The organism is Mesorhizobium sp. B1-1-1 (genome assembly GCF_006442955.1).
Lineage (GTDB): Bacteria > Pseudomonadota > Alphaproteobacteria > Rhizobiales > Rhizobiaceae > Mesorhizobium.
Genome location: NZ_VFWW01000003.1, coordinates 280,054 through 334,690, shown reverse-complemented (window position 1 = coordinate 334,690; position 54,637 = coordinate 280,054). Strand labels below are relative to the sequence as shown.

At 65.2% G+C, this 54,637-nt stretch carries 59 protein-coding genes (2 of these 59 running past the window's edge); 24 read left to right on the top strand and 35 right to left on the bottom strand.

Translation table 11 applies throughout. From position 1 onward, the window contains the following. Positions 1–625, top strand: partial view of an FAD-binding oxidoreductase gene (locus tag FJ986_RS07265; RefSeq protein WP_140673855.1) — the 3' portion only. The gene continues 542 nt to the left of window position 1, outside the view; the window shows 625 of its 1,167 coding nt (coding positions 543–1,167); its start codon lies off the left edge, out of view; its stop codon occupies positions 623–625. Positions 626–685: 60 nt separating this feature from the next. Here FJ986_RS07265 and FJ986_RS07260 read toward each other — a convergent pair whose 3' ends face one another. The 4 genes from FJ986_RS07260 to FJ986_RS07245 form a co-directional block, all read right to left on the bottom strand. Beyond that, a complete protein-coding gene (locus FJ986_RS07260) occupies positions 686–1,189 on the bottom strand; it encodes an SRPBCC domain-containing protein (RefSeq protein WP_140673853.1) in 504 nt (167 codons plus the stop codon). A 43-nt stretch (positions 1,190–1,232) separates the two neighbouring features. Then, positions 1,233–1,679 carry an SRPBCC family protein gene (locus tag FJ986_RS07255; RefSeq protein ID WP_140673851.1) on the bottom strand — a complete coding sequence of 149 codons (447 nt, stop codon included), beginning with the start codon at positions 1,677–1,679 and terminating at the stop codon, positions 1,233–1,235. After that, positions 1,679–1,990 (bottom strand): metalloregulator ArsR/SmtB family transcription factor, encoded by a 312-nt coding sequence (locus FJ986_RS07250; RefSeq protein ID WP_140514430.1) that lies wholly within the window; start codon positions 1,988–1,990, stop codon positions 1,679–1,681. The genes FJ986_RS07255 and FJ986_RS07250 overlap by 1 nt, the downstream gene beginning before the upstream one ends. Positions 1,991–2,080: 90 nt before the next feature. Beyond that, positions 2,081–2,500 (bottom strand): GNAT family N-acetyltransferase, encoded by a 420-nt coding sequence (locus FJ986_RS07245; protein WP_140491962.1) that lies wholly within the window; start codon positions 2,498–2,500, stop codon positions 2,081–2,083. 154 nt (positions 2,501–2,654) lie between these two features. On the opposite strand from FJ986_RS07245, the gene leuD reads away from it, so the two are divergent. Both leuD and FJ986_RS07235 read left to right on the top strand, forming a co-directional pair. After that, the gene (gene leuD, locus FJ986_RS07240) at positions 2,655–3,260 is read left to right on the top strand and encodes a 3-isopropylmalate dehydratase small subunit (protein ID WP_140559178.1); all 606 of its coding nucleotides are present in this window, start codon (positions 2,655–2,657) and stop codon (positions 3,258–3,260) included. A 69-nt stretch (positions 3,261–3,329) separates the two neighbouring features. Next, a complete protein-coding gene (locus FJ986_RS07235) occupies positions 3,330–4,250 on the top strand; it encodes a hypothetical protein (RefSeq protein ID WP_140673849.1) in 921 nt (306 codons plus the stop codon). 250 nt (positions 4,251–4,500) lie between these two features. Here the strand turns inward: FJ986_RS07235 and lpdA are convergent, their stop codons facing one another. The 4 genes from lpdA to FJ986_RS07205 form a co-directional block, all read right to left on the bottom strand. Continuing rightward, positions 4,501–5,898 (bottom strand): dihydrolipoyl dehydrogenase, encoded by a 1,398-nt coding sequence (lpdA, locus tag FJ986_RS07225; RefSeq protein WP_140625337.1) that lies wholly within the window; start codon positions 5,896–5,898, stop codon positions 4,501–4,503. Positions 5,899–6,132: 234 nt separating this feature from the next. Then, positions 6,133–7,512 carry a dihydrolipoamide acetyltransferase family protein gene (locus tag FJ986_RS07215; protein WP_140673847.1) on the bottom strand — a complete coding sequence of 460 codons (1,380 nt, stop codon included), beginning with the start codon at positions 7,510–7,512 and terminating at the stop codon, positions 6,133–6,135. 16 nt (positions 7,513–7,528) lie between these two features. Then, positions 7,529–8,542, bottom strand: coding sequence for an alpha-ketoacid dehydrogenase subunit beta (locus FJ986_RS07210; RefSeq protein WP_140673845.1), 1,014 nt, complete (start codon positions 8,540–8,542; stop codon positions 7,529–7,531). 3 nt (positions 8,543–8,545) lie between these two features. Then, positions 8,546–9,778, bottom strand: coding sequence for a 3-methyl-2-oxobutanoate dehydrogenase (2-methylpropanoyl-transferring) subunit alpha (locus FJ986_RS07205; protein WP_140514092.1), 1,233 nt, complete (start codon positions 9,776–9,778; stop codon positions 8,546–8,548). Between the two features lie 438 nt (positions 9,779–10,216). Between FJ986_RS07205 and holA the strand changes: the two genes are divergently transcribed. Continuing rightward, positions 10,217–11,260, top strand: coding sequence for a DNA polymerase III subunit delta (holA, locus tag FJ986_RS07200; protein WP_140524492.1), 1,044 nt, complete (start codon positions 10,217–10,219; stop codon positions 11,258–11,260). 50 nt (positions 11,261–11,310) lie between these two features. On the opposite strand, the gene FJ986_RS07195 is transcribed toward holA, so the two are convergent. From FJ986_RS07195 to mnmE, 7 genes are all read right to left on the bottom strand, one after another. Then, positions 11,311–12,099, bottom strand: a complete 789-nt coding sequence (locus tag FJ986_RS07195; protein ID WP_140514094.1) for a DUF2182 domain-containing protein — start codon at positions 12,097–12,099, stop codon at positions 11,311–11,313. 34 nt (positions 12,100–12,133) lie between these two features. Then, complete coding sequence (locus tag FJ986_RS07190; RefSeq protein ID WP_140673843.1) at positions 12,134–12,760, bottom strand: DUF1326 domain-containing protein; 627 nt, start codon at positions 12,758–12,760, stop codon at positions 12,134–12,136. Positions 12,761–13,074: 314 nt separating this feature from the next. After that, complete coding sequence (locus tag FJ986_RS07185; protein ID WP_140491933.1) at positions 13,075–13,962, bottom strand: ParB/RepB/Spo0J family partition protein; 888 nt, start codon at positions 13,960–13,962, stop codon at positions 13,075–13,077. Between the two features lie 57 nt (positions 13,963–14,019). Beyond that, a complete protein-coding gene (locus FJ986_RS07180) occupies positions 14,020–14,820 on the bottom strand; it encodes a ParA family protein (protein ID WP_140491929.1) in 801 nt (266 codons plus the stop codon). A gap of 57 nt (positions 14,821–14,877) precedes the next feature. Next, positions 14,878–15,510 carry a 16S rRNA (guanine(527)-N(7))-methyltransferase RsmG gene (rsmG, locus tag FJ986_RS07175; RefSeq protein ID WP_140673841.1) on the bottom strand — a complete coding sequence of 211 codons (633 nt, stop codon included), beginning with the start codon at positions 15,508–15,510 and terminating at the stop codon, positions 14,878–14,880. After that, on the bottom strand, positions 15,507–17,381 hold the full coding sequence (gene mnmG / locus FJ986_RS07170; RefSeq protein WP_140673839.1) for a tRNA uridine-5-carboxymethylaminomethyl(34) synthesis enzyme MnmG: 1,875 nt from the start codon (positions 17,379–17,381) through the stop codon (positions 15,507–15,509). The genes rsmG and mnmG overlap by 4 nt, the downstream gene beginning before the upstream one ends. 543 nt (positions 17,382–17,924) lie before the next feature. Then, on the bottom strand, positions 17,925–19,247 hold the full coding sequence (gene mnmE, locus FJ986_RS07165; RefSeq protein WP_140559172.1) for a tRNA uridine-5-carboxymethylaminomethyl(34) synthesis GTPase MnmE: 1,323 nt from the start codon (positions 19,245–19,247) through the stop codon (positions 17,925–17,927). Between the two features lie 64 nt (positions 19,248–19,311). On the opposite strand from mnmE, the gene FJ986_RS07160 reads away from it, so the two are divergent. Further along, positions 19,312–21,333 carry a thioredoxin domain-containing protein gene (locus FJ986_RS07160; protein ID WP_140559171.1) on the top strand — a complete coding sequence of 674 codons (2,022 nt, stop codon included), beginning with the start codon at positions 19,312–19,314 and terminating at the stop codon, positions 21,331–21,333. A gap of 183 nt (positions 21,334–21,516) precedes the next feature. Here the strand turns inward: FJ986_RS07160 and rho are convergent, their stop codons facing one another. The 3 genes from rho to hemE all read right to left on the bottom strand — a co-directional run bounded on the left by rho (position 21,517) and on the right by hemE (position 24,524). After that, positions 21,517–22,782 (bottom strand): transcription termination factor Rho, encoded by a 1,266-nt coding sequence (gene rho / locus FJ986_RS07155; RefSeq protein WP_140491913.1) that lies wholly within the window; start codon positions 22,780–22,782, stop codon positions 21,517–21,519. Between the two features lie 174 nt (positions 22,783–22,956). Continuing rightward, the gene (gene hemJ / locus FJ986_RS07150) at positions 22,957–23,493 is read right to left on the bottom strand and encodes a protoporphyrinogen oxidase HemJ (protein WP_140559170.1); all 537 of its coding nucleotides are present in this window, start codon (positions 23,491–23,493) and stop codon (positions 22,957–22,959) included. After that, positions 23,493–24,524 (bottom strand): uroporphyrinogen decarboxylase, encoded by a 1,032-nt coding sequence (gene hemE / locus FJ986_RS07145; protein ID WP_140559169.1) that lies wholly within the window; start codon positions 24,522–24,524, stop codon positions 23,493–23,495. Before hemE ends, hemJ begins: the two co-directional genes overlap by 1 nt. A gap of 404 nt (positions 24,525–24,928) precedes the next feature. Between hemE and FJ986_RS07140 the strand changes: the two genes are divergently transcribed. The 5 genes from FJ986_RS07140 (at position 24,929) to dnaQ (ending at position 28,632) form a co-directional block, all read left to right on the top strand. Beyond that, positions 24,929–25,750, top strand: a complete 822-nt coding sequence (locus tag FJ986_RS07140) for a pyruvate, water dikinase regulatory protein (protein ID WP_140559168.1) — start codon at positions 24,929–24,931, stop codon at positions 25,748–25,750. 57 nt (positions 25,751–25,807) lie between these two features. Further along, positions 25,808–26,407, top strand: a complete 600-nt coding sequence (locus FJ986_RS07135) for a Maf-like protein (RefSeq protein WP_140491900.1) — start codon at positions 25,808–25,810, stop codon at positions 26,405–26,407. Continuing rightward, positions 26,400–27,242 carry a shikimate dehydrogenase gene (locus tag FJ986_RS07130; protein WP_140673837.1) on the top strand — a complete coding sequence of 281 codons (843 nt, stop codon included), beginning with the start codon at positions 26,400–26,402 and terminating at the stop codon, positions 27,240–27,242. The genes FJ986_RS07135 and FJ986_RS07130 overlap by 8 nt, the downstream gene beginning before the upstream one ends. After that, positions 27,239–27,820 (top strand): dephospho-CoA kinase, encoded by a 582-nt coding sequence (coaE, locus tag FJ986_RS07125; protein ID WP_140559166.1) that lies wholly within the window; start codon positions 27,239–27,241, stop codon positions 27,818–27,820. Before FJ986_RS07130 ends, coaE begins: the two co-directional genes overlap by 4 nt. A 107-nt stretch (positions 27,821–27,927) precedes the next feature. Continuing rightward, positions 27,928–28,632: a DNA polymerase III subunit epsilon gene (gene dnaQ, locus FJ986_RS07120; RefSeq protein ID WP_140514104.1), complete on the top strand. Its 705-nt coding sequence runs from the start codon at positions 27,928–27,930 to the stop codon at positions 28,630–28,632. Between the two features lie 107 nt (positions 28,633–28,739). Here the strand turns inward: dnaQ and secB are convergent, their stop codons facing one another. Then, positions 28,740–29,237: a protein-export chaperone SecB gene (gene secB, locus FJ986_RS07115; RefSeq protein WP_140491875.1), complete on the bottom strand. Its 498-nt coding sequence runs from the start codon at positions 29,235–29,237 to the stop codon at positions 28,740–28,742. A 167-nt stretch (positions 29,238–29,404) separates the two neighbouring features. After that, positions 29,405–29,905 carry an FxsA family protein gene (locus FJ986_RS07110; protein ID WP_140491873.1) on the bottom strand — a complete coding sequence of 167 codons (501 nt, stop codon included), beginning with the start codon at positions 29,903–29,905 and terminating at the stop codon, positions 29,405–29,407. 213 nt (positions 29,906–30,118) lie between these two features. Here FJ986_RS07110 and FJ986_RS07105 point away from each other — a divergent pair, with 213 nt between their 5' ends. From FJ986_RS07105 to FJ986_RS07090, 4 genes are read left to right on the top strand one after another with little or no spacing between them, the layout of a single operon-like run. Next, entirely contained in the window at positions 30,119–30,823 is a 705-nt protein-coding gene (locus FJ986_RS07105; RefSeq protein ID WP_140514105.1) for a Tim44/TimA family putative adaptor protein, read from the top strand. A 24-nt stretch (positions 30,824–30,847) separates the two neighbouring features. After that, positions 30,848–31,951 (top strand): murein transglycosylase A, encoded by a 1,104-nt coding sequence (locus FJ986_RS07100; protein ID WP_140559165.1) that lies wholly within the window; start codon positions 30,848–30,850, stop codon positions 31,949–31,951. Further along, entirely contained in the window at positions 31,948–32,478 is a 531-nt protein-coding gene (locus tag FJ986_RS07095) for a Smr/MutS family protein (RefSeq protein WP_140559164.1), read from the top strand. The genes FJ986_RS07100 and FJ986_RS07095 overlap by 4 nt, the downstream gene beginning before the upstream one ends. A 10-nt stretch (positions 32,479–32,488) precedes the next feature. After that, on the top strand, positions 32,489–32,857 hold the full coding sequence (locus FJ986_RS07090) for a helix-turn-helix transcriptional regulator (protein WP_140649481.1): 369 nt from the start codon (positions 32,489–32,491) through the stop codon (positions 32,855–32,857). 89 nt (positions 32,858–32,946) lie between these two features. Here the strand turns inward: FJ986_RS07090 and FJ986_RS07085 are convergent, their stop codons facing one another. The 4 genes from FJ986_RS07085 to FJ986_RS07070 all read right to left on the bottom strand — a co-directional run bounded on the left by FJ986_RS07085 (position 32,947) and on the right by FJ986_RS07070 (position 36,191). Further along, positions 32,947–33,186 carry a hypothetical protein gene (locus FJ986_RS07085; protein WP_140491863.1) on the bottom strand — a complete coding sequence of 80 codons (240 nt, stop codon included), beginning with the start codon at positions 33,184–33,186 and terminating at the stop codon, positions 32,947–32,949. Positions 33,187–33,522: 336 nt separating this feature from the next. Beyond that, a complete protein-coding gene (locus FJ986_RS07080) occupies positions 33,523–34,143 on the bottom strand; it encodes a transglutaminase-like cysteine peptidase (RefSeq protein ID WP_140491861.1) in 621 nt (206 codons plus the stop codon). 173 nt (positions 34,144–34,316) lie between these two features. Continuing rightward, entirely contained in the window at positions 34,317–35,594 is a 1,278-nt protein-coding gene (locus FJ986_RS07075; protein WP_140673835.1) for a polyhydroxyalkanoate depolymerase, read from the bottom strand. Between the two features lie 228 nt (positions 35,595–35,822). Then, positions 35,823–36,191 (bottom strand): septal ring lytic transglycosylase RlpA family protein, encoded by a 369-nt coding sequence (locus FJ986_RS07070; RefSeq protein WP_140491856.1) that lies wholly within the window; start codon positions 36,189–36,191, stop codon positions 35,823–35,825. Positions 36,192–36,501: 310 nt separating this feature from the next. On the opposite strand from FJ986_RS07070, the gene FJ986_RS30415 reads away from it, so the two are divergent. Continuing rightward, a complete protein-coding gene (locus FJ986_RS30415) occupies positions 36,502–36,687 on the top strand; it encodes a hypothetical protein (protein WP_181167265.1) in 186 nt (61 codons plus the stop codon). Positions 36,688–36,694: 7 nt separating this feature from the next. Here FJ986_RS30415 and FJ986_RS07060 read toward each other — a convergent pair whose 3' ends face one another. The 4 genes from FJ986_RS07060 to tauA form a co-directional block, all read right to left on the bottom strand. Continuing rightward, entirely contained in the window at positions 36,695–36,901 is a 207-nt protein-coding gene (locus tag FJ986_RS07060; RefSeq protein WP_140491853.1) for a hypothetical protein, read from the bottom strand. Positions 36,902–36,920: 19 nt separating this feature from the next. Continuing rightward, positions 36,921–37,784 (bottom strand): ABC transporter permease subunit, encoded by an 864-nt coding sequence (locus FJ986_RS07055; RefSeq protein WP_140559162.1) that lies wholly within the window; start codon positions 37,782–37,784, stop codon positions 36,921–36,923. Further along, complete coding sequence (locus tag FJ986_RS07050) at positions 37,781–38,554, bottom strand: taurine ABC transporter ATP-binding protein (RefSeq protein WP_140673833.1); 774 nt, start codon at positions 38,552–38,554, stop codon at positions 37,781–37,783. Before FJ986_RS07050 ends, FJ986_RS07055 begins: the two co-directional genes overlap by 4 nt. A gap of 153 nt (positions 38,555–38,707) precedes the next feature. Beyond that, positions 38,708–39,724 carry a taurine ABC transporter substrate-binding protein gene (gene tauA, locus FJ986_RS07045; RefSeq protein WP_140673831.1) on the bottom strand — a complete coding sequence of 339 codons (1,017 nt, stop codon included), beginning with the start codon at positions 39,722–39,724 and terminating at the stop codon, positions 38,708–38,710. 611 nt (positions 39,725–40,335) lie between these two features. On the opposite strand from tauA, the gene FJ986_RS07040 reads away from it, so the two are divergent. The 8 genes from FJ986_RS07040 to FJ986_RS07000 all read left to right on the top strand — a co-directional run bounded on the left by FJ986_RS07040 (position 40,336) and on the right by FJ986_RS07000 (position 49,648). Then, positions 40,336–40,827 carry an Rrf2 family transcriptional regulator gene (locus FJ986_RS07040; protein ID WP_140563855.1) on the top strand — a complete coding sequence of 164 codons (492 nt, stop codon included), beginning with the start codon at positions 40,336–40,338 and terminating at the stop codon, positions 40,825–40,827. Positions 40,828–40,852: 25 nt separating this feature from the next. Continuing rightward, entirely contained in the window at positions 40,853–42,193 is a 1,341-nt protein-coding gene (locus FJ986_RS07035; protein ID WP_140628372.1) for an FAD/NAD(P)-binding protein, read from the top strand. Between the two features lie 187 nt (positions 42,194–42,380). Then, a complete protein-coding gene (locus FJ986_RS07030) occupies positions 42,381–43,838 on the top strand; it encodes a pyridoxal-phosphate dependent enzyme (RefSeq protein ID WP_140673829.1) in 1,458 nt (485 codons plus the stop codon). Further along, the gene (locus FJ986_RS07025) at positions 43,835–45,004 is read left to right on the top strand and encodes a PLP-dependent aspartate aminotransferase family protein (RefSeq protein ID WP_140673827.1); all 1,170 of its coding nucleotides are present in this window, start codon (positions 43,835–43,837) and stop codon (positions 45,002–45,004) included. Before FJ986_RS07030 ends, FJ986_RS07025 begins: the two co-directional genes overlap by 4 nt. Before the next feature lie 276 nt (positions 45,005–45,280). Next, on the top strand, positions 45,281–46,246 hold the full coding sequence (locus tag FJ986_RS07015; RefSeq protein ID WP_140673825.1) for a GlxA family transcriptional regulator: 966 nt from the start codon (positions 45,281–45,283) through the stop codon (positions 46,244–46,246). A 310-nt stretch (positions 46,247–46,556) separates the two neighbouring features. After that, positions 46,557–47,861, top strand: a complete 1,305-nt coding sequence (locus FJ986_RS07010; RefSeq protein WP_140673823.1) for a Xaa-Pro peptidase family protein — start codon at positions 46,557–46,559, stop codon at positions 47,859–47,861. 115 nt (positions 47,862–47,976) lie between these two features. Continuing rightward, a complete protein-coding gene (locus FJ986_RS07005; RefSeq protein ID WP_140554724.1) occupies positions 47,977–48,657 on the top strand; it encodes an isochorismatase family protein in 681 nt (226 codons plus the stop codon). A gap of 34 nt (positions 48,658–48,691) precedes the next feature. Next, complete coding sequence (locus FJ986_RS07000) at positions 48,692–49,648, top strand: alpha/beta hydrolase (protein ID WP_140514119.1); 957 nt, start codon at positions 48,692–48,694, stop codon at positions 49,646–49,648. Positions 49,649–49,666: 18 nt separating this feature from the next. Here the strand turns inward: FJ986_RS07000 and FJ986_RS06995 are convergent, their stop codons facing one another. Then, complete coding sequence (locus tag FJ986_RS06995; RefSeq protein ID WP_181165189.1) at positions 49,667–50,044, bottom strand: YraN family protein; 378 nt, start codon at positions 50,042–50,044, stop codon at positions 49,667–49,669. Further along, a complete protein-coding gene (gene rsmI / locus FJ986_RS06990; protein ID WP_140563839.1) occupies positions 50,037–50,948 on the bottom strand; it encodes a 16S rRNA (cytidine(1402)-2'-O)-methyltransferase in 912 nt (303 codons plus the stop codon). The genes FJ986_RS06995 and rsmI overlap by 8 nt, the downstream gene beginning before the upstream one ends. Before the next feature lie 199 nt (positions 50,949–51,147). On the opposite strand from rsmI, the gene FJ986_RS06985 reads away from it, so the two are divergent. After that, positions 51,148–51,327 (top strand): hypothetical protein, encoded by a 180-nt coding sequence (locus FJ986_RS06985; RefSeq protein ID WP_140491829.1) that lies wholly within the window; start codon positions 51,148–51,150, stop codon positions 51,325–51,327. A 73-nt stretch (positions 51,328–51,400) separates the two neighbouring features. Here the strand turns inward: FJ986_RS06985 and FJ986_RS06980 are convergent, their stop codons facing one another. The 5 genes from FJ986_RS06980 to rph all read right to left on the bottom strand — a co-directional run. After that, the gene (locus FJ986_RS06980; RefSeq protein ID WP_140554723.1) at positions 51,401–51,835 is read right to left on the bottom strand and encodes an EamA family transporter; all 435 of its coding nucleotides are present in this window, start codon (positions 51,833–51,835) and stop codon (positions 51,401–51,403) included. 98 nt (positions 51,836–51,933) lie between these two features. Further along, positions 51,934–53,112, bottom strand: a complete 1,179-nt coding sequence (gene hemW / locus FJ986_RS06975; protein WP_140491825.1) for a radical SAM family heme chaperone HemW — start codon at positions 53,110–53,112, stop codon at positions 51,934–51,936. Next, entirely contained in the window at positions 53,109–53,771 is a 663-nt protein-coding gene (rdgB, locus tag FJ986_RS06970) for an RdgB/HAM1 family non-canonical purine NTP pyrophosphatase (RefSeq protein WP_140491821.1), read from the bottom strand. Before rdgB ends, hemW begins: the two co-directional genes overlap by 4 nt. Next, positions 53,771–54,181, bottom strand: a complete 411-nt coding sequence (locus tag FJ986_RS06965) for a VOC family protein (protein WP_140673821.1) — start codon at positions 54,179–54,181, stop codon at positions 53,771–53,773. The genes rdgB and FJ986_RS06965 overlap by 1 nt, the downstream gene beginning before the upstream one ends. A 183-nt stretch (positions 54,182–54,364) precedes the next feature. Continuing rightward, on the bottom strand, positions 54,365–54,637 hold the end of the coding sequence (gene rph, locus FJ986_RS06955) for a ribonuclease PH (protein WP_140491814.1). Its footprint extends 444 nt past the window's final position; 273 of the gene's 717 nt are visible here — the last part of the coding sequence; its start codon lies beyond the right edge, outside the window; the stop codon is at positions 54,365–54,367.

Genomic DNA, 54,637 nt, shown 5'->3' with positions numbered 1-54,637 from the left:
GGGTGACCGCGTTACCGGCGTCAGCCTCGACAATGGCGAACGGCTCGAGGCCGGCATCCTTGTCAATGCCGCAGGGCCGAATGCGGGCAAGGTCGCCGCACTCGCCGGGCTGGCGCTGCCGGTCGAGCCGCGCAAGCGCAACGTCTTCGTCTTCGAGGCGCGCGAGAAATATGCCGACATGCCGCTGCTGGTCGACCCGTCCGGCATCTATGTCAGGCCGGAAGGCTCGGTCTATCTCACCGGCGGCGCCGAGCCGGAGGAGGGCGACGGCCCGGCCGATCCCGCCGATTTCGACGTCGACTGGCCGCTGTTCGAAGAGGTGATCTGGCCGGTGCTGGCGACCCGCATCCCGGCCTTCGAGGCGATCAAGCCGACGCGCGCCTGGGCCGGTCATTACGACTACAACACGCTCGACCAGAACGCGGTGATCGGCCCGCATCCCGAAGTCGGCAATTTCCTCTTCGCCAACGGCTTTTCCGGCCACGGCCTGCAGCAGGCGCCCGCCGTGGGCAAGGCGCTGGCCGAGCTGATCGTCCATGGTGGCTACCGCACGATCGATTGCTCCCCCTTTGGCTACGAACGCGTTGCCGAAGGGCGGGCGTTCCGCGAGTTGAATGTGATTTGAGCCGAGTCAAGGTCCCTCTTTGACGCTGACATCAAAAGGCTCTGCACCGCCACCAGTCGGCTAAGCCGCCACTCGGCTTCCCGCACCCAAATACGCCTGTAGCCAGCCCAGCACGCGTCCCCAGCCCTCGGCATGTTCGGCCGCCGCTTCGGCCAGCCCGGCAAAGCCGCCATGGCAGATGGTGAGGCGCGTGCCCGCGGCGGTTGGTTCCAGCAGCCAGGCGACCGTCGTTTGCCGGCGGCCAAGCGTCGGATGGTCCCAGGCATAGGCCCTTGTCTGCACGATCCGGCGCGGCACCTCGATATCGAGGAATTCCCCGTTGGCCGGCAATTCCCTGCCGTCGGCTCCACGGACCGTGACGGTCCAGCGGCCGCCGGCGCGAAGGTCTGCAGACCAATCGACCATCCGGTAGGTGTCGGCGGATCCCCACCATTGTTCGACCTCGTCCGTGATCAGCGCGCGGAAGACGCGCTCGGCCGGCGCGCCGATTTCGGCCTGGGCCATCACCGTCTCGCCATTGGTCATGCTCTGCACGGCTGAACTTGGCATAGGGACATGCAACATCGATGCCTCCGGAGGATTGTTTCGGCTGAGAAGCGATGCCTTTTCAGCCTTTCGACGCGGGCCGAGACAGGCCCTGCCCGGTTTCGAGCAGGCTTTTCAGGCTCGACAGGACGAGCGGCCAGCCCTTGCCGACATGCTCCAGCAGCTTGTGCGGGCCGTCGGCCGCATGGGTGACGGCAAGCTTCATCATGTCGCCCTCCTGCTCGATGACGAAGCTGCAGGTGGTGTAGCCGTCGGCCTTGACGTCCGGCATGAACTCATTGCGCCATTTGATCACCAGGCGCCTTGGCGGATCGACTTCGAGGATCTCGCCGCTGTCGGTCACCCGGCCGTCGGCATAGACCATCTTCCACGCCGAGCCCTTTCTCCAGTCGCTCTGCATATGGGCGCCGAGAAAATATTGCTCGTGGAATTCCGGTTCGGTCAGCGCCTGCCAAAGCTTGTCGGGCGTGGTGCGGATGTAGGTCACATAAACGAAGGCGTTGCTCATCAGTCTTCCCTTTCGAGGCGTCTCTTCAGATCGCCGAGGGCGGAGAGCCGCCCCCGCTCGAATTTGCCGATCCAGCGCTCGGCGATCTCGTTGATCGGAACCGGGTTGAGGTAGTGCTCCTTCTCGCGCCCCTTGCGGATTGTGGTGACAAGGTTCGCCTCCTCGAGGATCGCCAGGTGCTTGGTCACCGCCTGGCGGGTCATATCCATCTCAGCGCACAGCCCGTTCAGCGTCTGCCCGTTCCTGTCATGAAGGCTGTCCAGCAATTGCCGGCGGGTCGGGTCGGCCAAAGCGCGAAAGACGGCGTCCATGCTCATGGCTCTAATATGCAACCATTTGGTTGCATGTCAAGGCGACATGTCATGCCAACGGCTGCTGAATCCGGCCACAGGAGAAAAATGTCAGCGCGTGCGGGAGAACCAGAAGGCGTCGGCCATGCGCATCATGCCGATGCGCTCGTAGAAGCCGGCGGCGTCGGGCACGGAAACCAGGCTGATGGCGACGGACGGGCCGAGCTGCCGCCGCGCCTCGTCCATCAGTCCCTTGCCGATGCCGAGCCCCTGCGCCGATCCGGAAACGGCGAGATCGGAGATGTAGCAGACCCAGGAGAAGTCCGTCACGGCCCTGATGACGCCGACCAGCGGCTTGCCTTCGGTATCCAGCCGCGCGGTCAGCACCAGATTGGCGCCCGACAGCATCGCCCGCAGCCTGTCGGCATCGTCGACGGGACGGATCTCGCCAAGGCCGGAGTCCACCAGCACGCGGCGGAATTCGGCGACGTCGAGCGCGGGTTCGCGTGCATAGAGGATTTTTTCAGCCATCACAGCCAGACTGCACCATCGGGCCGCGAATTCGAAGCCGTTTGTGCGGCACCCCGTGCCGACGCGCGCGAACACCTGCCTTTTATTTGTCGCCGGCTTTGTGTAAACCGGGCGCCAGCAATCCCCCGCAATGCCAGGAAGACGGGCAAAGACCATGGAAAAATTCACCAAGCTCACCGGCGTCGCCGCGCCCATGCCGATCGTTAACGTCGACACCGACATGATCATCCCCAAGGACTATCTCAAGACGATCAAGCGCACCGGGCTCGGCAGCGGCCTGTTCGCCGAGATGCGCTACAAGGACGACGGTTCGGAGAATCCGGATTTCGTGCTCAACAAGCCGGCCTACCGCAAGGCGCAGATCCTCGTCGCCGGCGACAATTTCGGCTGCGGCTCCTCGCGCGAGCACGCGCCGTGGGCGCTGCTCGATTTCGGCATACGCTGCGTCATCTCGACCTCCTTCGCCGACATCTTCTACAACAACTGCTTCAAGAACGGCGTGCTGCCCATCACCGTCAGCTCCGAGGATCTCGACAAGCTGATGGACGATGCTTCGCGCGGCTCCAACGCCACTCTGTCGATCGACCTCGAGGCCAAGGAGATTCGCGGGCCCGACGGCGGCGTGGTCAAGTTCGACCTCGACGACTTCAAGCGTCATTGCCTGCTGAACGGCCTCGACGACATCGGCCTGACCATGGAGAAGGCCGGTGCCATCGCTTCGTTCGAGAAGAAGAACGCCGAGCTACGCCCCTGGGCCTGAACGGCGCGGCTGACGACATCGGCCCGGCCGTCGCTGGCCGGGTTTGCGGCAGCTGAAGGAGGAACAGTCATGACACGCCCGCTTCTTGCCAGTGCCTGCGCCCTGGCCATGACCGTGGCGACGCTGGCCGGCGCGCATGCGCAGGCCGAGACGGGGCAGCAGCCACCGGCAGCAAGCGAGACGCCGGCCACGGATCAGGGAGCCGCCGACGTTTCCGACGACGACAAACAGGCGCCGGTGCCGTTCGAGGGCGGCCAGTTCACCATCACCCAGCAGGAACAGTATGGCGAGAAGGTGCTTGCCTATGACGGCAAGCATCTGGCCAGCAATTACGACGTCTTCTTCGACAAGATCGTCGAGGTCGGCGGCGTCAAGGTGGCGCTGTTCGACGTCGGCGACGGAGGCAATCAGTGCGGGCCGGCGACGGTGATCGTCTGGAAACCGGAAGGCGCGGAGATCCAGAGCACCACCGTCGAGCAGGACGAGTGCGGCGCCCCGCCCACGGCCGTCTCCGACAGCGCCATCTATTTCGTGCCTTATCTCCTGCCCGGCGATTCGAAGCCGGCATTGCAATGGTCGCCGACATCGGGGCTGACGATCGCGGGCAATCTGACCTACATGCCCGAACCCGGCACCGACTGGAAGGACATCGATCCGTCGAAATACGACAACATCATCGACGCCTTCCACAATGAGGCCGTCTACAAGGCGGCCGAGACGCTGCTCGGCAAGGAGATGCCCGACATGGCGACCAGCCTGCTGGTCGGTGGCGGCACAGAAAAGACCGCGTCCGGCGCCTTCTACGCCAGCGGCTGCGTGCCGCACGATTGCGGCGGCAATGACGGCTTCATGGCGGTCGACCCGGGCCAGCACAAGCTCTATTTCGCCCGCCGCGGCGAGAACGGCCAGCCGGACGCCAAGCCCCCGGTGAAGACCTGGCCGGCCGACGTGAAGGCCGCGCTCGACAAGGCGATGGGCGCGCCGAATTAGAGCAATTCCGGGAAACGGTTTTCAGTCCGGAATTGCGCACCGGTGGCGGGCCAGCACCCCCCTCTGTCCTGCCGGACATCTCCCCCTCAAGGGGGGAGATTGACAGTTTCGGCGCCCCGCTCACTTGGCTACGTTGGGAAATTGGCGAAGGCAGAGGTGACGGCCGATCTCCCCCCCTTGAGGGGGAGATGCCCGGTAGGGCAGAGGGGGGCAGTGCCCCGCCAACATCACCAGTTTTTGCTGTCGCGCTCTAAATATGCAGCGCGTGTCCCAGCGCCTTCAGGGCCGCTTCCTGGAAGCCTTCGCCCTGTGTCGGATGGGCATGGATGGTGCCGGCGATGTCCTCCAGCCGCGCGCCCATTTCGAGCGCCAGGCCGAAGGCCGTCGACAGTTCCGACACGCTTTGCCCGACCGCCTGGATGCCTAGCACAAGATGATTGTCCGCGCGGGCGACGACGCGGACAAAGCCATCCTCGCCAATCCTGGTCATCGCGCGGCCATTGGCGGCGAAGGGAAACATCCCGACCTTGATTTCCCCGCCGAGCGCCTTGGCCTCTTCGGGCGACAGGCCGACGGTGACCAGCTCCGGATCGGTGAAGCAGACGGCGGGGATAGCCCGCTTGTCCCAGCCGCGCTTATGGCCGGCGACGATTTCGGCGACCATCTCGCCTTGCGCCATCGCGCGGTGCGCCAGCATCGGCTCGCCGGTGACGTCGCCAATGGCGAAGATGCCGCGCATGGAGGTGCGGCACTGCTCGTCGATGCGGATGAATCGCCCCGCCATGTCGAGGTCGATCTGGTCGAGCCCCCACCCTTCCGTCACCGGCTTGCGGCCGACCGTGACCAGGATCTTGTCGGCGGCGATCCTCGCATCCTTGCCATCCGGGGTCTCGACCAGCAGCGCATCGCCTTTCGTCGACAGGCCCTTGGCCTTGGCGCCTGGCATCATTTCGATGCCGAGTGCCGCCAGCCGCTTGACCACCGGCCGCGTCAGTTCGGCGTCATACTGCGCCAGCACGCGCGGCAAGGCCTCGACCACGGTCACCGCCGCGCCCATCTTGGCGAAGGCCGTGCCGAGCTCCAGGCCGATATAGCCGCCGCCGACCACCGCCAGCCGCTGCGGCACCTCCTTCAGCGCCAGCGCTTCCGTCGACGAGATCACCGGCCCGCCGAACGGCAGGAACGGCAACTCGACCGGCGCCGAGCCGGTGGCGATCACCACCGCTTCGGCGCGGATCACCTGGCTTCCCGTCTCGGTCTCGACCGCGACGGTCTTGCCGTCTCGAAACGTCGCCCAGCCGTGCACGGTCTTCACCCCGGCCTTCTTGAGCAGGCCGGCGACCCCGCTGTTAAGCCGACTAACGATGCCGTCCTTCCAGGCGACCGTCTTGCCCAGATCCAGCGCCGGCGCGGCCACCGAAATGCCGAGCGGGCTGTTGCCGCCCGCCATCTGCGCGACCTTCTCGAACTCCTCCGCTGCATGGATCAGTGCCTTGGAAGGAATGCAGCCAACATTGAGACAGGTGCCGCCCGGCTTGCCGGCCTCGACGATGACGGTATCGACGCCGAGCTGCCCGGCACGAATAGCGCAGACATAGCCGCCCGGCCCCGCGCCGATGACCAGCAGCTTGCAGGAGATTTCTTTCATGACGTGACCCTTCGATCCGAGGAAACGCTCCGTCGAGATTCTTCGCGCCCCCCTCTGTCCTGCCGGACATCTCCCCCACAAGGGGGGAGATTGGAGGCTTCGGCGCCTCGCTCAATCCCGCAGCGCTGGTGATTGGCGAAAGCCGGCGTGACATCTGATCTCCCCCCTTGTGGGGGAGATGCCTGGCAAGGCAGAGGGGGGCGCTCTCCCGCCATCATCTCGAATGATCCACCGTCAATCCACGAAAATCAGCGCCGGCGTTTCCAGGAGCGTCTTGATGCGCTGGATGAACACCGCCGCGTCCCAGCCGTCGATGACGCGATGGTCGAAGCTCGACGACAGGTTCATCATCTTGCGCGGGATGAACTGGGTGCCGTCCCATACCGGCCGCACCATCATCTTGTTAACGCCGAGGATCGCGACTTCCGGGTGGTTGATGACCGGAGTCGTCGCCACGCCGCCCATGGCACCGAGCGAGGTGATGGTTATGGTCGAACCGGAGAGCTCGTCGCGCGTCGCGGTTCCCGACTTGGCCGCCTCGGCCAGCCTGGCGACCTCCGCGCCGCATTCCCAGATGTCCAGCGCCTCGGCGTGCTTGACGACGGGCACGACCAGTCCCGACGGCGTCTGCGCGGCGATGCCGATATGAATGCCGCCATGCTGGTGGATGATGCCGGCCTCGTCGTCGAACAGCGCATTGAGGTTGGGCTGGTCCGCGATCGCCCTGACCATCGCGCGCATCAGGAACGGCAGCAGCGTCAGCTTTGGCCTTTCTACCCCCTTGGCCGCCCGCTTCTCCTTGTTGAGCGCGGCGCGCAGATCCTCGAGCGCGGTAACGTCGACCTCCTCGACATAGGTGATGTGCGGGATGCGCGACGCCGCCAGCGTCATCTTCTCGGCGATCTTGCGCCGCAGGCCCACCACCTTGATGTCCTCGACGGCATCGTTGCGGGCGAGGCCGGATGCCTTGGCCATGTGCGGCCCGCGCGCCAGGAACGCCTCGATGTCCTCATGGCCGATGCGACCGGCCGGGCCGCTTCCCTGGACCTGCCTGAGGTCGATGCCCGCTTCCTTCGCACGCAGCCGCACGGCCGGCGAGGCCAGCGGCCTTTCACCTTGCGCACGCGGCGCGCTGTTGACCTTGGACCTGGCGCCGTCATCCTCGGGCTTGTCCCGAGGATCTACCGACCTTCCGGAACTGGTCGCGTCATATCCCTGTGGGACGGCGGATCCTCGGGACAAGCCCGAGGATGACGGCGACAGATTGGGCGATGACGGCTCCAGGTCCGAGACCGGGCGAGCCCCCGTATCATCGGAGATACTTTCAGCCGTCACTTCCGCCGGCATCGCACCGCCAACGACATTGCCCTCGCCGGCCACCTTCAGCCGCACGATGGGCGAGCCGATCGCCACGGTGTCGCCGATCTCGGCACCCAGCCACAGGATCTCGCCATCGACGGGGGAAGGGATTTCGACCGTGGCCTTGTCGGTCATCACGGCGGCAAGCATCATGTCCTCGCGCACAATGTCGCCGACCTTGACATGCCATTCGACGAGTTCCGCCTCGGCGACGCCCTCGCCGACATCGGGCAGCTTGATGATGTGTTCGCCCATGTCGGGCCTCCCCGTTCTAGGCTTCCAATGTTTCCGTAAGCGCCCGGCCGACGCGGGCCGGATCGGGGAAATAGTCCCATTCCTGCGCATGCGGATAGGGCGTGTCCCAGCCGGCGACGCGGGCCACCGGTGCCTCCAGATGGTAGAAGCAGTTTTCCTGCACAAGCGCGACCAGCTCCGCTCCGAAGCCGGAGGTCAGCGTCGCCTCGTGCACCACGACGCAGCGTCCGGTCTTCTTCACCGACGCCACGATGGTGTCGAGGTCGAGCGGCAACAGCGTCCTGAGATCGACGATCTCGGCATCGATGCCGGTCTCCTCGGCCGCCGCCTGCGCGACATAGACCATTGTGCCGTACGCCAACACCGTGACGGCGGAGCCGGCCCGGCGGATCGCGGCCTTGCCGAGCGGCACGGTGTAGTGGCCGTCGGCGACCTCGCCCAGCTCGTGCTTCGACCACGGCGTCACCGGCCGGTCGTGATGGCCGTCGAAGGGGCCGTTGTAGAGCCGCTTCGGCTCGAGGAAGATGACCGGGTCGGGATCCTCGATCGCCGCGATCAGCAACCCCTTGGCGTCATGCGGGTTCGAGGGCACGACGGTCTTCAGCCCCGACACATGGGTGAACAACGCTTCCGGGCTTTGGCTGTGCGTCTGGCCGCCGAATATGCCGCCGCCCGTCGGCATGCGCACCACGATCGGGCAGGTGAAGTCGCCGTTCGAGCGGTAGCGCAGCCTCGCGGCTTCCTGGGTCAGCTGGTCGTAGGCCGGGTACATGTAGTCGGCAAACTGGATCTCCACGCACGGCTTCAGACCATAGGCGGCCATGCCGATGGCCGAGCCGACAATGCCGGATTCATTGATCGGTGCGTCGAAGCAGCGGCTCTTGCCGTATTTCGCCTGCAGGCCTTGCGTGCAGCGGAACACGCCGCCGAAAAAGCCGACATCCTCGCCGAACACCACCACTTTCTCGTCGCGCCCCATCGACACGTCCATCGCGTCGCGAATGGCCTCGATCATGGTCCGCCTCGGCATGGCTCAGACCCCCGCCTGCTGGCGCTGGCGCCGCAGATGCGGCGGCATCTCGGCATAGAGGCCCTCGAACATGTCGCGCGTCGACGGCTTGCCGCCGGCGTGCAGCGTGCCGTGGCTTTCGGCTTCCTTCTGCGCCGCGATCACCGTGTCGAGGATTTCCGCTTCGGCCTGCTTGTGCCGCTCCTCCGACCAGACGCCGAGCCGGATGAGATGGTTCTTCAGCCGAACCACCGGGTCGCCGAGCGGCCAGGCATCGGATTCGGTCTTCGGCCGGTAGGCCGAGGGATCGTCCGAGCTCGAATGCGCGCCGGCGCGGTAGGTGACATATTCGACCAGCGTCGGCCCCAGGTTGCTGCGCGCGCGCTCGGCCGCCCATTTCGCCACGGCGTGGACGGCGAGATAGTCGTTGCCGTCGACGCGCAGCGCCGGGATGCCGAAACCCAGCCCGCGCGCGGCGAAAGTGCCCGCGCCGCCGCGCGCTATGCCTTGAAACGTCGAGATTGCCCACTGGTTGTTGACGACATTGAGCACCACGGGCGCCTTGTAGGTCGAGGCGAACACCAGCGCCGAATGGAAGTCGGATTCCGCCGTCGAGCCGTCGCCGATCCAGGCCGCGGCGATCCTTGAGTCGTTCGAGATCGCCGAGGCCATCGCCCAGCCGACCGCCTGGATATACTGCGTCGCCAGATTGCCCGAGATCGAGAAGAAGCCGTGCTCCTTGGACGAATACATGATGGGCAATTGCCGGCCCTTCAGCGGGTCGGCCTCGTTGGAATAGATCTGGTTCATCATCGTGACCATCGGGTAGCCGTCGGCGATGAGCAGCCCGGCCTGCCGATAGGTCGGGAAATTCATGTCGCCGGGGGCGAGCGCCTTGCGGAAGGCGCAGCTCACCGCCTCTTCGCCCAGATGCTGCATGTAGAAGGAGGTCTTGCCCTGCCGCTGCGCCATCTGCATGCGCGCATCGAAGGTCCTCAGCGTCATCATGTGGCGCAGGCCTTCGAGCAGTTCCTCGTCGGAGAGCAGCCCCGCCCACGGCCCCACCGCCTCGCCGGCGCGGTTCAGCACCCGGATGATCGAGAAGGCCATGTCGCGGATGGCGCGTGGATCGACGTCGATTTCGGGGCGCGGCACCGAGCCGGCGGCGGCGATGGTCACGTTGGAGAAATCAGGCGTGCCGCCCGGCCGCACCTCGGGCTCCGGAACATGGAAGCGCAACATCCCAGCATCGGCCATGACCTTCGTCCTCCATGTCGCCCGGCACCGATATTTGCATATCCGCGCCGCCAGTGCGAATTCACCGGGCAAGCCTCCGGGCATCGGGCCGGCCAAGCCGGCCGATACAGCCTGCCGCGCACCAAGATGAAGATATGTCGGCGAAATTTCTTGTCGATGTTGGGCGGCGCCGCGCAATTAGGCGCAAGGTCGCGTGAGATTTGTCGCCAGATAAGGTGATTGTTTGGCAAGTTTGGCTGCCGCGCCCACTTCACACCTGCGGAAGGAGAGGAGAATCGCGGGTCCGCCAAACGTGGCGCCCTTCCTCTCCCCCGTCGATCGGGGGAGAGGTGTCGAGCGCAGCTCGTCGGAGTGGGGGTCGATCTTCCCTCGAAGCAGTCCTTCGGAGTTGAACTGGAAGACGTTCACTCCGCCCCAACATCATGCTAACCACCCTCGATGGCACAGAAGAAAGCATACGAAGTGGATTCCTGGCTCGCGAAGCCGGACCCGCGCATGGCGATCGTCCTGCTTTATGGCCCCGATCGCGGCCTTGTCTCGGAGCGCGCCAAGGCTTTTGCCGCCGCGACCGGCCTGCCGCTCGACGACCCCTTCTCGGTGGTCAGGCTCGACGGCTCCGAAGTCGAGCGCGACGAGGGCCGGCTGCTCGACGAGGCGCGCACCGTGCCGATGTTTTCCGACCGCCGCCTGCTGTGGGTGCGCAATGCCGGCGGCCAGAAGGCGCTGGCCGACGACGTCAAGGCGCTGACGGCGGAGCCCGTGCGGGACGCGATCATCCTCATCGAGGCCGGCGATCTCAAGAAGGGCGTCGGACTGCGCGCCGTCGTCGAGGCGGCCGACAACGCCATGGCGCTGCCCTGCTATGCCGACGAGGCCAGGGACATCGATGCCGTTATCGACGATGAGCTGCGCAAGACCGGCGCGACGATGACGCTTGAGGCAAGACAGGCGCTGCGCCGCAATCTCGGCGGCGACCGGCTGGCCTCGCGCGGCGAGATCGACAAGCTGCTGCTTTATGTCCATGGCCAGAAGGAAATCGGCCTCGACGACGTCAGGGCGATGTCCGGCGACGTTTCCGGCGCGTCCTTCGACGATGCCGTCGACGCGCTTCTCGAAGGCAAGGTCGGCGAGTTCGACACCGCCTTCACCCGCCATTGCCAGGCAGGCGGCCAACCCTTCCTGGTGCTGTCCTCGGCGATGCGGCAGTTTCAGGCGATGCAGTCCATGCGCGGCCAGATGGAGGCCGGCGGCCGCAATGCCGCGTCGGTGGTGGCGGCGGCGCGCCCGCCGGTTTTCTTCTCGCGCCGCAAGCTGGTGGAGAAGGCGCTGGAACGCTGGAGCGTCGAGGCGCTCGGCCGCGCGCTGACCCGGCTGCAGACCGCCGTGCTGCAGACGCGGCGAAGGCCGGACCTGTCGGTGGCGCTGGCAAGGCAGGCGCTGCTCGGGATCGCGGTGGAAAGCGCGAGGCTGGCACAGCGTTAGGCCCTTTCGGCACCGGGCGCCTGCCTCCGTTGGTCAATTCCCTCCTTTGATCAATTCATTGTCATGGCGCCTACCGGCTCAAAGGTCGGCAGCGCCTGTGGAAAGACCAGCACCGCCGCGCCATAGAGCAGCAGAGCGATCCCCGACAGCTTCGCGATCCCATTTCCAGACGGCAGGGTCTTTTCCGCGAATATCAGCAAGGTGACCACGGCCATTGCGGCAACGTTCATGATCCCGAGAGGAAAGAGGGCGAGAAACAAAAGCCAGCAGCAGCCGAGGCAGAAAAGTCCATGCTCCAGGCCCATGCGAACCGCGCCCCAGTAACCATCGCGCCATGAGGTCAGGATGAAGCCGATCGGCGTGCGGCATTTGGCCAGACACAGATCCTTCAGCGGGGAAAGTTGATAGGCGCCCCCAAGCATCAGCAGCGCGCCGCCGAAACGCGCGGCCGTCGCCGTGGACAATCCCACATGCCCGGCGAGCACCTCCGCACCCGCCGCGCCGGCAAAGGCGATAACGCCCATCACGCCCCAGACCAGCATGTACCCGGCCACGAACACCCAGCTCGAGACAAAGGTCTCGCCCCGGCCCCGTTTGCCGGCCTGGACCCGGTGAAATGTCAGGATCATGGGGGCGGCCGTCGGAAACATCATGGCAATCATCATGATCATCCAGACGGCAAGAAACAGCGGCGCCTTCATGCCCATGGTGAGCGAGTACATTTCCATGCGCATGTCCGCGTCCATGCCCGTCTGCTGCCGGATGAGCAAGGTCCATGCCGCCGCCGCGATAGCGATCAGCAGCGCGAGAATGATGTATCGCTGCAACGTCTGCACCATGGACGAAGTACGTCCCGTACTCTGCGGCCAACGGCTACTGCTGGCCGGACCAGTTGATCGGGGCGTAATGTCCGTTCCGGCGGGAATTGTCCCAGCTCATGCCATGGTCGCTGAATTTACTGCCTTCCGCCCCCATCGCCAAGGCGAGCCAGTCGGGATTGACGGGATGGCCAGTGGCCGCCCACATCTGCCCGTCCTCGCGCATCGTCGGCAGCGGCTCGACCGCCATTCGCATGACGCCGGCAATCTCCGCCGACCGCTTCTTGCCGTCTATCCGGTAGCTTATCGGCACCTTCTTGGCGCCGAGATTCGTGCCGATCAAGGGTGCCAGCACCGCCATGGGGCCGCCCGCGACGCCAGTGAAGATGGCGCCTAGCGCCTCTGTCTGCCTGTCATCGGCCCGTTCGTCTATATAGGCGGCGGCCGTCCAATCGCCGTCTGCCATCGGACCCGGCGTGTGGGCAACCATGGCGACGCTGAGCCCATCCAACCGAACGTCGCCGTAACTGCCCGTATCGATATGAAAGACCAGACCGACGTCGCAAAAGCCTTTCGTCGGCCTTGATGTCAGCTGCGCGTTGGTGGACAGCAGGCAAGGACACACGACATCGCAGCTACAGTTTTCGAAGTAACTTCCGGACAATTGCCAACGGACTGCCATTTGCACCTCCCATTTGCGTCAGGCGCGCGTCGGCATATTGCTTTGGCGAGGCGGTGCCATTTCACGCCTGTTGCAGGAATGGCAGATAGCCCTCGCCGCGACTGACCGGCACGCTAGGGCAATTAATTTAAGCCTTGTCTAATAGAGGTTACGCCGTTGCCGGGCACTGTCAAGCCGCGAGCGCGGCTGGCGACGGATGCCGATGGCGCTGCTTTTTCGCCAATCGCCAGCGCTTCAAACGAAAGGGCTGGCGGACAGCCAGCCCTCGTTTTCCCTGCGTTGTAGCTTCCGCTTTGTTGAAGTTCGCCGGCTAACTACCGCTCTTGTTTCAATCTCCGACACAGCTCGTCAAGCTGCTCCAGCGTCCGGTACGCCACGCGAATCTCGCCGCCTTTGTTCGTGTGGTCGATGGTCACGATCATGCCGAGCGTGCCGGTCATCAGCTTTTCCAGCGCCAGCGTGTCAGCGTCTTTTTCCGGCGCGCTTTTCGCCTGCTTCGGCTTCGCCGGGGTCGGACCGGCCGGCATCTGCGCCAGCGCTTCGGCCTGGCGCACCGAGAGCCCTTCCTCGACGATGCGCTTGGCAAGCCCTGCCGGGTCCTCCGCCGTCACCAGCGTGCGGGCATGGCCCGCCGACAAGGCCCCGTCGACCAGCATGTCGCGGATCACGTCGGGCAGCTTCAGCAGCCGCAGCGTGTTGGCGACATGGCTGCGGCTTTTGCCGATGACCTGGCCGAGATCGGCCTGGGTGTAGCCGTGATCGTCGATGAGCTGCTGATAGCCGAGCGCTTCCTCGACCGGGTTGAGGTCGGCGCGCTGGACGTTCTCGATGATTGCCAGTTCCAGCGCCGTGCGGTCGTTGACCTCGCGCACGATGACCGGGATCTCGGTCAATCCGGCGCGTTGCGCGGCACGCCAGCGCCGCTCGCCGGCGATGATCTCGTAGCGCCCGGCCTGCGACGGCGAAGGCCGCGCCACCACCGGCTGCACCACCCCATGCTCGCGGATCGATTGCGCCAGATCGGTCAACTCGGCGTCGCCGAAATGCCGGCGCGGGTTTTTCGGATTGGGCGTCAGGAACTCGATCGGTACCTTGCCGTCGGCACTCATCCCAGGCTTCTCCGGCGCGCTCGGACGGTCGATCTCGCCGATCAGCGCCGCCAGCCCGCGGCCCAGTCTCTTTCTCGAAAGGTCTTCGCTCATTTCGCTTCCAGATTGTTTCGGTATCGAATCGGCTTTTGCTCCATGCGCGGACGCTTGTTAAGCGGCGCGCAATTTACGCTCGCGGCGGATCACTTCCGACGCAAGCTGCAGATAAGCCTGGCTGCCGGAGCATTTGAGGTCGTAGAGGATCGCCGGTTTGCCGTAGGACGGCGCTTCAGAGACCCGCACATTGCGCGGGATGATGGTCTCGTAGACCTTGTCGCCCATATGCTCGCGCACGTCCTGCACCACCTGGTTGGCGAGGTTGTTGCGGCCGTCATACATGGTCAGCACGATGCCCTGGATGGTGAGATCCGGGTTGATCGAGCGGCGCACCTGCTCGACGGTTTCGAGCAGCTGGCTGAGACCTTCCAGCGCGAAGAACTCGCATTGCAGCGGCACCAGAACGGAATCGGCCGCCGCCATCGAATTCAAGGTCAAGAGATTGAGCGACGGCGGACAGTCGATCAGCACATAGCCAAACCCGGCCGAACGCGCCGATGCGGCGCGCAGGGCGTTGCGCAGCCGCAGCACCCGGTCCGGCGCCGAGGCGATCTCCATCTCGATGCCGAGCAAATCGAGGGTCGACGGCACGATCGACAGGCCGGGCACCGCCGTCGGGATCGCCGCCTCCTCAAGCTCCAGCTCGCCGGTCAGCACGTCATAGGACGACACCGTGCGGTCCTTGCGGTCGATGCCGAGCCCGGTGCTGGCATTGCCTTGCGGATCGAGGTCGACGATCAGCACCTTCTCGCCGATCGCCGCCAGCGCGGTGGCCAGGTTGATGGCAGTGGTGGTCTTGCCGACACCGCCCTTCTGGTTGGCTACGGTGATGATTCGAGGGCCGTTCTTCATCATGGGTCTATGCCAGGAATTCATTTTGGGTCGCCAACACGGATTCGGACAGGTCTTTGTTCAGACAGGTCGCACATTGGACAGTTCAAGGATGACGCCGCCAGGGTCGGTCATGCTTGGATGTTCTACCAGATCGAAGCTCCAGCGGTTAACGCTTTCTTGCACTTCGGCGCGGTAATCCCGGCCTTTGTGGAACAGCCCGCGCGCGCCTGATGTCAGCCACGGCCCCGCCAGCTCAAGCAAGGTCGAAAGCGGCGCCAGCGCCCGCGCCGTGACGATTTCCGGTGCCGAAACAAGCGCATGGCTGTCGTCGATGCGGCGCGCGACGACACGCGCCGGCAGACCGAACTGGCCGACGACGGCTTGCAGGAATCCCGCTTTCTTGCGATTGCTTTCGACCAGGTCGATGCTGGCGCCGTCACGCTCGGCAAGCAGGAACGCCAGGACCAGTCCCGGAAATCCGCCGCCCGAGCCGATATCGACCCATCGCCGCGCTTTGTCCTCGATTCGCCAGAGCTGCGCGCTGTCCAGTATGTGGCGTTGCCAGACATCGCCGGCCGTCGACTGCGCGACGAGATTGATGCTGCGGTTCCATTTCTGGAACATCCCTTCGAACACCACGAGGCGATCGAATGTTTCACGTGAAACCGGACCGGCGGCGTTGCGCAGGCTCTCCCAGGAGCCAGCGCTCACGCGACGTCCCTTTGCGCGCTCTCGGAATGCCTGATATGAGCGACGATGATGGCCAGCGCCGCCGGCGTCATGCCTTCCATGCGCTGCGCGTCGGCAACCGAACGCGGTCGCCGCGCATGCATCTTCTGCTTCAGCTCGTTCGATAGTCCCGGCACCTCGGCGAAGTCGAGCGACTCGGGGATGAGCCGGCTTTCCTCGTGCCGGATCTGGGCGACGTCGCTCTTCTGGCGATCGAGATAAACCGAATATTTCGCTTCCGTTTCGAGGCGCTCCGCCGTCCTGGCGTCGATCGTCCCGAAATTCCCATCGATTCGGGCCAGCCAAGCCACGTCGACGCCGGGATAGGCGAGCAGTTCATAGGCGGATCTGCGCACGCCGTCGCGATTGACCTCCAGCCCGTGGCGCGCCGCCTCGTTGGGTGTCAGCTTTACGCCGAGCGCCAGCCGGCGCGCTTCGGCGAGGCGCTGCTCCACCTCGCCGAACCGCTGCATCCGCCGGGCTGACGCTATACCCAGCCTTGCAGCCAGCGGCGTTAGCCGCTCGTCGGCATTGTCGGCGCGCAGCGAAAGCCGGAATTCGGCGCGCGAGGTGAACATGCGGTAAGGCTCGCTGATGCCGCGGCTGGTCAGATCGTCGACCATGACGCCGATATAGGCTTCGGTGCGGCTGAGCACGACCTGCTCGCTGCCCGACGCCCGCCTTGCGGCATTGAGGCCCGCCAGCAGACCTTGCGCGGCGGCCTCCTCATAGCCGGTCGTGCCGTTGATCTGCCCGGCTAGAAACAGGCCCCCGACGCGCTTCGTCTCCAAGGTCGGATGGAGCTCGCGCGGGTCGACATGGTCGTATTCGATGGCATAACCGGGCTGCAGCATCACCGCGCGTTCCAGCCCCGGGATGGTCTTCAAAATGTCGAGCTGCACCTCCTCCGGCAATGAGGTCGAGATGCCGTTCGGATAGACCGTGTCGTCGTCCAGGCCTTCCGGCTCGAGAAAAATCTGGTGACCTTCGCGGTCGCCGAACTTGACGATCTTGTCTTCGATCGCCGGACAGTAGCGCGGCCCGACGCCTTCGATCGAACCCGAATACATGGCCGAGCGCCCGAGATTGGCGCGGATCAGTTCATGCGTGGCCGCGGTCGTGCGCGTGATGCCGCATTCGATCTGGGGCGTCTCGATGCGGTCGGTCAGCAGCGAGAACGGCACCGGTTCGTCATCCGCCGCCTGGCTTTCCAGCGACGCCCAGTCGATGGTGCGCCCGTCGAGGCGCGGCGGCGTGCCGGTCTTCAGGCGGCTGAGCTTGAAGCCCGCGCGGCTCATCGTCGCCGACAGGCCAAGGCTCGCCTGTTCGTTCATGCGGCCGGCGACGATCTTCTTCTCGCCGATATGGATCAACCCGCGCAGGAAAGTTCCGGTGGTCAGGACCACCGCGCCGCAGGCAAGGCGCCGGCCGTCGGCCAGGAGAACGGCGCGCAGGCACCCCGAATCGTCGATGTCGAAGTCGAGCACCTCGCCCTCGATCACATCGAGACCGCCCTGCTGCCTGACCGCCTCCTGCATGGCGAGCCGGTAAAGTTTCCGGTCGGCCTGGGTGCGCGGGCCGCGCACGGCTGGCCCCTTGCGTCGGTTGAGCAGGCGAAACTGGATGCCGGCGGCATCCGCCACCCGGCCCATCAGTCCGTCCATGGCGTCGATCTCGCGCACCAGATGGCCCTTGCCGAGCCCGCCAATGGCCGGATTGCAGGACATCACGCCGATCGTGTCGAAACGCAGCGTCACCAGCGCTGTCCTGGCGCCCGCACGCGCAGCCGCGCTGGCCGCCTCGCTGCCCGCATGGCCGCCACCCACCACAACCACATCATAGTGATCGGTCATTTCAAAACGCCCTGGATTCGAAGTTTGGTGGAGAGATGTCCCCGCAGCGGGACGGTGTCAAGAAACTTCGCGGGAGTTTCACGTGAAACAGGACGGCGAGCCTCATTGTAGTGTTTCACGTGAGTCACGTGTATCGACCGCCGGCGCCGCCCCCCGGCGCCGTGTCGGCACTTCTCCCTGGCACAGGGAGACAGCGCTGACCGCAAAGCCGGCACCTTCATTTACAAGGCTGATAATTGCCGAAACTGGAAATAACAGCGCGCCCTCTCCCCGTCCTTATAAGAGAATGCCGGATAAGAGAATGCCGGCAGGCAAGTGCGGGGTAGCGCCGACGCTGGCGATTGACCCCGGCGCAGCCGTTTCACGTGAAACAACGTCGGTCGGAGAGCCCTTCTGTTTCACGTGAGTCATCGGCCGGGCCCGTCGTGATAGAAGCCGAGGTCAGCGCTGCCCCTCATCCGCCTGCCGGCACCTTCTCCCCGTATAGTGACGGGGAGAAGGGAGGCTTGACGGCGTCCGCGCCCCGACAATGTTCCACGTGAATCATTTCCCGATGCAGAACTGCGAGAAAATCACATCCAGCATGTCCTCGACATCGACAGCGCCGACGATCCGGCCGAGCCGGTCGGCGGCCAGCCGCAGATCCTCGGCGCGCAGTTCCTGCCCGGCGTCCGGGCTCTCGGCCGCGCGCAGCAGGAAGCGGTTGGCATCGCCTAGCAATTCAACGTGGCGAAGCCGTGAGGGCAGGATGTCGCCCGCTTCGCCGACCTGCGCGGCCGCGAGCCTGGCGATCTCGGTCAACAGCTCCGCCACGCCGGTCCCGTCCTTCGTCGAGATGGCGCGATCATAGCCCCCGGCAGCGGCTTGCCCGTGCACCAGATCGAGCTTGGTGCCCACGCGCAGGGTCGCGATCCCCTCGCGTTGAAGAGCAACGGGATGCGGGTCGGCCATATCCACGAGGATGAGCAAGAGGTCGGCGCCATGCGCCTTGGCTCGCGCCTTCTCGATGCCGATCGCTTCCACCTTGCCGGCCGCATCGCGCAGGCCTGCGGTGTCGGTCAGCCTGACCCGCAGGCCTTCGAGGTCAAGTACGATCTCGAGCAGGTCCCGCGTCGTGCCTGGCTCATCCGTTACAATAGCTGCATCGCGCCGCGCCAAAGCGTTGAACAGGCTCGACTTGCCGGCGTTTGGGGCGCCGAGGATAACGACCTCGAACCCGTCGCGGAGGATTTCGCCGGCACGAAACCCGGCAATGTGGCGGTCGATCTCCCCAATCATCGCCGAGACGTCAGACCAGACCGTGTCCGAAACGGACCCGGGAATATCGTCCTCGTCGGCAAAGTCGATCTCGGCCTCGATCATGGCGCGCGCATGGATCAGCCGCCGCCGCCAGCTCAGATAAAGCTCGGCTTGCGCGCCCTCGGCATTCTGCACCGCGAAGCGCCGCTGCGCCTCGGTCTCGGCGTTGACCAGATCGGCCAGCGCTTCCGTCCTTACCAGATCGACCTTGCCATTAAGGAAGGCCCGGCGCGTAAACTCGCCCGCTTCGGCGTGCCTGACGCCTTCGAAACCGGCGATCGTCTCCAACAGCCTCGCCACCACGGCGCGGCCGCCATGCACCTGGAATTCCGCCACGTCCTCGCCGGTGAAGCTGCCGGGGCCGGGGAAAAAGATCACCAGGCCACTGTCGAGCACGCCGCCATCGGGCGCCCGCAGCTTGCGCAGGCTGGCCACGCGGCCCTTAACCATACCGCCGGCGATCGTTTCGACAACGAATCGAGTCTTTGGCCCCGAAATGCGGATGACGGCGACGCCGGCGGGCAGGCGGCCGCTGGAAAGCGCGACGATGGTGTCGGCCGAAATCATTTGCCCGCCTTGTTGGACCGCCCTAGCTTCACTATCCAACCCCTGTTTCGCCGGACCGCTCATCGTGACACTGCCTGCGCAAAATCTGCTTGCCGACGAAGCCAGCCCCTATTTGCAGCAGCACAGCGGCAATCCCGTGCATTGGCGGGCCTGGTCGCCGGCGTCGCTTGACGAGGCGAGGGCGCTGGATCGGCCGATCCTGCTGTCGATCGGCTATGCCGCCTGCCACTGGTGCCACGTCATGGCCCATGAAAGCTTCGAGAATGACGACGTCGCCGCCGTCATGAACCGTCTGTTCGTCAATATCAAGGTCGACCGCGAGGAGCGTCCCGACATCGACCAGATCTACATGGCGGCGCTGTCCTCGATGGGCGAGCAGGGCGGCTGGCCGCTGACCATGTTCCTGACCCCGGACGGCAAGCCTTTCTGGGGCGGCACCTATTTCCCGCGCGAGCCGCGCTATGGCCGCCCGGGCTTCATCCAGGTCATGGAGGCGATCGACAAGGCCTGGCGCGAGAAAAGAGCAAGCCTGAACCAGAGCGCCGACGGGCTGACTTCGCATGTCGAAACCCGGCTCGCCGGCGCGCATGCCCGCACCGCGCTCGACCGCGACACGCTTGCCGCGCTCGCCAGAGGCATAGACGGCATGATCGACAAGGATCTCGGCGGCCTGCGCGGCGCGCCGAAATTCCCCAATGCGCCATTCATGCAGACACTGTGGCTGTCGTGGCTGCGCGACGGCAATGCCGGTCACCGCGACGATGTCCTCCTGAGCCTCGAACGGATGCTGGCCGGCGGCATCTACGATCACGTCGGCGGCGGTCTCAGCCGCTATTCCACGGACGCGCAATGGCTGGTGCCGCATTTCGAAAAGATGCTCTACGACAACGCGCAGCTCATCCGTTTTTGCAACTGGGCCCATGCCGCGAGCGGGAAGTGTTTGTTCCGGGTCCGAATCGAGGAGACCATCGGCTGGCTGCTGCGTGAGATGCGCGTCGATGGCGGCGCCTTCGCCGCCAGTCTCGATGCCGACAGCGAGGGCGAGGAGGGCCTTTTCTACACCTGGAGCCGGGAAGAGATCGAGGCCGCGCTCGGCGACGATTCTCCGTTGTTTTTCAACCGCTTCATGCTCTCCAGCCCACCCGGTTGGGAAGGCAAGCCTGTCATCCACCAGACGCTGGCCCAGCAGGGGCAAGGCATTGCCGAGCAACCGCTTCTGGCCGCTCTCAAGGCAAGGCTGCTGGCGGTCCGGGAATGGCGCGTCAGGCCCGGCCGCGACGGCAAGGTCCTCGCCGACTGGAACGGCCAGATGATCTCGGCACTTGCCGAGGCCGGCCGCTCGCTGGCGCGGCAAGACTGGATCGACGCGGCCAAGACCGCATTCGACCAGATCGCCTCTTCCGCCGAGGGCGGACGGCTGCCGCATTCCATGCTCGGCGCCAAGAAACTGTTCCCGGCCCTGTCGAGCGACTATGCGTCGATGACCAATGCGGCGATCGCCCTGTTCGAAGCCACCGGCGACTGGAGCTACGCCGATCGGGCCCGGCAATTCGTCGAGCAGCTCGACCGCTGGCACGCCGATGCCGACGGCACCGGCTATTATCTCACGGCATCCGACAGCACCGACGTGCCGATCCGCATCAGGGGCGATGTCGACGAGGCTATTGCGTCGGCCACCGGTCAGGTCATCGAGGCGCTCGTCCGGCTCGCCGCGCTGACCAGCGATCTCGACCTGCAGGAGAAAGCGACGAAAGTCGCCGAACATGCCGCCGGCCGCGCGGCGCACCAGGCCTATGGCCAGGCCGGCATCCTCAACGCCTCGGCGCTCGCCATAGAGCCGCTAAAGCTGGTGCTTGTGGACGATTTGACAAATCCAACGCTCGTTCCGGTAGCGAATCGCAATCCCGATCCGCGCCGGGTGGATATTGTGGTGGCGCTCGGCACGCAGGCGAATCGACCGCTGTTGCCGGGCGGGATCCTGCCTCCCGCCGACAGGCCGGGCGCGTGGCTGTGCACGGGGCAGGTGTGTTTGCCGGCGGTGAGCGATCCGGATGAATTGGAAGGGCTATTGCGACGAAGACCATAGAGTTCGTCATCCTAGGGCGAAGCAGGAGCGAAGCTCCGTGGCGGAGACCCTAGGATCCATGCCGTGACTTTCGAGCGCTGCAACAGGTGGAGATCCAGTCCGCCGCGCTCTTTGGGAGAGGCCATGGCATGGATCCTCGGGTCAAGCCCGAGGATGACGAAGAAGTGGAGCTCGCTCTGCGAACTACGTATTCATTGAATCGAAGAAGTCCGCATTGGTCTTGGTCTGCTTCAGTTTGTCGATGAGGAACTCGATCGCGTCGGTGGTTCCCATCGGCGCCAGGATGCGGCGCAGCACGAAGATCTTCTGCAGGTCAGCGCGCGGCACGAGCAGGTCTTCCTTGCGGGTACCCGACTTCAGAATGTCCATGGCCGGGTAGATGCGCTTGTCGGCGACCTTGCGGTCGAGCTGGATTTCGCAGTTGCCGGTGCCCTTGAACTCTTCGAAGATGACTTCATCCATGCGGCTGCCGGTGTCGATCAGCGCGGTGGCAATGATGGTCAGCGAACCGCCTTCCTCGATGTTGCGGGCGGCACCAAAGAAACGCTTCGGCCGCTGCAGCGCATTGGCGTCGACGCCTCCGGTCAGCACCTTGCCGGAAGACGGCACCACGGTGTTGTAGGCGCGCCCGAGGCGGGTGATCGAATCGAGCAGGATGACGACGTCGCGGCCATGCTCGACCAGCCGCTTGGCTTTCTCGATGACCATCTCGGCGACCTGCACGTGGCGCACAGCCGGCTCATCGAAGGTCGAGGAGATCACCTCGCCCTTCACCGAGCGCTGCATGTCTGTCACTTCCTCCGGCCGCTCGTCGATCAGAAGCACGATCAGGTAGCATTCCGGATGGTTGGCGGTAATCGAGTGGGCGATGTTCTGCATGAGAACCGTCTTGCCGGTACGCGGCTGCGCGTTGATCAACGCGCGTTGGCCCTTGCCGATCGGCGCCACCAGGTCGATCACGCGCGGCGAGATATCTTTGGAGGTCGGGTTGTCGATCTCCATCTTCAGCCGCTTGGTCGGATAGAGCGGCGTCAGATTGTCGAAGTGGATCTTGTGGCGGATCTTTTCGGGATCGTCGAAATTGATCGTGTTGACCTTGAGCAGCGCGAAATAGCGCTCGCCCTCTTTCGGACTGCGGATCGGCCCCTCGACCGTATCGCCGGTCTTGAGCGAAAAGCGTCGGATCTGCGAGGGCGAAATATAAATGTCGTCGGGACCCGGCAGATAATTGGCGTTGGCCGAGCGCAGAAAACCGAAACCGTCCTGCAAGACTTCGACCACGCCGTCGCCGATGATCTCGATGTCCTGGGCGGCCAGCTTCTTGAGGATTGCGAACATCAGCTCCTGCTTGCGCATGACGCTGGCGTTCTCCACCTCGAGCGATTCGGCATAGGCGATCAGCTCTGGCGGTTTCTTGTTCTTGAACTCGGTGAGTTTCATTTCTTGCATTAGGATAGACTCTGGGTAGGCTTTTGGGAGGAAATCGGCGGGATGCGATAAATGCCGGGCGCGGCCAAAAGCAATGAAGGGCGGCGCATGACGGGAAGGAAGACCCGTCTTTTATCGTCGGCCGGCTGAAAGAGCAAGCCGCCTTTTAGCAGGTCGTGAGAGAGGTCCGAAGGTTCAGAACGGCTTGACGACGACCAGGATCACGATAGCGATCATCAGCAATGTGGGGACCTCGTTGACGATCCGCCAGTGCCTCGCGGGTTTTTCGTTACGATCCTCGGCGAATTTTCGCACCGCGCCGGCCAGATAGCCGTGGATGCCGGACAGAACCAGCACCAGCGCGATCTTGCCGTGCAGCCAGCCACCCTGGAAACCAAAACCTTTCCAGGCCAGCCACAGGCCGAACACCCAGGTGACGATCATCGCCGGGTTGATGATGCCGCGCAGCAGCCGGCGCTCCATCACCTTGAAAGTCTCCGACTGCACCGAACCCTTCTCGGCATCGGCGTGATAGACCAGCAGCCGCGGCAGATAGAGCATGCCCGCCATCCACGAAATGACGGCAAGAACGTGGATCGTCTTGGCCCAGAGATAGAAGCCGTCTGGGGCCGCCAGAAACAGCAGCGCGGTGAGCACGACCAGGGCCGCGATGCCGATCACCATGCGCATCATCGCCTGGCCCGTGCTGTTGGTGTTGCTCATCCCGGCCATCAGCGTGTCGCGCTCCTCACCAGTTTCACCATCGCCTCGACATGCGCCACGGGCGTTTCCGGGGTGATGCCGTGGCCAAGATTGAAGATCAACGGTCCGCTTCCCAGGCTCTCCAGGATCGCGCTGACGCCGTCGGCCAGCGCCTTGCCGCCGGCGACCAGCCGCAGCGGATCGAGATTGCCCTGGACGGCCCCTTCCCGCTGCAACGCCTTCGCTGTTTCCAGCGGCACCGTCCAGTCGATCCCCAGCCCCGTGACGCCGGTCTTCTCGCGATAGCTCCGGTAGCGCGCGCCGGCGCCCTTGGGAAAACCGATGATCGGCACATCGGGATGGACCGCTCGAACCTGCCTGACGATCTCGGCCACCGGCTCGACGCAGAACAGCTCGAAACAAGCATCGTCGAGCACGCCGGACCAGGAATCGAATATCTGTACCACATCGGCGCCGGCCCCGATCTGCCTGATGAGATAGGCGGCCGAATGATCGGCCAGCACCTTGAGCAGCTGACGAAACGCCGCCGGCTCGCGATAGGCGAACAGCCGCGCCGGCGCCTGGTCCGGCGTGCCGTGCCCGGCGATCATGTAGGTCGCCACCGTCCATGGCGCGCCGCAGAAGCCGATCAGCGTGATTTCATCGGGCAGTTTCGTCCGCAACCGGCGAACCGTCTCGTAGACCGGTTCGAGATTCACGTGAAACACCGTGCTGTCCAGGGCCGCGATTTCAGCCGCCGTGATCGGCGTCAGCAGCGGCCCTCGCCCCTCTTCGAAGCGCACGTCGCGGCCAAGCGCATGCGGAACGACAAGGATGTCGGAGAACAGGATCGAGGCGTCGAAGCCGAAGCGCTCGATCGGCTGCATGGTCACCTCGAAGGCAAGGTCGGGATCATAGCAGAGGTCGAGGAATGAACCTGCGCGTCGGCGCGTCTCGCGGTATTCCGGCAGATAGCGCCCGGCCTGGCGCATCATCCAGAGCGGCGGCGGAAACACTGTCTCACCCTTCAGCACGTCCAGCATGATCCGTCTTGCAGGCATAGAGCGCTCGCCTCTCCCGGCTTCCCTTTAATCAAATATCTTATTTTAAAGAATCTTCTGATTCTAAGAGTCTGTTGGTTGTGGTGGTTGTCACCTGTCCCGCTTTGGCCGTCAAAACACCAGCAAGCATATTGTCGCGCATTTCCAATCGCCGCTTGCAGGGTTCTGGGGACGATCCGGAATCTTCCATTGGACTCAACACGCTAGAGCAGCGATCCTGCAGGCTCGTCCTGTGGATAGACAAAAGGCAAAAATCTTCGTCCACGGACTTGTCCCCAGCCGCCCGACGAAGCCTACAGCGCATCGAATTGTGGACAAACCGGCATCTGATACAGTCGATCCGGCCGGCGGGTTTTCCGAACCCTGCTTTATCCACATCCGCCCACAGCCCTAGGTAAAACCCTGTGAACAAACCCCAGAGCTTCTTCCACCTGCACCTGATCTCCGACGCCACCGGCGAAACGCTGCTCGCGGCCGGCCGCGCGGCTTCGGCGCAATACAAGGATGCGCGCGCCATCGAGCACATCTACCCGCTCATCCGAACCGAAAAACAGGTGGCCAAAGTGTTCGAGGACATCGAGGAGGAGCCGGGCATCATTCTCTACACCGTCGTCGACCAGAAGCTGGCGCGCGGCATCGACGAGCGCTGCGCCGCCATGGGCCTGCCCTGCGTCTCCGTGCTGGAGCCGGTGCTCACCGTCTTCCAGTCCTATCTGGGCACGCCGGCCGGCCGCCGCGTCGGCGCCCAGCACGTCCTCGATGCCGAATATTTCCGCCGCATCGACGCACTCAACTTCACCATGGAACATGATGACGGCCAGTTGCCGGCCAATATGGACGATGCCGACATCGTGCTGGTCGGCATTTCGCGCACGTCCAAGACGCCGACCAGCATCTATCTCGCCAACAGGGGCATCAAGACCGCCAACATTCCGATCGTGCTCGGCGTGCCGGTGCCCGAAAGCCTGATCAACGCCAGGACGCCGCTGATCGTCGGCCTTGTCGCCACCGCCGAACGCATCTCGCATGTCCGCCAGAACCGCATCCTCGGCAACAGCAGCGCCTATGTGCCAGGCGACTATGTCGACCGCGCCGCCATCAACGAGGAGCTCGCCTATGCCCGCCAGATCTGTACCCGCCATGGCTGGCCGATGATCGACGTCAGCCGCCGCTCGATCGAGGAGACGGCGGCGGCAATCGTTGCCCTGCGGGGGAAGACGCGGTAGGTGCAGATGAGAGAAGTGAGGGGTGCGCGACGGAACGCCAACCCTGGGTGAACCAGCATGACCGAAAAAATCATCCTCGCCTCCGGCAGTCCGTTCCGCAAGACGATGCTCCTCGGTGCCGGCATCGACGTCGAGGCGGTTGCGCCTGATGTCGACGAGCGCGCGCTCGAGGCGCCCCTGCAAGGCAGCGGCGCCTCGCCCGAGGATGTCGCGCTGGTGCTGGCCGAAGCCAAGGCCACCGAAGTAAGCGAGCGCAGGCCCGGCGCGTTGGTGCTCGGCTGCGACCAGACGCTGTCGCTCGGCGACGAGGTGTTCCACAAGCCGGCCGACATGGAAGGGGCGCGCCGCCATCTGCTGGCGCTGTCGGGAAGGACCCATCAGCTCAACAGCGCCGCGGTCCTGGTCCGCGACGGCGAGGTGCTGTGGCGCCATGTCGGCATCGCCAGCCTCACCATGCGCAAGCTCGATCCGGCCTTCATCGGCCGCCATCTGGCGCGCGTCGGCTCAAGGGCGCTGTCGAGCGTCGGCGCCTACCAGGTCGAAGGCGAAGGCATCCAGCTCTTCGAGAAGATCGAGGGCGACCACTTTACCATTGTCGGCCTGCCGCTGCTGCCGCTGCTGGCCGAACTGCGCACGCTGGGAGCGATCGATGGCTGAGGCGACCAAAAAGGCCTTCGTCACCGGTCACCCGATCAAGCATTCGCGCTCGCCGAAGATCCACGGCCACTGGCTGGCCAGATACGGCATCGACGGCAGCTACCAGGCGATCGATGTCGCGCCGCAGGATTTCGCCGAATTCCTGAGCACATTGCAAGCGAGCGGTTATCTCGGCGGCAACGTCACCATCCCGCACAAGGAGGCCGCCTTCGCCCTGGTCGAGCACCGCGATGAGGCAGCCCAGCAGATCGGCGCCGTCAACACGCTTTGGCTGGAGGACGGTCACCTGTGGGGCGGCAACACCGACAGCCATGGCTTCGCCGCCAATCTCGACGATCATGCGCCGGGTTGGGCGTCCATTGGCCCGGCGGTGGTGCTCGGCGCCGGCGGCGCCTCGCGCGCCGTCATCCACGCGCTGAAGCAGCGCGGCATCCGCGATATCCGCATCGTCAACCGCACGCTTGCCCGGGCGGTGGAATTGCGCGACCGGTTCGGCGCCGGTGTCTCCGCGCACGGCGTGGCGGCGACCGGTGAACTGCTTGCCGATGCCGGCCTGCTCATCAACACCACGGCGCTCGGCATGCAAGGCAATGAGGGTCTAGCCGCCGACCCGGCCCTTTTGCCGGACCACGCGATCGTCACCGACATCGTCTATGTGCCGCTCGAGACGCCGCTGCTTGCGGCGGCAAGCGCGCGCAAGCTGAAGACGGTGGACGGCCTCGGCATGCTGCTCAACCAGGCGGTGCCGGGTTTCGAGCGCTGGTTCGGCGTGCGGCCCCGGGTCACACCCGAATTGCGCGCGCTCGTCGAAGCCGATCTGGCGCCAAAACCATGATCGTGCTCGGCCTCACCGGTTCGATCGGCATGGGCAAGTCGACCACCGCGAAAATGTTTGCCGAGGCCGGCATCCCGGTCCACGATTCCGACGAGACGGTGCATCGCCTCTATGCCGGCAAGGCAGCCCCCCTGGTCGAGGCCGCGTTTCCAGGAACCACCGGCGCCGGAGGCGTCGACCGGGCAAAGCTCGGCGCTCGGGTGCTTGGCGATGCGGCCGCGCTGAAAAGGCTGGAAGCGATCATCCATCCGCTGGTGCGCGCCGACGCCGACGCGTTCCTGGCGCGCAACCGCGCCGCCGGCGCGCCGCTTGCCGTCCTCGACATTCCGCTCCTGTTCGAAACCGGCGGCCGCGACCGCGTCGACAAGGTCGTCGTCGTCACCGCGCCGGCCGAAGTCCAGCGCCAGCGCGTGCTGGCGCGGCCCGGCATGAGCGAAGAGAAACTCGCCTCCATCCTCGCCAGCCAGGTGCCGGATGCGCAAAAGCGCCGCCAGGCCGACTTCGTCATCGATACCAGCCAGGGCCTGGATGCCGCGCGGGCTGAGGTCAAAGCTATCATCGCGGATTTGAGAGGTTAGATCGGCGCCTCTTTTCCTTCTCCCCCAGGGGGAGAAGGAAAAAAGTCATTGCCCATTGCCATTTTGTTCCGCTCTCACGATTCTGCTTGCCAGGAGCGACTGATTCGATGCGTGAGATCATTTTCGATACGGAAACCACCGGCCTCGACATGCGCGACGACCGCATCATCGAGCTTGGCGGCGTCGAGCTGGTCAACCGCTTTCCGACCGGCAAGACTTTCCACCACTACATCAACCCGCAGGGCCGCTCGATCCACGCCGAGGCGCAGGCCGTGCACGGCATCAGCATGGCTGACCTGCAGGGTAAGCCGTCCTTCGCCGAGATCGTCGAGGAGTGGATCGCCTTCACCGACGGCGCCAAGCTGGTCGCCCACAACGCCACCTTCGACATCGGATTCCTCAATGTCGAGTTCGGCCGGCTCGGCCATCCGGCCGTCGACATCGGGCGCGTCGTCGACACGCTGGCGCTGGCGCGGCGCAGGCATCCGATGGGTCCCAATTCGCTCGATGCGCTCTGCCGGCGCTATGGCATCGACAATGCGCGGCGCACCAAGCACGGCGCCTTGCTGGATTCGGAGCTGTTGGCCGAAGTCTATATCGAGCTGATCGGCGGCAAGCAGACGGCTCTGATCCTGGACACAGTTTCAGTGCAGATGAACGGCGCGGGCGAAGTGGCAGACATCGATATCTCGGTCGGTGCGCGGCCGATCGCCCTCCCCCCGCGCCTGAGCGAAGCCGAGCGCGCGGCGCATGCCGGCATGGTCGCCACGCTGGGTGAGAAGGCGCTGTGGCTGAAGGTGATGGGCGCCTAAGCGCGCCGTTCTCCTCGAAGTCGGGGGGCTTCGCGGCCAAACCGGCCTCGAAAACGAAAAACCCGGCGCGAGGCCGGGTCTTTCTGCAATATCCGTACGAGCCGGAATCAGCTCACCTGGACCTTCGACGCCGCCTGGTCCTCGGCCAGCTTCTGCTGGAACATCTGCGCGAAATCGATCGGGTCGAGCATCAGCGGCGGGAAGCCGCCATTGCGCGTTGCCTCGGCGATGATCTGCCGGGCGAACGGGAACAGCAGCCGCGGGCATTCGATGAACAGGATCGGCAGCATGTGTTCCTGCGGGAAGCCACTGATGGCGAAAACGCCGCCATAGACCAGCTCGACATTGAACAGCACTTCCTGGTCGAAGGACGCCTTGGCGTTCAGCGTCAGGTTGACGTCGAACTGCTTGTCGGAGAGCGGATTGGCGTTGACGTTGACGTTGATGGCGATGCCGGGCGCCTTATCGCGGCCGCGCAGCGAGTTCGGCGCGCCGGGGCTCTCGAAGGAAAGGTCCTTCACATACTGGGCAAGGACGTTGAGCGAGGGCTGCGCCGTGTTGCCGTTTCCGTTGGCGCCGACCGGCGCGTCATCTTTGCTGGCCATGAGCCTTGTGTCCTTTTGCCTGGGCAGCATTGCTGACCGAATTGAAATCGGGCGTTCGCTACCATGGCCGGCATGACAAGACAAGGTTTGCCGCCTTGCGACCGGAGGGGATCCAGACTGCGTCGAGATTCAGGTCAGGCCGGCATCACCTGAACATCAATATAGCCTCAGTCGTCCTTCAGGCGGCGCCATGGCGAATTGTGGTCCGGCCCGCGCTTGAAATCGTCTTCGCGCGAATAATCGCCGTCGTCGAGGTCGATGACCCTGTCGCGCGGCCGGCCGCGGAAGCCGCCGGCCGAGAAATTCGTCGCCACCACGATGCGGCCCTTGAGCCTGCGCCAGGCAAGATCGCGCACCGGCGGCAGGAACAGGAGAATGCCGAAAATGTCCGATATGAAGCCCGGGATGATCAGCAGGATCGCGGCGAGCACGATCATGGCGCCGTGCGCGAGCTGGCGGCTCGGATCACGGCCGGCGCCCATCTCGGTGCTGATGCGGCTCATGACGCCAAAACCCTGATGCCTGAGCAGCAGCGCCCCGGCGATGCTCGAGGCGAGCACCAGGCCGACCGTCGCCAGCGCGCCGATCTGGCGCCCGACTATGACGAAGCCGGCGATCTCCAGCAGCGGAAGCGCCAGAAGAAAAACGGGAAATAACGAAATGCGCAAGTCTTGCCGATCCTTCCGATCGTTCTGGCGTTGGTCTGTTTTGCCTGCCAGCGGCCACCGGCCGCTGGCGCCGAGGCTGTTAGATAGGTATGGCTGCCTTTGATTTGAATGATTGCGCCTTGCGTTCTATATGGTTTGCATGTTGAACGCTATGCGACCGCTGCCCTGTTGGCCGGGCGGTCCGGCCGAGGGCAGGATTGATTGGCGGAAGATATGGGTTTCTTCGACTTCGGCACGATTTTCTTTCTGATTGCGGCAGTTGTGATCTTTTTCCAGCTGCGCAATGTGCTGGGCCGTCGTACCGGCAGCGAACGGCCGCCTTTCGATCCCTATACCGCCGCCCGCACCGGCGACAAGGATGCGCAGAAGTCCGAGAATGTCGTGTCGCTGCCGCGCAAGCGCCAGCCCGGCGAGCCGGCCGGCGAGGTCTATGCGGCCATCGACGCCTTTGCCAAGCCCGGCACCGACCTCAACAAGGGCCTGCGCACGATCAAGGACAACGATCCGTCCTTCGACCCGAAGGGTTTCGTCGACGGCGCCAAGATGGCTTACGAGATGATCGTCATGGCCTATGCCGACGGCGATCGCAAAACGCTGAAGAACCTTCTGTCGCGCGATGTCTATGACGGTTTCGTCGCCGCGATCGGCGAGCGCGAGGCGCGGTCGGAAAAGATCCAGTCTTCCTTCGTCGGCATCGACAAGGCCGACATCGTCTCGGCCGAGATGAAGGGCGGCGAGGCGCATGTCACGCTGCGCATCATCAGCGAGCTGATTTCGGCGACGCGCGACAAGGCCGGTGCGGTCATCGACGGCGACCCCGAAACCGTCGCCGAGGTCAAGGACGTCTGGACCTTCGCCCGCGACACGCGCTCGCGCGACCCGAACTGGAAGCTCGTCGCCACCGAAGAAGAAGATTGAATCCCTGACCGCGGCGGGCCTGTCGTGTCCTTCCATCAGGCATTCAGCGAAAGATCCTTCGGCGCTCTGCCCGGCTGGGATGACGACGACCATCTGGCGGCCTTGGAGGCCTTTCGCCGCTCTGCCTTCCATGTCCTGGCCAAGCCCTATCGCAGCGGCGCGCTCGGCGTCGACTTCGACGCCTTTGCCGGTGCCTATGCCGAGGCGCGCGCGGCCCCTCCTGCCAGCCGGTCGGAGGCCCGCGCCTTCTTCGAGCGTCATTTCGTCCCCATGCTGGTGAGTCCAGAGACCGGCGCCGGCCTCGTCACCGGCTTCTACGAACCGGAGGTCGAGGCCTCGCCGGTGCGCACGGAGCGTTTTGCCGTGCCGCTTCTGTCGCGTCCCGCCGATCTCGTCGATGTCGACGACGCCAACCGGCCCGACGGAATGGACCCCTATCTCGCTTTCGCGCGCCGGACGCCGGACGGGCCGGCCGAATATTTCGACCGTGGCGCGATCGAGCGGGGCGCGCTCGCCGGCAAGGGCCTGGAGATCGCCTGGTTGGCCGACAAGGTCGACGCCTTCTTCATCCATGTGCAGGGCGCGGCGCGGCTTCTCATGACCGACGGCCGGCTGTGTCGCGTCACCTATGCGGCCAAGTCCGGCCAGCGCTTCACCGGGCCCGGCAAGGTGTTGAGCGAGCTCGGCGAGATCCCGCTGGAAAACGTGACGATGCAGTCGATCCGCGCCTGGTTCAGGGCGCATCCCGGCCGCGTCGACGAGATCCTGTGGCAGAACCGTTCCTATATCTTCTTCCGGGAGGCCGCGGTCGAGGACGCAGCACTCGGGCCGATCGCCGCCGCCAAGGTGCCGCTGACGCCGGGCCGCTCGATCGCCGTCGACCGGCTGCTGCACACATTCGGCACGCCCTTCTACATCGATGCGCCATCGCTGACGGCTTTCGAGGCAAAACCGTTCCGGCGCCTCATGATCGCGCAGGACACCGGCTCCGCCATCACTGGGCCGGCGCGCGGAGATCTCTTCGCCGGGTCGGGCGATGCCGCCGGCGAGATTGCCGGCGTGGTGCGCAATCCGGCCGATTTCTACGCGCTGGTGCCGCGCCCGCTCGTCTCGGGGTCGAGGCCATGACCCGCCGCCCCGACAGGCTGAGCGAGGACGACCGGGTGCTGTGGAACCTGGTGGCGCGCACGGCCAAGCCGCTGAAGGGCAAGGCCGCCGTGCCCGTCCCGGATTTCGACCTTGAGGCGAAGCCGGCGCCGACGCAACACGCCCGGCCCGTTGCCGGTCCGGCCAGCGCGGCGAAGCCGAAGGCCCAGCATGTCTCCCATGCGCTCGACGAGCCGACGCTGGACAAACTGTCGAAAGGCCGGCTGCCCATCGAAGGCCGGGTCGACCTGCACGGCATGACGCAGGACGAAGCCTATTCGCTGCTGTTCTCCTTCCTGCACCGCGCCCATGCCGGCGGCATCCGTTACGTCCTGGTCATCACCGGCAAGGGCTCGTCGTCGGGCGGCGACGGCGTGCTGCGCCGCGCTGTGCCGGCCTGGCTGTCGACGCCGGCGTTCCGGCCGCTGGTCTCCAGTCACGACCATGCCGCGCGCAACCATGGCGGCTCGGGCGCGCTCTATGTCAGGCTGCGGCGGGTCCGGTCGTGAGGATGGGATCGTGACCCCGTTCGGCGAGAGGCTGCGGGCGCTGAGGGCCGAGCGCGGCGTCACCCAGAAGGACATGGCCGCCGCCATCGGCGTCAGCGCCGCCTATCTGTCGGCGCTCGAGCATGGAAGGCGCGGCGCGCCGACCTGGACGCTGATCCAGAAGATCATCGGCTATTTCAACATCATCTGGGACGACGCGGAGGAACTGGCGCGACTGGCCGAAGGCTCGCATCCGCGCGTCAGGCTCGACACGTCGGGCCTGAGCCCGGCCGCGACCGAGCTTGCCAACCTCCTGGCCGAGAACGTCGAAAAGCTCGACGAGGAGGAACTGCGCGGCATAACCTTCTCTATCCGAGCGGCGCTGGGGCGACGGCGGTAGGCCGGGTTTGCCCGGCTCTCGCGGCGGCTGAGCTCCCGATCGCGAAACGGCGGCCCGCCAGCAGCAGCCGGCGGGCCGCCGTGATGAGATCAGTTCTTGCCGGCCGTGCTGCCGCCATTGCCACCGCGGCCGTGATCACCATGGCCGCGGCCACCATTGCCGCCGCCAAGGCAGTCCGATGCGCCGGCGGCGCCGCAACAGCGGCCGCTCCACAGGTCGTTGAGATTGGTGTTGGCGCAGCTTCGAATGGTCTGATCGGCCAGAGCGGATCCGGCCATGCCCGACACCGCGACGGCGGCGAGAAGGGTGTTACGCAGGAAAGCAGTCATTTGAAGTCTCCATGGTTGGTTTCGGTTCACGGCTGTGTGTCGCCGGCCGGGCCGAAATGGTTCATGGAGGGTGTGGGAATTTTTTGGGGAGTGCGCGAGGCGCGTGACTGCAACGTCGGCGCCGCCCCTCATCCGCCTGCCGGCACCTTCTCCCCGTATAGGACGGGGAGAAGGGAGACAGCCGCGCCCTTGGCGTATTTCTTGCGACGTCGGCAATTGGGGAAATCGTCGATGACAGCGTCTTTCTCCCCGTCACTATACGGGGAGAAATGCCCGGCAGGGCAATGAGGGGCGGGGCCGACATCCGGCGGTTGGGCGCGCCGCCCGCCGCAGTCCCTACTCCACGGACCCGACCAGCACCTGCTGGCCGCCACGGATCGAGACCCAGCGGCCGGTGTTGTCGATCGCCTGGCGCTTGAGGAAATGGTAGCCGGTGTCGTCCCAGGCCTTGACCTTGTCGGTCAGATTGTCGAGCACATAGTCGCCCCTGTCGGTGCGCACCGTCAGCACCGAGTGCCCTTCGCCGTCGGGTTTGCGCACCACGGTGATGAGAAGATCGGCAAGCGATATACCCATCCGGGACAGCAGGCGCCGCTTTTCCAGCACATAGTCCTCGCAGTCGCCGACGCCCTTGGCGGGATAGGCCCAGACCTCGTCCTTGCCATAGATGTCCATGTCGCTCATCGGCTTGACGGCGGCATTCACCCTGGCGGTGACCTTGGCCAGCTTGCGCCACAACCTGTCCGTCATCGCGGCCGGCGCCAGATTGCCGGGACGGATCGCGCATTCGCGGGCATTGAGCCTGCAGAAATCATAATGGCCGATCGGTTGCGACGCGACGCCGCCGGTCGTCATCGCTCCGGCCGCCAGGGCCGGTGCCACCCAGCCTCCCATCATTGTCGCCAGTCCGGCTACTGCGCACGCACGAAGCGCTCGCGCCATTGGTGAGGAATTCATTGTCCCCGCTCGCCCTTGTTATTAATGAAAGGTTAAGGGCGATCTACAGTCCGTGTCAATTACCACGATTGGGTGATTTGCGACATGGTTACCCGCGAGACGCATGGCAGCGGCACCCGTGCGACAGGCCTGCCCGGCCTGTCCGGCGCTATCGGGCCGGCAATGCAGGCTGCCTATCTTTTGGCGTTGCGGACCAGCTTCGGTTTCACGGCGACCCGGTTCTGGCGGCCATAGCTGGTGATGAAGTCGACGATGCGCGGCACGATCTCGGCGCGGAAGCGCGACCCGTTGAAGACGCCGTAGTGCCCGACCGCGGGCTGCATGTAATGCGCCTTCCTGTCGGCGGGAATGTTGACGCACAGATCGTGCGCCGCCCGCGTCTGGCCAAGGCCGGAAATGTCGTCGTTCTCGCCCTCCACCGTGAACAGCGCGACATTGCGGATGGCCGAGGGATCGATGGGCGTGCCGCGATGCGTCATCTCGCCCTTGGGCAAGGCATGCCGGACAAACACCGTGTCGACCGTCTGCAGGTAGAACTCAGCCGTCAGGTCCATCACCGCCAGATATTCGTCGTAGAAGTCGCGGTGCTTCTCGGCGCTGTCGCCGTCATGCTTCACAAGGTGCATGAAGAAGTCCTTGTGGGCGATGATGTGGCGGTCGAGGTTCATGCTCATGAAGCCCGAAAGCTGCAGGAAGCCTGGATAGACCTCGCGGCCGAAGCCCGGCACCGGCCAGGGCGCGCGCATCACGACATTGTCGCGGAACCAGTCTATGCCCTTCTCCTCGGCCAGAAGGTTGACCGCGGTCGGGTTGCGGCGCGTGTCGATCGGCCCGCCCATCAGGGTCATCGTCGCAGGAACGAAGGGGTCGCCGCGCGTTTCCATCAGCGCCACGGCCGCCAGCACCGGCACGGAAGGCTGGCAAACAGCCATCACATGCGTGTCGGGGCCCAGCACATGCAGCATGTCGACGACATAGTCGATATAGTCGTCGAGATCGAATTGGCCGTCGGCCGTCGGCACCATGCGGGCGTCGATCCAGTCGGTGATGTGCACGTCGGCATGGGGCAGCATGGCTTCGACCGTGCCGCGCAGCAGCGTCGCATAGTGGCCCGACATCGGCGCCACGATCAGAAGCTTCGGATCGCGCCGCCGCCCGGCGGGCACGGCGCGCTCGAAACGCACCAGGTTGCAGAACGGTCGTGACCAGACGACCTTCTCGGTCACTGCCACGCTCTTCCAGTCGACCACCGTCTTGTCGAGGCCGAATTGCGGCTTGCCGTAGCGGCGCGTGGTGCGCTCGAACAACTCGGCGCCCGCCGCGATCGAGCGGCCCCAGGACGTGTGCGAGAACGGATTGAGCGGGTTGGAATAGAACAGCCGCACCGCATCGGCATAGAGACGGGCCGGCTGCAGGGCGGCGTGGTTCATTTCATAGAGCTGGTAGAACATCCGTTTACCCCGCTGCGGCCTGCGACCGAAGGGGCGGCGAGCAGTGCCTGGCCCTAACTGTCTCGCGGGGAAGTTAACAACTAATTGCTGCGATGCAATACGTCACGTGGCGTGATCTATACGCATTCTTGGTCCAAAGCGTTGGAAATCAGCCTTGGACGGTACAAGCCGGCTCATTGTGCAGGTGCGAAGGCCAGGCGGCCCGGCCCTCGGGCCGGGCAGTGGTGGTCAGACGCGCGCCATGCAGACCGCGGTGTGGCCCGAACCGATGAAGCCGAGCTGGCCGGCGGCACCCTTCGACAGGTCGAGCACGCGTCCCCTGATGAACGGTCCGCGATCGTTGATGCGCACCACGACGCTGCGGCCATTGTTCTGGTTGGTGACCCGCAGCTTGGTGCCGAAAGGCAGCGTGCGGTGTGCGGCGGTCAAGGCCGAAGGGTTCATCCGTTCGCCCGACGCGGTCCTGGAGTGCAGGGCGTACCAGGAAGCGCGACCGCATTGACCGGCGGCGGAGGCGGCTGGAGTGGCGGAGGCGCCGACCATCAGGCCAGCAGCGATCGTCACCGCGGCAAGCGCGGTCCGGTTGTTGTTATTCATATTTGGGGGAAGGCTCCGTTTTTGACAGGCCCCAGCCGTTACGGAGACAATAAGGCACGAAATGCGGCGATCATCTGGCGGTTCCATGGCGCCGGCACACGTTTGGAGTCGCCCGGTAACAGTCTGTCAGTGATTTCCCGGCGGTCAGCGATCAACTCACGATGATGTTCCAGCGGATATCCATGTCTTGTTTGACAAGATCGAGCGGCAACATCCAAGTAGAAGATGCTGCTGCCGAACCGATTCCTTTGCCTCTTTCATCGCGACGGCGAAGACGCGACCGATCAACTTCGGAAGGGAGAATCCGGCAATGAGACTGATCAAAAATCTGCTGGCGTTGATTGTGCTGGCCGTTGGCGCGCTGTGGTCGCTGCAAGGCATCGGCGCGATCGGCGGCAGCTTCATGACCGGCCAGTCGCAATGGCTCACCATCGGCATCGTCGTCATGCTGGTCGGTCTCGCCGGGCTCGTGTGGGCGAACCGTTCGCGCGGTTGAGCCGCTCTCACTGCGACCAGTACTGCCAGGCCCAGTAGAAGCTTTCGTCTCGCGGCGGCAGGCGGTCACGCCCGGCCGGGAGTCGGACGGGCGCCGGCGAGCGCGGACCGTCCTCCCTTGTCGCCTTGTCCTCCTCTATCGCCTTGCCATCGGATGTCAGGCCCAGCAGCCAGGTGCCGAAATGGGCGAACAGCATGGCGGTGGAATGGGTCATCGTCATCTCCGTTTCCCGATCATTCGCGTCCCGCCCACGGCACGAGCGCGCGCTCGATCCTGCGGATGGCGAATTCGAGCACGAAGGCGATGGCCGCGATCACCAAAATGCCCATGACCACCACGTCGGTGACCAGGAACTGCGCCGCCGACTGGATCATGAAGCCAAGCCCGCGCGTCGCCGCCACCAGTTCGGCGGCGACCAGCGTGGACCACCCGGCGCCGAGCGCGATGCGCAGTCCGGTCAGGATCGACGGCAGCGCGCTGGGCAGGATCACGTGGCGGACCACCTGGCGCCTCGTCGCGCCAAGCGAACGCGCGGCGTTGATGCGCTCCTGCGAGACGCCGCGGACGCCGGACGCGGTCGACAAGGCCACCGGCGCCAGCATGGCGATGGCTATCACCAGGACCTTGGACGGCTCGCCGATGCCGAACCAGATGATGACCAGCGGCAGATAGGCGAGCGGCGGGATCGGCCGCAGGAATTCCAGCAGCGGATCGAAAATGCCGCGGCCGACGGTGCTGATGCCGATGGCGAGGCCAACCGGCACGCCGACGAGGAGCGCCGCGATGAGCGCGGCGAACACCCGCCCCAGGCTGGCGGCGATATGCTGGACGAGCGTTGCGTCGACAAAGCCATCGCGGGCGACGATGATGAATTTGTTCCACACCGCGACAGGCGAGGGCAGGAATACCGGCGACACCAGTTGCAGGCGGGCCGACAGCGTCCAAAGCGCCAGCACCAGAAGAATGGTGGCCGCGCTGACCATGCGCGCCGAAACGCCCTTGCGCTTCGGGACCGGGCGCGACCATGGCACCGACAGGCCGTCGGCCTCTTCGGTCCTGGAGCCGGAGCGTTCGGTGTAGGAGGAGAAAATGGTCATGCCGCCTCTCCCTCGAAGATCGCGTCGGTCAGTTCGCCGCGCGCCGCGGCGAAGCCAGGATCGGCCTTGATGGTGCGGATGGCCTCGCCCGCTGCGTAGCGCCTGGAGAAGCCCGGCTCCAAGGTCCGCACCACCCGGCCCGGCCCGGGCGCCAGCACCACGATGCGGGTGGCGAGCACGAGCGCCTCGTCGATGCCGTGCGTGACCATCAGCACGCCGACCTTGCTTGCCGTCCACAGGTCGAGCAGCGTCGTCTGCATACGCTCGCGCGTCAGCGCATCGAGCGCGCCGAGCGGCTCGTCGAGCAGCAGGAATTGCGGCCCGGCAGCCAGCGCCCGGGCAAGGCCGACGCGCTGGCGCATGCCGCCGGACAACTCCCAGATGCGCTTGTCGCCGGCATCGGTGAGCTTGACCAGGCCGAGCAATTCGTCGGCGCGGCGCGCCCGCTCGGATGGCCCGACACCGCGCAGCCTGAGCGCGAAGGCGACGTTCTCGCGCGCCGTCAGCCAAGGAAACAGCGCGTCGTTCTGGAACACCACCGCACGGTCCGAACCGGGTGCTGCGATCGGCCGGCCGTCGATCGCGGCCGTGCCGCGTGCCGGCGCAACAAAGCCGGCGGCGACATTGAGCAGCGAGGTCTTGCCGCAGCCGGAACGGCCGACAAGGACGACGAAGTCATCGCTGGCGACGTCGATCGATACCCGCTCGACGGCGGGTGCGGGCTGGCCGTCATAGTGGATCGAGATTCTGTCGAGCACGAGATGCGACATGAGCCCTCGCAGGGAGTTCGTTGAAGTCCGCCTGCCCGAAGCCGCGCCTCGTCAGCGGCTCCGGGACAGGCGACACGCGGCGTCAGGAAAGACGTGCGCGTCTCATAGGGGCGCCACCTGCCCGTCGTGGCATGGGGCGCTCCAACGCTCGGGTCAGTTCGAGGCCAGCGCCTCGGTGACGTATTTCGATGTCACATATTTCGAATAGTCCGGCAGCACGGCGTCTACCTTGCCCTGCTCCTTGAGGAAGGCGGACGCGGCCGCGATCGCCTTGACCGTGCCGCCGCCGAGGAACTTGTCGGAGGCCTGTTCTTCGAGTGTCGGGAAGACATAGCCCTTGAGCAGCTCAGGCACTTCCTCGACCTTGGCGCCGGTCAGCTTGGCGATCTCGGCCGCCTGCGGCGACGCTGCCGACCAGGCATCGGGCTTGACCAGGTACTCGGCATAGGCCGCACCCGTCACCTTGACGAAGTCGCGCACCGCTTCCGGGTTCTTTTCGGCAAAGTCGGTGCGCACGATCCAGGCGTCGAAGGTCGGCGCGCCCCAGGCGGCGACCTGGGAGGAATCCAGCACCACCTTGCCTGATGTCTTGACCTGGCCGAGCGCCGGATCCCAGACATAGGCCGCATCGATATCGCCGCGCGAAAAGGCAGCGGCGATTTCCGGCGGCTTGAGATTGAGGATCTCGACCGATTTCGGGTCGACATTCTCATGTTTCAGCGCGGCAAGCAGGCTGTAATGCGTCGTCGAGACGAAGGGCACGGCCACCTTCTTGCCGGCGAGGTCGGTGACCTTCTCGATGCCGGCGCCGTTGCGTGCGACCAGGGCTTCGGATGGCCCGATCAGGCCGACGACGAAGATTGTCTGGACCGGCAATTCGCGGCTCGCCGCCGCCGCCAGCGGGCTCGAACCGACATAGCCGATGTCGACCGAGCCGGATGCGACCGCGGCGATGACATCGGCGCCGGAATCGAATTTGCGCCAGTCGATGGCGGCCTTGGTGGCCTTTTCATAGGCACCATCGGCCTGCGGCACCTTGGAGGGTTCGACCACCGTCTGGTAGCCGATGGTGATCTTGAGGTCGTCGGCAAAAGCCGGGCCGAGGAAGGCGGCGCCGGCAAGTGCGGCCGTAGACAGGAGAAGGATGCGTCGCGAAATGGTGGTGGACATCAAGGGCTCCATGAAACAGGGGAAAACCGGATTGCTTAATGATAGTTCGCTAATTCTATGGTTCTTGTAGAGTTAAATTCTTCTAGCGGGGCTGGATTTGTTGGAAAAAGCTGCCGGTGCCGAGGTCCCCAAGCGGATTTGGCGGCTATGGCGCTTCAAGAGTGGCGACGTCATCACGTTCGGGAAGCTCGGCCCCGCTACCGGCCACCGATCGAGAACGAGAATTCACGCTGCAGCCGCTTGAAAGGCAAATCCATGCTTCAGACGGATGGGAATTTAAAAACATGTTCCGCCTGTTCGCGTTTAAGTATAGTAAACTTATCGACATAGAACCTGGAGGCGGCGATGAGAGGTCATACCCACCCATATCGCGGCGATCGCCGGTGGCACCGGTCTCGGGCCGTCGCGCCACGGTTTGTGTCCCCGGAGTCACAAGTCAGGTCCAAAATGGCCGCAATGGCTTGAAAATCAAGCAAGATCAATCGCGATTGGCTTGTATATCATGTTGGTAGAATTTATGTGTCATGGATGCTTGAGCGCGGCGGGAGGCACGCCAGGAGTTTCGCAAAGGATGGCCTCGAGCCATCGCATGACAGAGAAACGTTCGGATCATGCTCACCAAGAAAGGCAAGTACGGCCTCAAGGCGCTCGTCCATCTGGCGCGGATGCCGGCCGGGCAGCTTGCCTTCGTCAACGACATCGCGACCGGCAACAGCATCCCGAAGAAGTTTCTCGACGCCATCCTGGGCGAATTGCGCAATGCCGGTTTCGTGCAGAGCCGCAAAGGCAAGGATGGCGGCTATCGCCTGGCGCGGCCACCGGAGGAAATCAGGGTCGGCCATGTCGTGCGTGTGCTCGACGGCCCGCTGGCGCCGATCCCATGCGCCAGCCGTACCCAATACCAGCGCTGTGAAGACTGTAACGAGGCGACATGCCAGGTTCGACATCTGATGCTGGAAGTCCGGCAAGCGATCGCCGAGGTGCTCGACCAGCGCAGCCTCGCCGAGATGCGCGACATCGGCCTCGACGACCTTGGGGTCGCAAGGGGCCTCGACGACCTCTCGGTCGCGAGCGACGATCTGCCGGTTGCGGTGAAGGCCTGACGCCGGCGCGTCGCACGGGGCTGGCATGAGCGGCCGCGGCAACTCGATCATCATCGTCGGCGGCGGCGCCAGCGGGGTCGTGCTCGCCGCGCATCTGCTGAGACAGCCCAATCCCGACCTTCGCGTCACGCTGGTCGAGAAGCGCCCGCATTTCGGCCAGGGCATCGCCTACTCCACATTGCTCTCCGCGCATGTGCTGAACGTCAGCGCCGCCGGCATGAGCGCCTATGCCGACGATCCCGGCAATTTCTGGCGCTGGCTGGTGGAACGCGGCCTGGCAACGCCCGAGCAGGCGCCGGTCTACGCGCCGCGCAGCATCTATGCCCGCTATCTCGGCGAATTGCTGGACGATCTCGAGGCGCGCGAGAGGGAGACCGGACGGCTTCGGCTGATCCATGAGGAGAGCCTGTCGATCTCGCCCACGGCCTCGGGGGTCGAAGTGGCGCTCGCCAACGGCACCAGCGTCGTCGCCCATCTGGCGGTGCTCGCCACCGGCCATGACGAGGTGCCGGCCATGGGGCAAGGCCATGCGGTTCGGATGGGATCGGAGGCCGACACCGCGCTCGATCCCGACCGGAGCGTCATGGTGCTGGGAACGGGCCTCAGCATGGTCGACGCATTCCTGGCGCTCGAACAGCGCGGCCACCGCGCGGAGATCGTCGCGGTGTCGCGGCGCGGCCTGCTGCCCTCGCCGCACCGCAAGGGCAATCCGATCAAGCTCGACGTCGCCGATATCCCGCTCGGCACCCAGCTTTCCTATTTCGTCGGCTGGTTCCGCGACCTGATCCGGGAAAACCAGAAGGCCGGCATCGACTGGCGCGACGTCGTCGACGGCCTGCGTCCGTTCAACCAGAAGATCTGGCAGAACTGGCCGGCCTCCGCCAAGCGCCGTTTCGTCGAGCACACCAAGGCGTGGTGGGACATCCACCGCCACCGCATGGCGCCCGAGGTCCATGCCCGCGTCACGCAAGCGGTGCAGTCCGGCCGCATCCGCCTCGTCGCCGGCCGTGTCGTCGACATCGCGGCGGGCGACGAGTTCACGGTCCAGGTCCAGTCGCGCCACACCAAGCGGCTGGAGAGATTCGAGGTCGCCCGCATCTATGATTGCTCCGGCATCGTCAGGGACATCTCGGGCTCGTCGAACAGCGTGGTGCGCTCGCTGGTCGACCGCGGGCTGGCGCGGCCGGATCCGCTGCGCATCGGCCTCGACGTTACGGCCAATTGCGAGATCATCGCCGGCGACGGCACGGTGTCCAGGAAAATCCTCGCCGTCGGCCCGCTGACCAGAGGCACCTTCTTCGAGATCGACGCCATCCCGGATATTCGCGTCCAGTGTGCGAGGTTGAGCAAGCAGCTGCTGGGGTAGGGCGTCGGCGTTCTACGCCGCCCCACAAGCCTGCGGGCGATTTGCACGACGGAGCCCGCCCCGGAATTTCATTCTCCATCTAGCCGGTCGATTGGCACGATCTATCTTCTTTCCCACTGCAAAGGGCTGGAAAAGAGGATACGCTGCCGCCCTGCACGAGGCGGCCGCTTGATCATGGAGCATCGATATGAGCAGGCACAAGATCGCGCCCTCGGATAGCGCCCCTTTGGAAAACGCCGCTTCGGAAAACGCAATGTCGCGCCTGCGGCCGCCTTACGGATCGGTGCTCGACCTGATCGGCCAGACCCCCGTGGTCGAACTGACCCAATTCGACACCGGCAAGTGCCGGCTGTTCATCAAGCTCGAAAGCCAGAATCCTGGCGGCTCGATCAAGGACCGTATCGCACTGTCGATGATCGCGGCGGCCGAGAAGGAGGGCAGGCTGAAGCAAGGCGGCACGATCGTCGAGGCGACGGCCGGCAATACGGGGCTGGGCCTGGCCCAGGTCGGCATCCCCAAGGGCTACCGTATCATCCTGGTCGTGCCCGACAAGATGTCGCGCGAGAAGATCCAGCACCTGCGCGCACTGGGCGCGGAAGTGCGCATGACGCGCTCCGATGTCGGCAAGGGCCACCCCGAATATTACCAGGATATGGCCGAAAAGATCGCGGCCGAGCTGCCCGGCGCCTTCTACGCCAACCAGTTCGCCAATCCGGCCAACCCTGAGGCGCACGAAACCACCACCGGTCCGGAAATCTTTTCGCAGCTCGACGGCGATGTCGACGCGGTGGTGGTCGGCGTCGGCTCAGGCGGCACGCTGACCGGCCTTGGCCGGTTCTTCGCCAAGGCATCGCCGAAGACGGAAATGGTGCTGGCCGATCCGGTCGGCTCGGTGCTGGCGCCGCTGATCAGGACCGGCAAGATGGTGGAGGCCGGCAGCTGGACTGTGGAAGGCATCGGCGAGGACTTCGTGCCGCCCAATGCCGAGCTGTCGCTGGTCAAGAAAGCCTATTCCATATCGGACAAGCAGAGCATGCTGGCGGTGCGCGATCTCCTGTCCCGGGAAGGCATCCTGGCCGGCTCGTCTTCGGGCACGCTGCTGTCGGCCGCCTTGCGCTATTGCCGCGAGCAGACGTCGCCCAAGCGCGTTGTCACCTTCGTCTGCGACAGCGGCAACAAATATCTGTCGAAAGTCTTCGACGATTTCTGGCTGGCCGAGCAGGGGCTGGCCGAGCACGAGCAGCATGGCGACCTGCGCGACCTGGTGATGCGCACGCACCGCACCGGCGACACCGTCTATGTCGGTCCGGACGAAAGCCTGCTCAACGCCTATGGCCGCATGCGCCGCTCCGATGTCTCGCAGCTGCCGGTGCTCGACGACGGCAAGCTGGTCGGCATCGTCGACGAAAGCGACATTCTGGCCAAGGTCGACGGCCCCTATGAGGGCCGCTGGGAGCGCTTCAACGCGCCGGTACGCACGGCGATGACCTCCAATCTGCATACTTTGCAGGCCAGCCAGACGCTGGACGCGCTGCTGCCGGTATTCGACCGCAACGAGGTCGCCATCATCTTCGACGGCGACGAGTTCGTCGGCCTGATAACCCGCATCGACCTGATCAACCATTTGAGGCGCCGTGCACGATGACCGCATCCGGAAAGAACCGCCTGGCCTTCTCCACCCGCACCATCCATGGCGGCCAGAGCCACGATCCCCTGACCGGAGCGGTGATGGTGCCGATTTACGCCACCTCGACCTATGGCCAGCAGTCGCCCGGCGTGCACAAGGGCTTTGAATATGCCCGGAGCCAGAATCCGACGCGCTTTGCCTTCGAGCGCGCGGTGGCCGATCTCGAAAGCGGCTCGGCTGCCTTCGCCTTCGCCTCCGGGCTGGCGGCGATCGCCACCGTGCTGGAACTGCTCGATTCCGGCGCCCACATCGTCGCCACCGACGACATCTATGGCGGCTCCTTCCGCCTGATGGAGCGTGTGCGCAAGCGCTCCGCCGATCTCAAGGTGAGCTTCGTCGACTGCACCGACCTTGCGGTTATAGAGGCGGCAATCCGCCCGGAGACGAAAATGCTCTGGGTCGAGACGCCGACCAACCCGCTGCTGCGCATCGTCGATCTCGAAGGCGTCGCAGCCCTTGCAAGGCGCAAGGGCATCCTCTCGATCGCCGACAACACATTCTGCAGCCCCTATTTGCAGCGGCCGCTGGAGCTCGGCATCGACGTCGTGGTGCATTCGACGACGAAGTACCTCAACGGCCATTCCGACATGGTCGGCGGCGTGGCTGTTGTCGGCGACAACAAGGATCTGGCCGATCGCCTGAAATTCCTGCAGAACGCCATCGGCGCCATTTCGGGCCCGTTCGACAGTTTTCTCGCCCTGCGCGGCCTCAAGACATTGGCGCTGAGGATGGAGCGGCACTCGTCGAACGGCCTCAAGATCGCGCAGTGGCTGGAAGCCCGCAAGGATGTGCGCCGGGTCATCTATCCCGGCCTCGCCAGCCATCCGCAGCATGCCGTTGCCGTCCAGCAGATGCATGCGTTCGGCGGCATGATATCAGCCGTGCTCGACCGCGACCTCGCCGGCACGAAACGCTTCCTCGAACGCACGCAATTGTTCACGCTGGCCGAAAGCCTCGGTGGCGTGGAGAGCCTGATCGAGCATCCGGCGCTGATGACGCATGGATCGATCCCGGCGGAGAAGCGCGAAGAGATCGGCATATCGGATTCGCTGGTGCGGCTGTCGGCGGGCATCGAGGATGGCGACGATCTGATCGCGGACCTGGAGCAGGCGCTGGGGGGCTGAGCGGCGGCGCTCCCGCTGAGACGAGCCAGTCTCCAAGCCAGCGCTGCCCCTTACCTGCCTGCCGGCATCCTCCCGTATAGTGACGGGGAGAGGGGCGCTGTGTCTCGATTTGCGCCAACGGCGGCAAGAGGGAGCCGGGGTTGCGGTATCTCCCTTCTCCCCGTCACTATACGGAGAGAAGGTGCCGGCAGGCGGATGAGGGGCAGCGCCAACTTCGCAGAAAGCCAGCCACAACCCCGTTGACCCCAAATCCCATCTGCCCGAGATGTAGAGCCTATGGCCACGCGCGACACATCTCCAGACGCTCCCCTCACTTTCGCGGTGCTGGTCTTCCCCGGCTTTCCGATGATGGCGTTCAGCTCGGTCATCGAGCCGCTGCGCGCGACCAATGTGCTGGCGAAGCGGGAATACTATCGCTGGATCATCGTCGGCGCTACCCAGGGCGCGGTCGAGGCCTCGAACGGCGTCGTCATCCAGCCGCGCTTCTATGCCGGGGATGCGCCGAAGGTCGACCGCATCGTCGTCTGCTCAGGCGGCGATGCCGATCATCTCGTCGCCGAGGATGCGGCAAGCTGGATCCGCCGCAGCTTGCGCAGTGGCGCCCATATCGGCGCGGTGGCGGACGCCGCCTTCTTCCTCGCCCGCGCCGGCCTGCTCGACGGCCATGCCTGCACCTTGCACTGGACCAGCCAGGCGGCCTTCACCGAGGCCTTTCCCAATGTCGAGCTGAGGCGCGACCTCTATGTCATCGACCGCAAGCGTTTCACCTCGGCGGGCGGCGTCGGCAGCCTCGACATGATGCTGGAGATCATCACCCGCGACTACGGCGCCGAGCTTGCGGCCGGCGTCGCCGAATGGTTCGTGCACAGCCAGCTGCGCTCCAGCGTCGACCGCAAGCTGATGCCGCTGCGCCTCCGTACCGGCGTGCGGAACGAGCTGGTGCTGTCGGCCATCGCCATCATGGAGGACGCGGTCGAGGAGCGGCTCGGCATGGCGGAGCTGACGGCCAGGCTCGGCGTCTCCTCCGATAAGCTCGAACGCTCCTTCCGCTCCGAACTCGCCATCTCGCCCAATGGCTACTATCGGCGGCTCAGGCTGAAACGCGCCGCCGATCTCCTGGCGCACTCGACGCTCGCCGTGCGCGACGTGGCGCTCGCCTGCGGCTTTGCCTCGATGTCGAGCTTCGCGCGCGCCTTTCGCGAGGAGCACGGCCATCCTCCGAAGCTGGCGCGACGGCATTAGAGGTCTTGCTGGCGCTGAGAGACGTCGCCCCCCTCTGTCCTGCCGGCCATCTCCCATACGAGGGTCCCTCAAGGGGGGAGATCGAACGTCACAACAGCTTTCGCCAATTTTCACCGAAGAAGCGACGAGGTCAAAGCTGCCAATCTCCCCACTTGAGGGGGAGATGCCCGGCAGGGCAGAGGGGGGCGCTTGGCACCTGCATCTCTTGGTACCCAGCGGCATCTCGCACAACAAGCGCGGTTTTCCGCACAATCCCTCGTTACCGCCTGCGCCATGGTCTGATCTTGCAAACCACCCAAGGTCAGCCCCCATGAGCATCGTCGTATTCGACCCTGACAGCACTGAAGACGTTGACTTCCAGGACCGCATGCGCCACCCCGCGGCGGCCGATCCGGCGGGCGGCATGTGGCTGTCCGACACCGAGCCGTCTTTCATCGATGCCGACGCCCTTCGTAAAGGCCGGCTGGCCAAGCTGCGCGGCTGGATGCGTGACGCCGGCTATGGCGGCGTGGTGCTGTTCGATCCCTATAACCAGCGCTACGCCACCGGCTCGCGCAACATGTTCGGCTATTTTCTGCGCAACTCGACCCGTTATTTCTTCATTCCGACCGAAGGGCCGATCGTGCTGTTCGAATATCCGCAGAGCTACCATGTCTCGATGGTGCTCGACACGATCGACGAGGCGCGTCCTTCCAAGCTCGTCTGGTCGTCGGTATCGGGCCGCGACGACGAGACCGCCGGTCCCTTCGCCGACGAGATCGCCGAACTCCTGAAGCAGCATGGCGGCGGCTCGATGAAACTCGGGCTCGACCGTTGCAGCCATCTGCAGGCGCTGGCGCTGGAGAAGCGCGGCTGCGACGTCCGCGACTGCCAGGGCGAGATCCTGGCGGTGCGCGCGGTCAAGACCCCGGAGGAAGTGAAATGCCTGCAGGTGTCGATGGCCGGCGCGGAAGCCGCCGTCTATGCGGTGCGCGAGGCGATCAAGCCCGGCGTTTCCGAGAACGAGCTGTTCGCCATCATGTATGGCGAGGTCATCCGCCAGGGCGGCGAGTTCATCGAGACGCGGCTCTTGACGTCGGGCCAGCGCACCAATCCCTGGTTCAACGAGGCGAGCGGGCGAAAAATCCGGCCGGGCGAGTTGTTGGCGCTCGATACCGACACGATCGGCTGCTATGGCTATTATTCGGATTTCTCGCGCACCTTCCGCTGTGGGCCCGGCAAGCCGACCCCCTATCAGAAATCGCTCTACCGCATGGCGCACGACCAGGTTCAGCACAATATCTCGATCGTGAAGCCGGGCATGGCTTTCCGCGAGATCGCCGAAAAGGCGTGGAAGATCCCCGACCGCTTCGTCGACCAGCGCTACACCTCGGTCATGCACGGCGTCGGCATGCATGGCGAGACGCCCTTCATCGCGCACGCCATGGACTACGAAACCTATGGTCGCGACGGCCATATCGTGCCAGGCATGGTGGTGAGCGTGGAAAGCTATATTGGCGAGAAGGGCGGCCGCGAGGGCGTCAAGCTGGAGGACGAAATCCTGGTCACCGAGACCGGCACCGAGCTCCTGTCGCGCTTTCCCTATGAGGATGAGTTTCTGGAGAAGCAGGTTTGATGCCAGCGGCCGGTTTAGTTGACGTACCGCAGCTGAAGAACGAGCGCCTCATTCCTTGGCGCCCCCCTCTGTCCCTCCAGCGTTTGGAAGTATCTTGGATCCCAGGCGCATCCGTATGAAAAGCCCCATCTCCCTCAAGCGCGGCACCGTGGCCGCTGTCTTCATCGACCTGCAGGAAGAGCACCGGCAGGACCCGCGCTACCTGGTCGAGGGTTTTGAAACGATCCTCGCCAACGTCCAGCGCCTGCAAGCGGCGGCGCGGCAGAACAATGTGCCGCTCCATCACTGGGCCTATATCGTAGATCTCGACAAGCAGGAGCGGCCCTTTCATCCCGTTGGAGCCGACGGCAAGTCGGCCTTCTCCGACAAGAGCGATCCGCTGACCGAGATCTGCCGTGAGGTGGCGCCGGCCCAGGGGGAGACGCTGCTGATCAAGGCCGAGGCCAGCGCCTTCCGGGCGGGGCCGGCGGCCGATCGGCTCAAGACTTCCGGCATCGAATGGCTGGTCATATCGGGCGTGTGGACCGAGGCCTGCATCGATGCCACCGTGAAGGACGCCGTGGCGCGCGGCTTTCGCGTGCTGCTGGTCAAGGACGCCTGCGGCAGCGGCAGTGCCGCCATGCACCAGACCGCAATCCTCAACCTCGCCAACCGGCTCTATGGCGGCGCCGTCACCGACACCGACGGCGCCTGCCTGCTGCTGGCTGGCGAGAGCGTCGCCGTCTGGCAGGTCGAGGGCTCGGTGCCGCTGCGCTTCAGCTTTGAAAACGCGGCCAGGCTTTACAGCGAGCTTTGAGGCAATGCCTTCCGAAACCGTGGGCAGCACTGAAATGACCGGTCGCGGCAAATACGCGACGCGGCTCGACCCTGCGCTGTGGGCCTATATAGACGGCATCAACGCCTGGTATCCGCCCGAGACGATCGACCTGCCGATCGCCAAGCAGCGTGCGATCTATGACAGGATGTGCCGGGCGCTTCGCCAGCCCTATCCGCCGGGGGTGACGGCGAGCGACGACCTCATCGCCGCCCCCGGCCGGAACATCGCGGTGCGGCACTACGGGATGGCAGGCACGGCCGCGCGGGCCACGGTGCTTTATTACCATGGCGGCGGCTTCATCCTGGGCGGGCTCGACAGCCATGACGACATCTGCGCCGAGATCTGCGCCGGCACCGGCTTTGCCGTGCTCTCGGTCGACTATCGGCTGGCGCCCGAACATCTCCACCCCGCCGCCTTCGACGACGCTCTGGCCGCCTTCGAATGGGCGGCGGCTAGAGCGAACGGGCCACTGCTGCTGTCCGGCGAGAGCGCCGGCGGCAATCTGGCGGCGGCGGTCAGTCACGCGACGCGCGCTCGCGCGAAGAGGCCGACCGGCCAGGTGCTGATCTATCCCGGCCTCGGCGGCGACGAGACTGCCCGCTCCTACATCGAGCATGCCGAGGCGCCGCTTCTGTCGACCGGCGACGTCGCTTTCTACCGCCACGTCCGCTCGGCCAAGAGACAGGCGCCGGACGATCCGACCTTCTCGCCGCTGCGCGCCGCCGACTTCTCCGGCCTGCCGCCCACCATTGTCGTTACCGCCGAATGCGACCCGCTGTCGTCGGACGGCGAGGCCTATCGCGACCGCATCCTGGCCGCCGGCGGCAAAGCGAGCTGGCACGAGGAGAAGCGCCTCGTGCACAGTTTCCTGCGCGCCCGCACCACCGTGCCGGCTGCCGCCGAGGCGTTCCGGCGCATAATCGCGGCGATCGCGGCACTTGGCGCGGGCGAATGGCCCGTCGAACACTGAACCCGAGCGACGCAGCCCTCAATTGCGCCCGTAAAACGCGTTCGGGACATGCACCGGCCAGCGCCATGGCAGCACGGCGATCATGTCGAACCGCATCGACAGCCTGCCGTAATCCGGCTGGCGCGACAGCCAGATGTCGGCGGCGCCTTCGATGCGGCGCTCCGATTCATGGGCGATCGCCTCCATCGCTTCCATCAGCGTGCGGCGCGCCTTGACCTCGACGAACAGCACCAGGTCGCCGCGCCGCGCGATCAGGTCGATCTCGCCGAAACGGGTGCGATGGCGGCGCGCCAGGATCCGGTAGCCTTTCAGCACCAGCGCCGCCGCCGCCAGCCATTCGCCGCGATGGCCGCGCCGGTAGGCCTTTTGACGGCTGACGCTCGGGAGCCTAGCCACGGTCCTCTCCAGAGGCATCCCTGAGTTCCAGCAGCCGCCGGTAAAGCGCCTGCTTCTGGCCGCCGGTCATCTTCGCCGCTTCCGCCGCCGCCTTCGAAGCCGGCATTTCGGCGGCGAGCGACAACAGCATCCGGTCGATATCGGCCGGCTCGTCCGCCCTGGCCTCGGCCGGACCGACGCACACCACGATCTCGCCCTTCGGCGTATCGGCCGCCGCATAGTGGTCGGCCAGCGCCCGCAGCGTGCCGGTGCGCATCTCCTCGAAGGTCTTGGTCAATTCCCTGCCGATCGCTGCCTTGCGCTCGCCGCCAAGCGCTTCGGCCATCGCGCCGAGAGACTCGGCCAGCCGGCGCGGCGATTCGAAGAAGATCAGCGTCGCCGGCACCGCTTTAAGCGCGTCCAGCCGCGCCAGCCGCTGCCCCGCCTTGACCGGCAGGAAGCCGGAGAACAGGAAGGCATCCGAAGGCAAGCCGGATGCGGTGAGCGCGGCAAGCGGCGCGGACGGACCGGGGATGGGCACGACGCGAATGCCCTGGTCGAGCGCCTCGCCGACCAGCCGGTAGCCGGGATCGGAAACCAGCGGCGTGCCGGCATCCGAGATCAGCGCCACGCTCTGCCCCGACTGGAGCGCCGCTATCAATTTTGGCCCGGCCTCGCCGGCATTGTGCTCGTGATAGGCCGTGGTGCGGCGGCGGATGCCGTAGCGGTCGAGCAGCACGCGCGACACGCGCGTGTCCTCGCAGGCGACCATGTCGGCGGCGGCCAGCGTCTCAAGCGCGCGCAGCGTGATGTCGGCGAGATTGCCGATCGGCGTCGCCACCAGATAGAGCGCGGGTTCGAGCGGCCGGGCCGCGATCTCGGTCTGCCCGATCACATAGCTGCGCTTTCCCGTCTCGCCAGTCACCGGTGCCTTCTCCGTCAGCGGCGCGCCCGCGTCCAGATGGAGCCGCGAAGGACGTTCCGAAATCATCCGCCCTGTTTGGCACGGCCCGCGCCGGGTTGCAAAAGCCGCTGTAATGCAAGGCGAGCGCCATTCCTTCGCCACAGTAGGGAACGAAACCGTCTTTCGCAGATTTAGCCCCTGATTCCCCCGGGAGGACAGGATGGACAGACTGACCATACAGGACGCTTTCGAGCCCTACTATGCAGGCCGCAAGCGCTTTGCCGCGCAAGGAGACGGGAAGCCGCCCGCCACCACGGACGGCAAGCAGGGGCCCGCGCGCCGCCCGCCACCAGAGATCAAGCTACCCGACAACGAACCCGACAGCACGACGGAGCACTGACCGGACGATGCCCAATCGCTTCGATATTTTCATCACCCGTCTCGAAACCAAGAACGCCCGCCACGGCGCAGCACTACCCTCGATAAGCGACCAGCACCGCGCCCGCCGCGATAAGGGCGACGCCAAGCCAGTTCGCACCGGTGAGCCGCTCGCCGAGAAAGACCGTGCCAAACACCGCCACAAGCACGACGCTTAGCTTGTCGATGGGCGCCACCTGCGCCGCATTGCCGATTTTCAGCGCGCGGAAATAGCAGAGCCACGAGGCTCCGGTCGCCAGTCCCGACAGGCTAAGGAAAAGCCAGGTCTTCCCGGAGATCGAGGCCCACGATTGGAATTGGCCGCTGGCGGCGAGGATCGCCGCAAGCACGACCAGGATGATGGCTGTCCGGATGAGGGTGGCGAAATCGGAATTGATGGTCTCGATGCCGACCTTGGCGAAGATCGCCGTCAGTGCCGCGAAAGTCGCCGACAACAGCGCCCAGAATTGCCAGGAGAGCGGCAGGTTCATTCGGATAGCCTCACCGGTCGGGTCTCAACTCAGATACCGCGAAACAGCCGCCTCCAGAAGCGTAATCTTGGCTTCGAGATTGGGAGCAGCATCCCCGCCTACCGTGCCAGATCGGCCACCACGGCGTCGAGCACGATCATGCCGGCGGGCGTGGCGCGCAGGCGGGCGTTGCCGATCGGCGCCACCAGCCCTTCGCCTTGCAGCACCGACAGCCGCGCGCTCGACAGGCCGCGCCCGGAAAACGCTTCGTAACGCGACAGGTCGATGCCTTCCGCCAGCCTCAGTCCCATCAGCAGGAACTCGTCAGCCTCTTCGGAGCGCGTCAGGGTCTCGCCGCCGGTGACGCCATGGCCCTTGGCCTCGACCAGATTGGCCCAGGTTTCCGGCATCCTCTCCGCGATGGTCACGACGCGGTGGCCGTTCTCGACGAAGCGGCCATGCGCGCCGGGGCCGACGCCGACATATTCGCCATAGCGCCAGTAGGTCAGATTGTGCCGGCTTTCGGCACCCGGCCGGGCGTGGTTTGAGATCTCATATGCCGGCAAACCATGGGCTGATGTCACCTCTTGCGTCAGCGCATAAAGGTCGGCGGCGTGGTCGTTGTCGGGGATGATGAATTTCTTCGCCGCGTGCAGCGCGTGGAACGGCGTGCCTTCCTCGATGGTCAGCTGATAGAGCGACAGATGGTCGGCGGCGTGGCCGATCGCCTGTTCGAGCTCCGATGCCCAGGCCTCCGGCGTCTGGCCTGGCCGTGCGTAGATCAGGTCGAAGGAGAGCCTTGGGAATATCTCCCGCGCGAGCCCGATCGCGTGCAGCGCCTCGTCCACATTGTGCAGCCGGCCAAGGAAGCGCAAATCCTTGTCGTTCAGCGCCTGCACGCCGAGCGAGACCCGGTTGACGCCCGCAGCGCGATAGCCGCGAAAGCGTTCGGCTTCGACCGAGGAGGGATTGGCCTCCAGCGTCACCTCGATGCCGTCGGGCACCGTCCAGTTCTTCGCCACGGCGTCCAGGACCCTGGCCACCGTTTCCGGCTTCATCAACGACGGCGTGCCGCCGCCGAGAAAGATGCTGGTCACCTCGCGTGGGCCGGTGCGCTGGCGCATCGTCGCCAGTTCCGCCTCGAAGGCGGCGGCAAAGCGCTCCTGGTCGACCGGCTGGTGGCGGACATGGCTGTTGAAGTCGCAATAGGGGCATTTGGCCGCGCAGAACGGCCAATGCACATAGACGCCGAAACCGGGGCTGCGGTCGAGCGGCATGGTGGCGCCGGGCCTGATCATGCCGAGCCTAACCGGGCCAGACCCAATCGGGCTTGGGCGAATTTCTGGAAGGCGCGGGCGCGGTGCGACAGCGCCGTAGCCTGGCCGGGTTTCCAGCCGTGTTTTTCCTCGGCACTCATCTCGCCGAAGGTCTTTTCGAAGCCGTCGGGCAGGAACACCGGGTCGTAGCCGAATCCGAGCTCGCCGCGCGGCGGCCAGACCAACGTACCTTCGGCCTCGCCGCGGTAATATTCTGCCTCGCCATCGGGAAAGGCGAGGCAGATGACGGCGACGAAGCGTCCCGTGCGCTGCGCGGGCGTGGCGGCGCCGACTTCCTGCAGCGCCACTTCGGTGCGCTGCATGGCGATGCCGAAATCCCTGCTGCCATCAGGCGTTTCGGCCCAGTTGGCGGTGTAGACGCCGGGCGCGCCGTCGAGCGCGTCGACGCACAGGCCCGAATCGTCCGACAGCGCCGGCAGGCCCGTCGCCTTGGCTGCGGCGAAGGCCTTGATATAGGCGTTCTCCTCGAAGGTTGTGCCGGTCTCCTCGGGTTCGGGCAAGCCATAGTCCTTCGCCGATTTCGCCTCGAATCCGAATGGCGCCATCAGATCGGCGAATTCGCGCAGCTTGCCTTCATTGTGGCTGGCGACGACGATCTTTTTTCCGTCGAGAGAATGCATCAAAGTCCCCAGATTCTCGGCTCGGCGAATTCGATCGAATTGCCGGAGGGATCGCGGATATAAAGCGAGCGGCCGCCTTGCGGCCATTCGAATTCGCTTTCGACAGCGATGTTCTCCGCCTTCAGATGGGATTTCCAGCGGCTGATTTCATCGGCGGTCGCCGCAAAGCAGAGATGGCCTTCGCCCGATGTGCCGTGTGGCGGCACTTTCAGCCTCGCGTCGGGCGCGGGCGGGACCTTGGTCGCCTCGGCGTTGAAGATCAGCAGCACGCCGGCTCCGCAACGGAAGAAGAGATGGCGGCCCTCGACCTTGCCGAGAGGAGTGAGGCCGAGGATGTCGGTGTAGAAGGCTTCGGCAGCGGCGAGGTCGGTGACGTAAAGAGCGGATTCAAGAATGGCAGAGGGGATCACGAGGCACCCCCCTCTGGCCTGCCGGCCATCTCCCCCGCAAGGGGGGAGATTGGCAGCGTGAGCGCCCGCTCATGGTATTCTATGCTGATTACTGGCGAAGCTCGAGACAACAGCCGATCTCCCCCCTTGCGGGGGAGATGCCCGGCAGGGCAGAGGGGGGTGCCCAGGCTCCGCATGAATAAACTACGCCACCGCCATCTGCTGCAAACTCACCAGCCTCTGGATGCCTTTCTTGGCCAGGCCCATCAGCTCGGCGAACTGCCCTTCCGAAAAGGGCTCGCCCTCGGCCGTGCCCTGGATCTCGACGATGCCGCCCTTGCCGGTCATGACGAAATTGGCGTCGGTGCCGGCCGAGGAATCCTCGAGATAGTCGAGGTCGATGACCGGCTGGCCGTCATGGATGCCGCAGGAAATCGCCGCGACATGGTCCTTCAGTACCTTGGCGACGCTCACCAT

Bases quoted from the DNA above. Each gene is read 5' to 3' on its own strand.
- FJ986_RS07135 (WP_140491900.1), top strand. From the start codon at position 25,808: ATGACCGAAAAAATCATCCTCGCCTCCGGCAGTCCGTTCCGCAAGACG.
- mnmG (WP_140673839.1), bottom strand. From the start codon at position 17,381: ATGACCGATCACTATGATGTGGTTGTGGTGGGTGGCGGCCATGCGGGC.
- FJ986_RS07210 (WP_140673845.1), bottom strand. From the start codon at position 8,542: ATGCCGAGGCGGACCATGATCGAGGCCATTCGCGACGCGATGGACGTG.
- FJ986_RS07095 (WP_140559164.1), top strand. From the start codon at position 31,948: ATGACCCGCCGCCCCGACAGGCTGAGCGAGGACGACCGGGTGCTGTGG.
- holA (WP_140524492.1), top strand. From the start codon at position 10,217: ATGGCACAGAAGAAAGCATACGAAGTGGATTCCTGGCTCGCGAAGCCG.
- FJ986_RS07080 (WP_140491861.1), bottom strand. From the start codon at position 34,143: ATGAATTCCTCACCAATGGCGCGAGCGCTTCGTGCGTGCGCAGTAGCC.
- lpdA (WP_140625337.1), bottom strand. From the start codon at position 5,898: ATGAAAGAAATCTCCTGCAAGCTGCTGGTCATCGGCGCGGGGCCGGGC.
- dnaQ (WP_140514104.1), top strand. From the start codon at position 27,928: ATGCGTGAGATCATTTTCGATACGGAAACCACCGGCCTCGACATGCGC.
- FJ986_RS07245 (WP_140491962.1), bottom strand. From the start codon at position 2,500: ATGGCTGAAAAAATCCTCTATGCACGCGAACCCGCGCTCGACGTCGCC.
- hemE (WP_140559169.1), bottom strand. From the start codon at position 24,524: ATGCCTGCAAGACGGATCATGCTGGACGTGCTGAAGGGTGAGACAGTG.
- FJ986_RS07130 (WP_140673837.1), top strand. From the start codon at position 26,400: ATGGCTGAGGCGACCAAAAAGGCCTTCGTCACCGGTCACCCGATCAAG.
- rdgB (WP_140491821.1), bottom strand. From the start codon at position 53,771: ATGCATTCTCTCGACGGAAAAAAGATCGTCGTCGCCAGCCACAATGAA.
- FJ986_RS07185 (WP_140491933.1), bottom strand. From the start codon at position 13,962: ATGAGCGAAGACCTTTCGAGAAAGAGACTGGGCCGCGGGCTGGCGGCG.
- mnmE (WP_140559172.1), bottom strand. From the start codon at position 19,247: ATGATTTCGGCCGACACCATCGTCGCGCTTTCCAGCGGCCGCCTGCCC.
- FJ986_RS07010 (WP_140673823.1), top strand. From the start codon at position 46,557: ATGAGCATCGTCGTATTCGACCCTGACAGCACTGAAGACGTTGACTTC.
- FJ986_RS06980 (WP_140554723.1), bottom strand. From the start codon at position 51,835: ATGAACCTGCCGCTCTCCTGGCAATTCTGGGCGCTGTTGTCGGCGACT.
- secB (WP_140491875.1), bottom strand. From the start codon at position 29,237: ATGGCCAGCAAAGATGACGCGCCGGTCGGCGCCAACGGAAACGGCAAC.
- FJ986_RS07055 (WP_140559162.1), bottom strand. From the start codon at position 37,784: ATGACCATTTTCTCCTCCTACACCGAACGCTCCGGCTCCAGGACCGAA.
- FJ986_RS07035 (WP_140628372.1), top strand. From the start codon at position 40,853: ATGAGCGGCCGCGGCAACTCGATCATCATCGTCGGCGGCGGCGCCAGC.
- FJ986_RS30415 (WP_181167265.1), top strand. From the start codon at position 36,502: ATGAGACTGATCAAAAATCTGCTGGCGTTGATTGTGCTGGCCGTTGGC.
- FJ986_RS07215 (WP_140673847.1), bottom strand. From the start codon at position 7,512: ATGGGCGAACACATCATCAAGCTGCCCGATGTCGGCGAGGGCGTCGCC.
- FJ986_RS07180 (WP_140491929.1), bottom strand. From the start codon at position 14,820: ATGATGAAGAACGGCCCTCGAATCATCACCGTAGCCAACCAGAAGGGC.
- FJ986_RS07250 (WP_140514430.1), bottom strand. From the start codon at position 1,990: ATGGACGCCGTCTTTCGCGCTTTGGCCGACCCGACCCGCCGGCAATTG.
- FJ986_RS07255 (WP_140673851.1), bottom strand. From the start codon at position 1,679: ATGAGCAACGCCTTCGTTTATGTGACCTACATCCGCACCACGCCCGAC.
- FJ986_RS07040 (WP_140563855.1), top strand. From the start codon at position 40,336: ATGCTCACCAAGAAAGGCAAGTACGGCCTCAAGGCGCTCGTCCATCTG.
- FJ986_RS07050 (WP_140673833.1), bottom strand. From the start codon at position 38,554: ATGTCGCATCTCGTGCTCGACAGAATCTCGATCCACTATGACGGCCAG.
- FJ986_RS07075 (WP_140673835.1), bottom strand. From the start codon at position 35,594: ATGTTCTACCAGCTCTATGAAATGAACCACGCCGCCCTGCAGCCGGCC.
- coaE (WP_140559166.1), top strand. From the start codon at position 27,239: ATGATCGTGCTCGGCCTCACCGGTTCGATCGGCATGGGCAAGTCGACC.
- hemJ (WP_140559170.1), bottom strand. From the start codon at position 23,493: ATGGCCGGGATGAGCAACACCAACAGCACGGGCCAGGCGATGATGCGC.
- FJ986_RS06985 (WP_140491829.1), top strand. From the start codon at position 51,148: ATGGACAGACTGACCATACAGGACGCTTTCGAGCCCTACTATGCAGGC.
- FJ986_RS07085 (WP_140491863.1), bottom strand. From the start codon at position 33,186: ATGACTGCTTTCCTGCGTAACACCCTTCTCGCCGCCGTCGCGGTGTCG.
- tauA (WP_140673831.1), bottom strand. From the start codon at position 39,724: ATGTCCACCACCATTTCGCGACGCATCCTTCTCCTGTCTACGGCCGCA.
- FJ986_RS07070 (WP_140491856.1), bottom strand. From the start codon at position 36,191: ATGAATAACAACAACCGGACCGCGCTTGCCGCGGTGACGATCGCTGCT.
- FJ986_RS07060 (WP_140491853.1), bottom strand. From the start codon at position 36,901: ATGACCCATTCCACCGCCATGCTGTTCGCCCATTTCGGCACCTGGCTG.
- FJ986_RS07030 (WP_140673829.1), top strand. From the start codon at position 42,381: ATGAGCAGGCACAAGATCGCGCCCTCGGATAGCGCCCCTTTGGAAAAC.
- FJ986_RS07025 (WP_140673827.1), top strand. From the start codon at position 43,835: ATGACCGCATCCGGAAAGAACCGCCTGGCCTTCTCCACCCGCACCATC.
- FJ986_RS07000 (WP_140514119.1), top strand. From the start codon at position 48,692: ATGACCGGTCGCGGCAAATACGCGACGCGGCTCGACCCTGCGCTGTGG.
- FJ986_RS07015 (WP_140673825.1), top strand. From the start codon at position 45,281: ATGGCCACGCGCGACACATCTCCAGACGCTCCCCTCACTTTCGCGGTG.
- hemW (WP_140491825.1), bottom strand. From the start codon at position 53,112: ATGATCAGGCCCGGCGCCACCATGCCGCTCGACCGCAGCCCCGGTTTC.
- FJ986_RS07005 (WP_140554724.1), top strand. From the start codon at position 47,977: ATGAAAAGCCCCATCTCCCTCAAGCGCGGCACCGTGGCCGCTGTCTTC.
- leuD (WP_140559178.1), top strand. From the start codon at position 2,655: ATGGAAAAATTCACCAAGCTCACCGGCGTCGCCGCGCCCATGCCGATC.
- FJ986_RS07235 (WP_140673849.1), top strand. From the start codon at position 3,330: ATGACACGCCCGCTTCTTGCCAGTGCCTGCGCCCTGGCCATGACCGTG.
- FJ986_RS07195 (WP_140514094.1), bottom strand. From the start codon at position 12,099: ATGGTGCAGACGTTGCAGCGATACATCATTCTCGCGCTGCTGATCGCT.
- FJ986_RS07190 (WP_140673843.1), bottom strand. From the start codon at position 12,760: ATGGCAGTCCGTTGGCAATTGTCCGGAAGTTACTTCGAAAACTGTAGC.
- rho (WP_140491913.1), bottom strand. From the start codon at position 22,782: ATGCAAGAAATGAAACTCACCGAGTTCAAGAACAAGAAACCGCCAGAG.
- FJ986_RS07205 (WP_140514092.1), bottom strand. From the start codon at position 9,778: ATGGCCGATGCTGGGATGTTGCGCTTCCATGTTCCGGAGCCCGAGGTG.
- FJ986_RS07105 (WP_140514105.1), top strand. From the start codon at position 30,119: ATGGGTTTCTTCGACTTCGGCACGATTTTCTTTCTGATTGCGGCAGTT.
- FJ986_RS07260 (WP_140673853.1), bottom strand. From the start codon at position 1,189: ATGTTGCATGTCCCTATGCCAAGTTCAGCCGTGCAGAGCATGACCAAT.